At 41.1% G+C, this 51,790-nt stretch carries 53 protein-coding genes, 7 tRNA genes and 1 pseudogene; 24 read left to right on the forward strand and 37 right to left on the reverse strand.

Features of this window, described 5'->3' with window-relative positions; translation table 11 throughout:
• The 19 genes from E0H80_RS14840 to E0H80_RS14930 form a co-directional block, all read right to left on the reverse strand.
• Nucleotides 1–433 (reverse strand): GTP-binding protein (locus E0H80_RS14840; RefSeq protein ID WP_131366983.1); only part of this gene is annotated, 433 nt, incomplete at its 3' end.
• Between the two features lie 149 nt (nt 434–582).
• A tRNA-Thr gene (locus E0H80_RS14845) sits at nt 583–657 on the reverse strand.
• A 14-nt stretch (nt 658–671) separates the two neighbouring features.
• Nucleotides 672–747: transfer RNA gene (locus E0H80_RS14850), tRNA-Gly, on the reverse strand.
• Nucleotides 748–785: 38 nt separating this feature from the next.
• Nucleotides 786–869 (reverse strand) — tRNA-Tyr (locus tag E0H80_RS14855).
• A 53-nt stretch (nt 870–922) separates the two neighbouring features.
• Nucleotides 923–998 (reverse strand) — tRNA-Thr (locus E0H80_RS14860).
• Between the two features lie 98 nt (nt 999–1,096).
• On the reverse strand, nt 1,097–2,590 hold the full coding sequence (gene trpE, locus E0H80_RS14865) for an anthranilate synthase component I (RefSeq protein WP_131366985.1): 1,494 nt from the start codon (nt 2,588–2,590) through the stop codon (nt 1,097–1,099).
• 117 nt (nt 2,591–2,707) lie between these two features.
• Nucleotides 2,708–3,376 (reverse strand): phosphoglycolate phosphatase, encoded by a 669-nt coding sequence (locus E0H80_RS14870; RefSeq protein WP_131367061.1) that lies wholly within the window; start codon nt 3,374–3,376, stop codon nt 2,708–2,710.
• A 93-nt stretch (nt 3,377–3,469) separates the two neighbouring features.
• The gene (locus E0H80_RS14875; RefSeq protein WP_131366987.1) at nt 3,470–4,204 is read right to left on the reverse strand and encodes an FHA domain-containing protein; all 735 of its coding nucleotides are present in this window, start codon (nt 4,202–4,204) and stop codon (nt 3,470–3,472) included.
• Between the two features lie 68 nt (nt 4,205–4,272).
• Complete coding sequence (gene gspD, locus E0H80_RS14880; RefSeq protein ID WP_131366989.1) at nt 4,273–6,543, reverse strand: type II secretion system secretin GspD; 2,271 nt, start codon at nt 6,541–6,543, stop codon at nt 4,273–4,275.
• Between the two features lie 43 nt (nt 6,544–6,586).
• Nucleotides 6,587–7,435 (reverse strand): type II secretion system protein N, encoded by an 849-nt coding sequence (locus tag E0H80_RS14885; protein WP_131366991.1) that lies wholly within the window; start codon nt 7,433–7,435, stop codon nt 6,587–6,589.
• Entirely contained in the window at nt 7,435–8,178 is a 744-nt protein-coding gene (gspN, locus tag E0H80_RS14890) for a type II secretion system protein N (protein ID WP_131366993.1), read from the reverse strand. Before gspN ends, E0H80_RS14885 begins: the two co-directional genes overlap by 1 nt.
• A gap of 172 nt (nt 8,179–8,350) precedes the next feature.
• On the reverse strand, nt 8,351–8,677 hold the full coding sequence (locus E0H80_RS14895; protein WP_067869572.1) for an H-NS family nucleoid-associated regulatory protein: 327 nt from the start codon (nt 8,675–8,677) through the stop codon (nt 8,351–8,353).
• A gap of 156 nt (nt 8,678–8,833) precedes the next feature.
• A complete protein-coding gene (locus tag E0H80_RS14900; RefSeq protein ID WP_131366995.1) occupies nt 8,834–9,262 on the reverse strand; it encodes an acyl-CoA thioesterase in 429 nt (142 codons plus the stop codon).
• A 10-nt stretch (nt 9,263–9,272) separates the two neighbouring features.
• Nucleotides 9,273–10,466: a heme biosynthesis protein HemY gene (locus E0H80_RS14905; RefSeq protein ID WP_131366997.1), complete on the reverse strand. Its 1,194-nt coding sequence runs from the start codon at nt 10,464–10,466 to the stop codon at nt 9,273–9,275.
• Between the two features lie 7 nt (nt 10,467–10,473).
• A complete protein-coding gene (locus E0H80_RS14910) occupies nt 10,474–11,316 on the reverse strand; it encodes a hypothetical protein (protein ID WP_131366999.1) in 843 nt (280 codons plus the stop codon).
• On the reverse strand, nt 11,313–12,092 hold the full coding sequence (locus E0H80_RS14915) for a uroporphyrinogen-III synthase (RefSeq protein WP_131367063.1): 780 nt from the start codon (nt 12,090–12,092) through the stop codon (nt 11,313–11,315). The genes E0H80_RS14910 and E0H80_RS14915 overlap by 4 nt, the downstream gene beginning before the upstream one ends.
• Nucleotide 12,093: 1 nt before the next feature.
• Nucleotides 12,094–13,011, reverse strand: a complete 918-nt coding sequence (gene hemC, locus E0H80_RS14920; protein WP_131367000.1) for a hydroxymethylbilane synthase — start codon at nt 13,009–13,011, stop codon at nt 12,094–12,096.
• Nucleotides 13,012–13,119: 108 nt separating this feature from the next.
• The gene (locus E0H80_RS14925; RefSeq protein WP_067869559.1) at nt 13,120–13,860 is read right to left on the reverse strand and encodes a LytR/AlgR family response regulator transcription factor; all 741 of its coding nucleotides are present in this window, start codon (nt 13,858–13,860) and stop codon (nt 13,120–13,122) included.
• A gap of 54 nt (nt 13,861–13,914) precedes the next feature.
• Nucleotides 13,915–15,069 carry a sensor histidine kinase gene (locus E0H80_RS14930; RefSeq protein WP_131367002.1) on the reverse strand — a complete coding sequence of 385 codons (1,155 nt, stop codon included), beginning with the start codon at nt 15,067–15,069 and terminating at the stop codon, nt 13,915–13,917.
• On the opposite strand from E0H80_RS14930, the gene argH reads away from it, so the two are divergent.
• Both argH and E0H80_RS14940 read left to right on the forward strand, forming a co-directional pair.
• The gene (gene argH, locus E0H80_RS14935) at nt 15,060–16,490 is read left to right on the forward strand and encodes an argininosuccinate lyase (RefSeq protein WP_067869554.1); all 1,431 of its coding nucleotides are present in this window, start codon (nt 15,060–15,062) and stop codon (nt 16,488–16,490) included. The genes E0H80_RS14930 and argH overlap by 10 nt on opposite strands.
• Nucleotides 16,491–16,501: 11 nt before the next feature.
• Nucleotides 16,502–16,777, forward strand: coding sequence for an oxidative damage protection protein (locus E0H80_RS14940; RefSeq protein WP_131367004.1), 276 nt, complete (start codon nt 16,502–16,504; stop codon nt 16,775–16,777).
• 484 nt (nt 16,778–17,261) lie between these two features.
• Here the strand turns inward: E0H80_RS14940 and pgsA are convergent, their stop codons facing one another.
• The 3 genes from pgsA to uvrC form a co-directional block, all read right to left on the reverse strand.
• Nucleotides 17,262–17,849: a CDP-diacylglycerol--glycerol-3-phosphate 3-phosphatidyltransferase gene (pgsA, locus tag E0H80_RS14945; RefSeq protein WP_131367006.1), complete on the reverse strand. Its 588-nt coding sequence runs from the start codon at nt 17,847–17,849 to the stop codon at nt 17,262–17,264.
• A 108-nt stretch (nt 17,850–17,957) separates the two neighbouring features.
• Nucleotides 17,958–18,752 (reverse strand): thioesterase family protein, encoded by a 795-nt coding sequence (locus E0H80_RS14950; RefSeq protein ID WP_131367009.1) that lies wholly within the window; start codon nt 18,750–18,752, stop codon nt 17,958–17,960.
• A gap of 109 nt (nt 18,753–18,861) precedes the next feature.
• Nucleotides 18,862–20,661: an excinuclease ABC subunit UvrC gene (uvrC, locus tag E0H80_RS14955; RefSeq protein WP_067869540.1), complete on the reverse strand. Its 1,800-nt coding sequence runs from the start codon at nt 20,659–20,661 to the stop codon at nt 18,862–18,864.
• 192 nt (nt 20,662–20,853) lie between these two features.
• Between uvrC and E0H80_RS14960 the strand changes: the two genes are divergently transcribed.
• The 3 genes from E0H80_RS14960 to fadA all read left to right on the forward strand — a co-directional run bounded on the left by E0H80_RS14960 (nt 20,854) and on the right by fadA (nt 25,742).
• The gene (locus E0H80_RS14960) at nt 20,854–21,903 is read left to right on the forward strand and encodes an AAA family ATPase (protein WP_131367011.1); all 1,050 of its coding nucleotides are present in this window, start codon (nt 20,854–20,856) and stop codon (nt 21,901–21,903) included.
• 500 nt (nt 21,904–22,403) lie between these two features.
• Nucleotides 22,404–24,557 carry a fatty acid oxidation complex subunit alpha FadB gene (gene fadB / locus E0H80_RS14965; protein ID WP_131367013.1) on the forward strand — a complete coding sequence of 718 codons (2,154 nt, stop codon included), beginning with the start codon at nt 22,404–22,406 and terminating at the stop codon, nt 24,555–24,557.
• A gap of 12 nt (nt 24,558–24,569) precedes the next feature.
• A complete protein-coding gene (fadA, locus tag E0H80_RS14970) occupies nt 24,570–25,742 on the forward strand; it encodes an acetyl-CoA C-acyltransferase FadA (RefSeq protein ID WP_067869528.1) in 1,173 nt (390 codons plus the stop codon).
• A gap of 48 nt (nt 25,743–25,790) precedes the next feature.
• On the opposite strand, the gene E0H80_RS14975 is transcribed toward fadA, so the two are convergent.
• The gene (locus E0H80_RS14975) at nt 25,791–26,480 is read right to left on the reverse strand and encodes a hypothetical protein (protein WP_131367015.1); all 690 of its coding nucleotides are present in this window, start codon (nt 26,478–26,480) and stop codon (nt 25,791–25,793) included.
• A gap of 247 nt (nt 26,481–26,727) precedes the next feature.
• Here E0H80_RS14975 and E0H80_RS17170 point away from each other — a divergent pair, with 247 nt between their 5' ends.
• On the forward strand, nt 26,728–26,877 hold the full coding sequence (locus tag E0H80_RS17170; RefSeq protein WP_228260005.1) for a hypothetical protein: 150 nt from the start codon (nt 26,728–26,730) through the stop codon (nt 26,875–26,877).
• A 314-nt stretch (nt 26,878–27,191) separates the two neighbouring features.
• On the opposite strand, the gene E0H80_RS14985 is transcribed toward E0H80_RS17170, so the two are convergent.
• A complete protein-coding gene (locus E0H80_RS14985; RefSeq protein ID WP_131367017.1) occupies nt 27,192–27,461 on the reverse strand; it encodes a hypothetical protein in 270 nt (89 codons plus the stop codon).
• 667 nt (nt 27,462–28,128) lie between these two features.
• Between E0H80_RS14985 and E0H80_RS14990 the strand changes: the two genes are divergently transcribed.
• Nucleotides 28,129–28,584 carry a hypothetical protein gene (locus E0H80_RS14990; RefSeq protein ID WP_131367019.1) on the forward strand — a complete coding sequence of 152 codons (456 nt, stop codon included), beginning with the start codon at nt 28,129–28,131 and terminating at the stop codon, nt 28,582–28,584.
• A 95-nt stretch (nt 28,585–28,679) separates the two neighbouring features.
• Here E0H80_RS14990 and E0H80_RS14995 read toward each other — a convergent pair whose 3' ends face one another.
• The 3 genes from E0H80_RS14995 to E0H80_RS15005 all read right to left on the reverse strand — a co-directional run bounded on the left by E0H80_RS14995 (nt 28,680) and on the right by E0H80_RS15005 (nt 30,943).
• Entirely contained in the window at nt 28,680–29,210 is a 531-nt protein-coding gene (locus tag E0H80_RS14995) for a hypothetical protein (protein WP_228260006.1), read from the reverse strand.
• A 275-nt stretch (nt 29,211–29,485) separates the two neighbouring features.
• Nucleotides 29,486–30,214 (reverse strand): class I SAM-dependent methyltransferase, encoded by a 729-nt coding sequence (locus E0H80_RS15000; RefSeq protein WP_131367021.1) that lies wholly within the window; start codon nt 30,212–30,214, stop codon nt 29,486–29,488.
• Between the two features lie 27 nt (nt 30,215–30,241).
• A complete protein-coding gene (locus E0H80_RS15005; protein ID WP_131367023.1) occupies nt 30,242–30,943 on the reverse strand; it encodes a hypothetical protein in 702 nt (233 codons plus the stop codon).
• A 64-nt stretch (nt 30,944–31,007) separates the two neighbouring features.
• Here E0H80_RS15005 and E0H80_RS16665 point away from each other — a divergent pair, with 64 nt between their 5' ends.
• Nucleotides 31,008–31,184 (forward strand): hypothetical protein, encoded by a 177-nt coding sequence (locus E0H80_RS16665; protein WP_165494323.1) that lies wholly within the window; start codon nt 31,008–31,010, stop codon nt 31,182–31,184.
• A gap of 344 nt (nt 31,185–31,528) precedes the next feature.
• Here the strand turns inward: E0H80_RS16665 and E0H80_RS15010 are convergent.
• The 3 genes from E0H80_RS15010 to E0H80_RS15020 form a co-directional block, all read right to left on the reverse strand.
• A tRNA-Phe gene (locus tag E0H80_RS15010) sits at nt 31,529–31,604 on the reverse strand.
• A gap of 135 nt (nt 31,605–31,739) precedes the next feature.
• A tRNA-Phe gene (locus E0H80_RS15015) sits at nt 31,740–31,815 on the reverse strand.
• Between the two features lie 470 nt (nt 31,816–32,285).
• Nucleotides 32,286–32,663, reverse strand: coding sequence for a GNAT family N-acetyltransferase (locus E0H80_RS15020; protein ID WP_067869514.1), 378 nt, complete (start codon nt 32,661–32,663; stop codon nt 32,286–32,288).
• Nucleotides 32,664–32,758: 95 nt separating this feature from the next.
• On the opposite strand from E0H80_RS15020, the gene hisB reads away from it, so the two are divergent.
• The 6 genes and pseudogenes from hisB to E0H80_RS15050 all read left to right on the forward strand — a co-directional run bounded on the left by hisB (nt 32,759) and on the right by E0H80_RS15050 (nt 37,228).
• Entirely contained in the window at nt 32,759–33,352 is a 594-nt protein-coding gene (hisB, locus tag E0H80_RS15025; RefSeq protein ID WP_067869512.1) for an imidazoleglycerol-phosphate dehydratase HisB, read from the forward strand.
• Entirely contained in the window at nt 33,352–33,969 is a 618-nt protein-coding gene (gene hisH / locus E0H80_RS15030) for an imidazole glycerol phosphate synthase subunit HisH (RefSeq protein WP_131367025.1), read from the forward strand. Before hisB ends, hisH begins: the two co-directional genes overlap by 1 nt.
• Nucleotides 33,970–34,136: 167 nt before the next feature.
• Nucleotides 34,137–34,652: pseudogene (locus E0H80_RS15035) on the forward strand (DUF805 domain-containing protein).
• Between the two features lie 127 nt (nt 34,653–34,779).
• Complete coding sequence (locus E0H80_RS15040; RefSeq protein WP_131367027.1) at nt 34,780–35,457, forward strand: 3'-5' exonuclease; 678 nt, start codon at nt 34,780–34,782, stop codon at nt 35,455–35,457.
• 67 nt (nt 35,458–35,524) lie between these two features.
• Nucleotides 35,525–36,256 (forward strand): 1-(5-phosphoribosyl)-5-[(5-phosphoribosylamino)methylideneamino]imidazole-4-carboxamide isomerase, encoded by a 732-nt coding sequence (gene hisA, locus E0H80_RS15045; protein ID WP_131367029.1) that lies wholly within the window; start codon nt 35,525–35,527, stop codon nt 36,254–36,256.
• Between the two features lie 69 nt (nt 36,257–36,325).
• Complete coding sequence (locus tag E0H80_RS15050) at nt 36,326–37,228, forward strand: DMT family transporter (RefSeq protein ID WP_131367030.1); 903 nt, start codon at nt 36,326–36,328, stop codon at nt 37,226–37,228.
• Between the two features lie 178 nt (nt 37,229–37,406).
• Here the strand turns inward: E0H80_RS15050 and E0H80_RS15055 are convergent, their stop codons facing one another.
• From E0H80_RS15055 to E0H80_RS15065, 3 genes are read right to left on the reverse strand one after another with little or no spacing between them, the layout of a single operon-like run.
• On the reverse strand, nt 37,407–37,799 hold the full coding sequence (locus E0H80_RS15055; protein ID WP_131367032.1) for a DUF4870 family protein: 393 nt from the start codon (nt 37,797–37,799) through the stop codon (nt 37,407–37,409).
• Between the two features lie 30 nt (nt 37,800–37,829).
• The gene (locus E0H80_RS15060; RefSeq protein ID WP_131367034.1) at nt 37,830–38,453 is read right to left on the reverse strand and encodes a DUF1294 domain-containing protein; all 624 of its coding nucleotides are present in this window, start codon (nt 38,451–38,453) and stop codon (nt 37,830–37,832) included.
• 18 nt (nt 38,454–38,471) lie between these two features.
• Complete coding sequence (locus tag E0H80_RS15065; protein WP_131367036.1) at nt 38,472–39,422, reverse strand: homoserine kinase; 951 nt, start codon at nt 39,420–39,422, stop codon at nt 38,472–38,474.
• A 113-nt stretch (nt 39,423–39,535) separates the two neighbouring features.
• Here E0H80_RS15065 and hisF point away from each other — a divergent pair, with 113 nt between their 5' ends.
• Nucleotides 39,536–40,294, forward strand: coding sequence for an imidazole glycerol phosphate synthase subunit HisF (gene hisF, locus E0H80_RS15070; protein ID WP_131367038.1), 759 nt, complete (start codon nt 39,536–39,538; stop codon nt 40,292–40,294).
• A 389-nt stretch (nt 40,295–40,683) separates the two neighbouring features.
• Here the strand turns inward: hisF and E0H80_RS15075 are convergent, their stop codons facing one another.
• Nucleotides 40,684–41,271, reverse strand: coding sequence for a hypothetical protein (locus E0H80_RS15075; protein ID WP_131367040.1), 588 nt, complete (start codon nt 41,269–41,271; stop codon nt 40,684–40,686).
• A 103-nt stretch (nt 41,272–41,374) separates the two neighbouring features.
• On the opposite strand from E0H80_RS15075, the gene E0H80_RS15080 reads away from it, so the two are divergent.
• Entirely contained in the window at nt 41,375–42,376 is a 1,002-nt protein-coding gene (locus E0H80_RS15080) for an AraC family transcriptional regulator (protein ID WP_131367042.1), read from the forward strand.
• Between the two features lie 171 nt (nt 42,377–42,547).
• Here E0H80_RS15080 and E0H80_RS15085 read toward each other — a convergent pair whose 3' ends face one another.
• Together E0H80_RS15085 and E0H80_RS15090 are read right to left on the reverse strand one after the other, a co-directional pair.
• Nucleotides 42,548–42,793, reverse strand: coding sequence for a hypothetical protein (locus E0H80_RS15085; RefSeq protein ID WP_067869475.1), 246 nt, complete (start codon nt 42,791–42,793; stop codon nt 42,548–42,550).
• 69 nt (nt 42,794–42,862) lie between these two features.
• A complete protein-coding gene (locus E0H80_RS15090) occupies nt 42,863–43,981 on the reverse strand; it encodes a DNA/RNA non-specific endonuclease (protein ID WP_131367068.1) in 1,119 nt (372 codons plus the stop codon).
• Between the two features lie 254 nt (nt 43,982–44,235).
• On the opposite strand from E0H80_RS15090, the gene E0H80_RS15095 reads away from it, so the two are divergent.
• Nucleotides 44,236–44,976, forward strand: a complete 741-nt coding sequence (locus E0H80_RS15095) for a hypothetical protein (RefSeq protein WP_131367044.1) — start codon at nt 44,236–44,238, stop codon at nt 44,974–44,976.
• Nucleotides 44,977–45,065: 89 nt separating this feature from the next.
• On the opposite strand, the gene E0H80_RS15100 is transcribed toward E0H80_RS15095, so the two are convergent.
• Nucleotides 45,066–46,946 (reverse strand): potassium transporter Kup, encoded by a 1,881-nt coding sequence (locus tag E0H80_RS15100; protein ID WP_131367046.1) that lies wholly within the window; start codon nt 46,944–46,946, stop codon nt 45,066–45,068.
• Nucleotides 46,947–47,068: 122 nt separating this feature from the next.
• On the opposite strand from E0H80_RS15100, the gene E0H80_RS15105 reads away from it, so the two are divergent.
• From E0H80_RS15105 to E0H80_RS15135, 7 genes are all read left to right on the forward strand, one after another.
• Nucleotides 47,069–47,158, forward strand: a tRNA-Ser gene (locus tag E0H80_RS15105).
• A gap of 208 nt (nt 47,159–47,366) precedes the next feature.
• Nucleotides 47,367–48,647 carry a tyrosine-type recombinase/integrase gene (locus E0H80_RS15110; protein WP_131367048.1) on the forward strand — a complete coding sequence of 427 codons (1,281 nt, stop codon included), beginning with the start codon at nt 47,367–47,369 and terminating at the stop codon, nt 48,645–48,647.
• Nucleotides 48,648–48,653: 6 nt separating this feature from the next.
• Complete coding sequence (locus tag E0H80_RS15115; protein WP_131367050.1) at nt 48,654–49,487, forward strand: hypothetical protein; 834 nt, start codon at nt 48,654–48,656, stop codon at nt 49,485–49,487.
• A 118-nt stretch (nt 49,488–49,605) separates the two neighbouring features.
• Nucleotides 49,606–49,896 (forward strand): helix-turn-helix transcriptional regulator, encoded by a 291-nt coding sequence (locus E0H80_RS15120; protein ID WP_131367052.1) that lies wholly within the window; start codon nt 49,606–49,608, stop codon nt 49,894–49,896.
• A gap of 244 nt (nt 49,897–50,140) precedes the next feature.
• The gene (locus E0H80_RS15130) at nt 50,141–50,392 is read left to right on the forward strand and encodes a hypothetical protein (protein ID WP_131367057.1); all 252 of its coding nucleotides are present in this window, start codon (nt 50,141–50,143) and stop codon (nt 50,390–50,392) included.
• On the forward strand, nt 50,389–50,556 hold the full coding sequence (locus E0H80_RS16670) for a hypothetical protein (protein ID WP_165494324.1): 168 nt from the start codon (nt 50,389–50,391) through the stop codon (nt 50,554–50,556). Before E0H80_RS15130 ends, E0H80_RS16670 begins: the two co-directional genes overlap by 4 nt.
• A 117-nt stretch (nt 50,557–50,673) precedes the next feature.
• Nucleotides 50,674–51,708 carry a hypothetical protein gene (locus E0H80_RS15135; protein ID WP_131367059.1) on the forward strand — a complete coding sequence of 345 codons (1,035 nt, stop codon included), beginning with the start codon at nt 50,674–50,676 and terminating at the stop codon, nt 51,706–51,708.
• Nucleotides 51,709–51,790: the final 82 nt, after the last annotated feature.

Genomic DNA, 51,790 nt, shown 5'->3' on the forward strand with positions numbered 1-51,790 from the left:
CTTCATCATCAACAAGGTCACACTTGTTAAGGAATACAAGAATGTAAGGTACACCTACCTGACGAGAAAGCAGGATGTGTTCACGAGTCTGTGGCATAGGACCATCAGTCGCAGCACATACAAGGATCGCGCCGTCCATTTGAGCAGCACCAGTGATCATGTTTTTAACATAATCGGCGTGACCTGGACAGTCTACGTGCGCGTAGTGACGAATTGCAGAATCGTATTCTACGTGTGAAGTATTAATGGTAATACCACGTGCTTTTTCTTCTGGTGCAGAGTCAATTGCTGCGTAATCTTTCGCTTCACCGCCGTAAGTTTTTGCACAAATCGTTGCAATTGCAGCAGTTAAAGTTGTTTTACCATGGTCGACGTGACCAATTGTACCCACGTTTACGTGTGGCTTATTACGTTCAAACTTAGCCTTAGCCATGATGATCTTCCTCGTTTACGTCGAACACGGTCTTAAACAACGCAGCTTCGACAGGTCGCCTAAAAAAACAAATACCCAATACTTGAAAAGCAGACTAATAAGCCTGCTTTTTTTTAAAACGTTGTGAACAAGTCACTAAACTGTATATCTGGAGCTCTTATCCAGATTTGAACTGGAGACCTCTCCCTTACCAAGGGAGTGCTCTACCACTGAGCTATAAGAGCAATAAAATATTCGATGGAGCGGGAGACGAGGGTCGAACTCGCGACATGCAGCTTGGAAGGCTGCCGCTCTACCAACTGAGCTACTCCCGCATTATTGGTACAACCACACTGTATCGAATTTCTTAAATTGGTGGTGAGGGAAGGATTCGAACCTTCGAAACTTTCGTAGCGGAGTTACAGTCCGCCCCCTTTGACCGCTCGGGAACCTCACCACATACACTTATTTCAGTGTCAGTCTTCAACTTAACAACTCCAACCTCTAAGATGGTGCCGGCACACGGATTCGAACTGTGGACCTACTGATTACAAGTCAGTTGCTCTACCAACTGAGCTATGCCGGCGTTTCTTAGTGTTTCGTACGTTTCGTATCGGAACGGTGTGCAGTTTAGCAAAACTTAGAATCCGTGCAAGTGTTTTTTTCAAAAAATATATCAAAAACTCATAAAATCAACCCGTTTGATGATAATTCAACCGCTTTGATCACTGCGCGAGCTTTTATCTGGGTTTCATTCCATTCAGATTCAGGGTTTGAGTCCACTACAAGGCCTGCACCTGCCTGTACATAGACCTTATTTTCACGAATGACACAGGTTCGAATGGCAATCGACATGTCCATTTCCCCATGCCAGCCTAAATAACCAACAGCGCCACCAAAAACTCCACGTTTGACCGGCTCGACTTGGTCAATAATTTCCATGGCACGAATTTTCGGGGCACCCGACAATGTACCTGCCGGGAAAGTGGCTTTAAAAACATCCAGGGCATCCACATCATCGCGAACTTCACCTTGTACATTGGAGACAATGTGCATGACATGTGAATAACGTTCGATCACCATTTGATCGGTAACTTTCACTTTGCCAATTTTTGATACGCGCCCGACATCGTTTCGGCCCAAATCAATCAGCATTACATGCTCTGCAATCTCTTTTTCATCCGACAGCAGATCTTTCTCTAAGGCTAAATCTTCTTCTTTGGTCTTGCCACGCGGACGTGTACCGGCCAGTGGACGAACGGTGGCAATGCCATTTTCCAGACGTGATAAAATTTCCGGGGAAGACCCGACAATATGAAACGGTTCTTTATTGTCCAGGGTTTGACCTTGTACCAAGAATAAATATGGAGAGGGGTTGAGATGTCGAAGCGCACGATAAACCTGTAATGGCTCACCGTCGAAATCCGACACCATACGATGTCCGGGTACGACTTGCATCACATCGCCTGCACGGATGTACTCTTTCACAGTTTCAATCGACTCAAGGTACTTCTCTTTACCGGTAAGCGATTCAAAATGCGGAGCGGTATGCTTTTTCGCTTGCAGGCTAATCGGTTGAGCCAGCACGGCCTCCAAGTCACCCAATTGTTGTTGGGCCTTGGTATAGGCATCTGGATCATTCACATCTGCATGCACAATCAAGAACAACGTGTCTTTTAAGTTATCAAATACAATCACTGTTTTGGACAGCATCATCCAGATATCAGGCAATCCGACTGGATCGGCTGCTGGCACATTGGTTAAACGAGGTTCGATATAACGCACTGCATCATAGCCAAAATAACCCACCAGACCGCCAGTGAAGCTCGGTAAGGCGGGTAAGTCCTGTTGCGTGGGCACCTGGAACTGGGCTTGAAAGTTGCGAATGTATTGAAATGGATCACTACAGGCTTGGGTTTCAATTGAACCATCGGCTTGCTGAATGGTTAAAATACTTTCATTGCATGAAAAAACTGTGGATTCACCTAAGCCAATAATGGAATAACGCGCCCAGTTTTCACCCCCTTCAACCGATTCAAATAAATAAGCCTGGCTATGATCTTTAAAACGTGCAAACACTGAAAGTGGTGTTTCGGTATCGGCTAAACGCTGACGGTAAACAGGAATCAGGTTATAACCATCAGATTTTAAGCTGTCGAATTGAGTTTGAGTGGTCATGAGTATGCTCTATGTTTTCGAGATGGGCGGGTTTAAGTTCGTTTTGGTATTATCTGACTTCATGTCGCCATCGAAAAACCATACAATTTCTCATTCCAATATCCTTACTTTTAAATTTTACGCGAGTAATTCTGTTAAATCATCGACCACTTGTTGTGGCTGGCAATCCTGAATATCTTCCCCATGATTATAGCCATAGCTAACCACAATACAATCCACTCCTGCGCGTCGTGCGGCCTCTACATCATTGCTTGAGTCACCAATCATTAAAGTTTCTGCCGCAGTGACCTCATATTCGTCGACACAGAACAGTAACTGACGCGGATGCGGTTTGCGTTCTTCAAAGCGGTCACCGCCAATCACATCGACAAAATATTTACTTAAGCCCAAATCTTCGACAATCATGCGCGCAGGTTGCTCTGGCTTGTTGGTCACACAGATCATTTTCTTGTTCTGACTTAAACCCCAGTCCAGGAAGTCCACCACCCCAGTAAAAGGCTGGGTATCCACACAGGGTTCAGCATTATAAATTTCTAAAAAGGTTTTTAATAATTGTTGATGCTGATCCGGATCGACCTGTCCAGTTAAATACTGCAACGTGCTATGACAAAAAAGGGAGGTTCCCTTACCTATCCAAGTGCGAACCTGCTCTTCAGTTACTCTTGGTAATTGCAAAACATTCAGGCTCATATTCATGGCGCGATATAAATCAGATGCGGAATCCACCAATGTGCCATCCAAGTCAAATAAAATAAGTTCACGACTTGCCAAATCTGCTACAGACATCTTGTTCCTCTCTTGATTCATCTCAAACAACAACATCCAGTCATACAATGAAGGCATGCGATTGCATGCCTTCATTGTATGTCGAGCGCACCCTTATTTAAATAATAACCATGCGATAATTGCAAGGATAATCAAGGCAATAATGGTCATTAAGCCAACCGATGCATTTTTCTGCTCGTTTTTTTCCAGCTCAACACGGGATACTGGCTCTTCGATTGCAACAGGCTGCGGTTCAGGCTGTGCTTTTGTGATATCAATTCCTACCGGAATAGGCGCAGGTTTCGGGATTGCAACGCCTTGCGGCATACCATCACGACTGACCTGAACATGACTATCGCGCTCTTTCAGCTCAGGCATACCTTGCTCATTCATTTGTTGAGCAACTGTTTTCGATGCTTCCTCCGCTTCTGCGGCTGCTGTTTCAGAAACCGCAACAGCTTCCGAAGGCTGTTCAGTAGCAGGAATCACTTTTGTTTCTGCTGCTACAGGTTCAGCTGCAACTTCAACGGGTTCAATCACAAGAGGCGCAATATCTTTAGCTGGCTCAAGAACTGAAAATTTTAAACTGGCAAACTGAATAATATCGCCTTGTTTTAACAAGGTTTCATGTTCAATCTGTAAATCATTAAGGAATGTGCCGTTAGATGAGTTTAAATCCTGTACCCACAAGGCTTGGTCTTTTAGCAAGAAAGCCGCATGCTTGCGCGAAATTTCCGCTGCTTGCAATACAATATCTGCGCTCTGATGACGACCGACCACCATATCACGGTCGATGCTAATTTCTTGTCCCGTCAATTCACCGGTAATTGCTTGTATTTTCCAAGTCATGAAATGCACTTCTCTTTGCGATTTTTTTCATCATATCACGGCAAATCTGCAAGTCTTTACATCCTCTGTTAAGAACCTGATCGAATCGTGGTCGTGGTTACGGTATTTTTAGTTCGTTCAACCTCAGATTGAGGGGCCTGAATGACTTGCCGTTGCACCACAGGCTCAATCGCTACAGGAGTTCTAATCGTAGTAGCATTGGATGGGTTCTGTGCACCTGATGGTACCGTTTGATAATCCGGCACTTTAGGAGCTGAAGGCGTAACAGGCAGTCTTTGCTGATAAATATCTTCAACGTTCTCCGGCAACTTGGCAAACGTCCCATCCTGATCCATGGCTAACTGCAAACTGTACAATTGACTGTAACGCTGCTGAGATAAGCGCTTCACATCTTTAGCATCACCAACAATGGTGGGGTGGATAAAGACCAGTAAATTGCGTTTTTCATTCGATTTGACATCAGATCTGAACAAACGTCCAATTCCCGGAAGAGCGCCCAATCCTGGTACAGACTGACGACCATGAATCGAGTTATCTGAAATCAAACCGCCCAACACGATGGTCTGACCATGCTCAGCCAAAATTGAGGTTTTGATGGCACGCTTACTGGTGACCAGATCCTGCGCTTCACCTTTTGCCTGTACTGCGGAAACTTCCTGTTCGACTTCCAACCGAACCGAGCCCCCTTCACCAATATGCGGCACCACTTTTAAAGTTACACCGACATCTTTACGTTCAACCGTGGTATAGGGATTAATGCCGGCAGTAGTCGTGGCCACAGAACCTGTAACAAAGGGGACGTTCTGCCCCACCACAATATAGGCTTCTTCATTATCCATGGTCACAATAGAAGGTGTAGAGAGCAAATTAGATTTTGTATTACTTTTGAGGGCCTGAATCAGCGCACCATAAAGTCGGCGAGAGCCATCACTGCCTTCTTTATAATCGCCAAGAATTAATGAAGTTCCTTTTAGGCCAGCCGCCGCAGCACCCAATCCTGCCGCGCCTCCCGTTAAATAGCCACCTGCCAGATTGGCCAGACTTGCCCCTGCATTATCAAAGCTAATCAAGCCTATACCACTGCTTAAGTCACCCAAAGCCCATTGCACACCGAGTTGATCGGCATCATTCCCTTCAACCTCAATGATGGCCGCCTCGATGAGTACTTGCTGACGACGGATATCGAGCTGCTGAATGGCAGATTCAATTTCACGCATCAATTGCGGATCAGCTTTCACTACCAACGCATTTTGACTGTCATCGGCGATAATACTGACACCATTCCCATTAAAACTGGTGATGCTCTTTTGATTATTACTGTTCGACCCGCCGCCTAAATTAATACTTGGGGTTGAAATGCTAGATGAGCCAGTGCTTGAATTATTGGAATTGTTATTACCCAAATTATTCATCGTGCTATTGCTGCTCGATGATGAATTATTCGAATTTGATGAACTTGAAACCGCCTGACCAGTGACCAATCCTTGTAAAATTTCCGCCAGATTTTTAGCACTGGCATATTTTAATCGGAAGACTTTAAGTCCACCCAAACGATCTGCTGCGGGTACATCCAGCATTTCAATCATTTGACGGATACGCTTACGTGTTGCAGCATCCCCTTTCAGCATAATCCGATTGGTTCGAGTATCGGCAATGATACGGATACGCGAGCCTTTTAGATCTCTGGCTGCGCCGGTGGAACTCATCGACTCAAGTAAACCAATCATTTCTTCCGCTTGACTGGATTGCAGGGGCACTACCTCAAGATCATTTTGCCCGGTACCATCCAGGTTACGAATAAGGGTTTCAAGCTGATAAATATTGTTTGCACGGTCTGAAACAATCAGTGCATTGGTTCCAGCGACTGCGGATAAATGCGCGAACTGTGGCATCAAAGGACGAATCGCAGGAATCAAGTCATTCGGATTAGTATTTTCAAGCCAAATCACCTGCGTCACAATTTGATCACCCGTAGCACGGTGCTTGCTATCGAAAGGTACACCCGAGCTTTTAACATTACTGTCAGGAACCAATTTAATGGTATTGCCGGAAGGAATAGCCACCACGCCGTTGACATTCAATACACCCAGAAATAAATCGTAAACTTCAGTTTTATTTAAGGGCTTATTGGAAATGACCGTGACATTGCCACGTACACGTGGATCTACAGCAAAATTTTTCCCTGTAATATCGGCAACTTCATTAATAAATGCAGTTAAATCAGCGTCACGTAAATTAATTTTCCATGTCTGTGCATGGCTTGCAGTGCTCACCATAGCAATCAGTGGTGCAGCTGCAAATAAGGTCCAAACTGAACGATGATGATTAAATAAAGCCATAAAATTTCGTGCTTCCTAACCCTAAAATGTGACGATGCATCACTTAAAAATTCTGTTGTATGGTCATCACCTGATCACCACGCTTTATTTCCAGCTTAACCTGACCTTCGCGTCTCGCCTGTTCCAGCAACTGAGCATCGTTTTGCCCCTGACCCACAGTCTGTCCATTCAACGACATAATTCGGTCACCCGGTTGCAAACCCAGCTTGCTGCGTAATGCGGCCGGAGTTCTTGAGGTCACTTCATATCCCCCACTAGCCGCATTTACCCCCATATCTTTTAAATATTGTTCCCGGTCTTCCTGTATTTTTTGTACTGCTTGCCCCAAAGCATTATTTTCCTGACTCGGCACCGCTTGATTCGTTTGACTTGACTGAGTACTTGAGTTTGGCGCATTCACTACAGGCTGAACAATCGATTGATCCAATCCATTTTCAATCCTTTTAAACGCTAACTCTCGGGTGGTACCATTATTTTGACGGAGTACCACGCGATCCCAATATACTTCAGCCAACTGGTAAGAGGTAGTATCAATACTTTCTCCTACACGGTAGCGATCTGCCACGTCATTGACTTTAATCACCGCAGAAGAAAATTGGCTTGGAGAACCCATCACTACACCTTGCAATACAAGGTTTAAGTTCTCGTCTGTGGCAGTGCTCTTTCCAGCTTCTTCAAATAATGCAAATGAAGTTATATTAGGGACTTGTGGTTGTTGTGAACCTAATTCGACCCGTTCTAACTGTATCACTTGAGGGGGAGCCATCAATAACCAGAAAATGCTCGCCAATTTCCAGCATAAATATAGAATTAACAATGCAAGTAATATCGGTGCAGCACGATCGGCTTGCTTCCAATTCAATTGTTGAATTTTCTCAATCCACTCATTCATTAGAAACCACCTTTAAACAAAGGCTGGCGTGAACTAATGACATAGGTGTCTAAACCTGCTTTACCGTCATAGGAAGCAATATTCATCAATAACCGTTGGGTCAATTGCACATTAAGCATCAAGCTTTGATCCAGCTCTAAAGCAATCAGCTTTTGATCACGCTGGTCACGAAAATCGAACATCAGCTTGTTATTTTCATCTGACAGCTTTCCTTTCAATGACGGCATATTCATTCGATCTTGTCGCTGGGCATAGGTATAAATCAACTCACCACCTGCCCACTGTAATTGACCGTCTGCCTGTGAAAAGCCCTGCTCTTTTTTATAGTTAAAATCGATATCTTGGAGCTGAATGGCATTTGCAGGCCATTGCCAATCCACCATATTTTTTAAGGTCTCAGGTGCAATTTGTCCATTCCAATCATGAAGCGTGACTTTCTTGCCCAAACCATATCCCACGACCCCATCAAGCTGGGTGTGCCCACTATGGACTTCAATATGCGCCCCTAAACGCAGCAAAAACAGATCCAATGGCCGTGTTTTCCAACTTAACGATCCTCTTAGATTTCCTTTATGCCAATCTGCTTGCCCTTGCCAAATATTACCGCTTACATTTTGCAAGACCTGGTTGTTTTTATAAAATTTTGAAATTAGCCAAGCCGCTGGAATTTGGAGTAAAACAAACATAAAAAAAACGATAATGGCAAAGATCCACCACTTGATGTATTTGGGTTTCTTTATCATCCCACCACGACCAACATATCTATTCTTCTTCCCTGAGCCACGATATTATCTTTATATACATATTATGCATACTTTTTCCACAACGCCAATTCAAAGATATAAAAAAACCAAGCATATATGCTTGGTTTTTTTAGCCTAATCCAATTGCATGACAATCTCATGAATTTTATAATTAGATAAGGAAGTCTTCCAGTTTCGCACCACTTTCCAGTTCAGCCACTAACCAGCGTGGTTGTTTACCGCGACCCGTCCAAGTATCAGTTGGATTCTGTTTACTACGGTAGCGCGGCTCTACAGATTTACGGGTGCTTTTTTTACGTTTTGTCGTGCCAAATTCTAAAATTTGCTCAATCGACAAACCTACATTCTCTGCAATATCTAAAATTTGCTGATAGGCATCTTCAACGGCTTGATCTTTTTTAGAAACAATTAATGCTTCTGCTTCAACTTGTAAACGTTTTAACTGTTCAACAGATAAATTGCTGATGTCCGGCATCATACTAACTCCCAAAATAGATTTTATATTTTATTTATTCAAACTCGATCATAATATTTTTATTATCTAAAACATTCAATATAATTTTTTAGATAACCACAATCTTTAAAATAGATTGTATATTTCTTCAATATTTATAGAGTATCTGCTTTAAATATTTTAAATCAAATGATTCACCGTTAATTCAATTTCAGTTACTTTTTTCCGAATCACCACAGGTATTTCCGTTTTATTCATATTTTCTTTATTTACACACACAATAACCGCTTCGCCCCATGCCACTACAGTTTGTTGTGCCTCACTCCATAATAAATAACTCATCCGCAAAGCACTATTACGCATTTCCTCAACACGCGCCCCTATTTTAAGCTGGTCTGGATAAAATACCGGACGAATATATTTGCACTGATTTGATGCAACCACCGTATAAACATCCTGTTGGAAAATATTAAGCTCATCCATATAGCGAATGCGGGCACTTTCGATATAGCGATAGTACATCACATTATTTACATGCCCAAAGGCATCCATATCTCCCCAGGCGACTGGCTGCTCATGAATAACAGGATAATCTGATAGGGTTAACATTCACTTCGCCTCATATTTTTATTTCAACAAAATTTGCATTATTTTCAAATATTAAATTTAGCTGTTGAATTAAATCATCCTGACCTTTTAAAGTGGATTTAATTCTTAAATAATTCATCATCACATTATCTGGATATAATTCCAGCAATTTTTCAGCTTCCGCATAACGTGCGGTCGCATCGTATATGTGCCATTTTGCAAAGGTAAACACGGGCAAAGAAGGATATTTATTTTCCCAATAATCAATTCGTTGCTCAACCCCTAAATAATCGGGGTTTTGTTTCAACAATTGCTGCTGGAACCATAAATAAAAAATATCTTGATTAAATTGCTCATCTAACAAATGTAATGCCAAGTCTTCATGTTTCCAAGCARAAGACGGCATACGAGATAATACCTTCAACCATAAAGTTTTTATCTCATAATTGCGACTATAAATTTGATCTTGCAAGTCTAAATAACGTTGTTGTAAATTTTGCAAATCTTCAACATCAGCTTGATCAAAATCAAATAATAACTGTTGCAACCATTCCTGTTTGGTTTCAGCGCCTAAATGACCATATTTAGTCGAACGCAAATACATCCATGGAAATTGAATAGCAAACTTACCCCATAACGCTGTCAAGCGTAAATCATAAGCACTTTTTACATCGTTTAACCACGGCGAAAGTTCATGCTGATTTAAAAACTCAAGATGGGTTAATGCCTGCTCACCATCATTTTGCGCCAGATAAATTTCAATGCGTTGTATTTCAGCCAATTCAAATGCCATGGCATTGCTTTGATTTAATATCGCAAGGGCCTGTGGATATTGCTGCTGCATCCAATACAATCGGGAACCAATAATGCCTTTTAATAAACCCGATTGGGAAAATACCCCTTGAATAAATTCATGTTGATCTTGAGCCGCCTCTAATAACCACACCACAGCCAGCTGTTCATAAGGATGTAAATTTTTAAAATTAAAAACAGTTTCTAACTTTCTTTGTTGTCTTTTTAAATAACGCTTGATTAATAACCATAACAATTGAATGCTTAAACTCAAGCAGGCCAGAAAAATAAAAACCACCCAGATATTAGTTTGAATTTGCCATTCTCGCCAATATAGATACACATATCCTGCGCCATAACCGTAACTTAATACACTCAGTCCGGCAATGACAATCAAGCTAATAAAAGCATAAGCAAGTAAAACCTGTTTCATTGATTCATCACCCCAATAATGCACGTGTATTTAAAATTGGCGTCGGAATAATAGTAAATCCTTTTATTTTTTGGATATTCTGAATCAATTGGCGTGATTTCTCATCCGGGATTTGATTTAACAATTGGATAATTTCAGTCAGCGATTCTTGGTATTCTAAATATTGACCTTGCTGTAAAGCCTGATGTGCCAATAATAATCGGAGCTGCGCCTCTTTTAAAATCAATGGACGTTGCATTAAAGCTATAGCAGGTTGTTTTGCGGGTTCAATCACCAGCCAACGTTGCCAAAAATGCTTACTTTGCGGTGGGCTTGAACTTAATTTTGGCGTATTTATTTCTTGAGTTAAGGCCTGATCCAGCTGATGTATTAATCCATCTACTTTTGTCTGCTGTGCCACACGCGCACTGGCAAATTGCTGAATCACTTGCTGATCTTTCGCAATGACCTGATGCAAACTCTGTTTTAGTGAAGGTGCTAAAGCATATTGTTCTAAATTGCGATCTAAATGCATTAATTTATCTAAAGCTTCATCCAGTTTTTGCTGCTTTAGCATAAATTCAATCAAATCCAGCTGCTGTTTAATCACCACAACCGGATCAAGGCTTGCTGCTTCGATGGTTTTTAAATCATGCTCTGTTTGAGTACCTTGCGCTACTGTCCCAGCTTCAAGCTTTACCTGACGCTGTAAAGCCACCAGTTGGTCATTTAAATTTGCATTGTTTTGTTCCATACGATGCAAACTGCTGATTAATTCTGTTTGTTGTGCAGAGACATTAAATACGTCATAACTTAATTTTATAATCCAGAGCAAACTTAAAATAAGTAATAAAATGAGAATTTTCTTCATGTGTTCCCTTGCACAACAATAAGCTGCTGCAAAATTGAATCTGTTTTTAAATCGGGTAATCGCGCGATATTAAAACATGCCTGTTGGTTTTTTTTATAATCTGAAACAACTTGATACAAGCGCTCGCCCAAAACAAAATAATAGCCTTTTGCAATAATCGCATCTTGACCCTGCAGCAACTTAATCCAGTTTAGCCAGCTCGCTTCACTGCTCACCACTATAGCGTACTGGTGCTGTTGTTCTAATAAAGGCAATATATCTGGAAGGCTCTGTTGAGTAAGGACAGGACAGCGGCGCTCATATAAAATAAAATTTAGAATATGCATGCCTTGCTGTTTTAACTGCTCCATCATAAATGGACGACCACCTTCCCCTCGCCAAAAAGCAATACAGGTTCCAGCCTTCATACTTTTAAGTATGGGAAGTTGCAACATCCCTTCTGATGTTTCAACCAGAGGAACTTTAGCAGCAATTCCATAGTTTGCTAAAGCTTGCTCCGTTGTTTCACCTACCGCAATCCACTGGATATGCTGCAGTTGATCAAGACTCATCCCTGCCTGTTTTAAATAATCCATCCCCACCTGAACAGCAGTTGGACTGACCACCACAATCACCTGTGCAGAAAGCAATTGCGGATACAGCTCAGACAGTAGCTCTGACCAAGGTCGAGCGACCAATTCCAGTAAAGGCAAATCCAAAACAGGGACGTGAGCCATACGCAAGGCATGACTCAATTTTTCTGCACGGTCTTGAGGACGGGTATTAATAAACAGCATGTTAATAAAGTGCTTTAAGCAAATCACCCGCGCCTTGTTCAAGCAATTTCTGCGCGAGACTGACCCCCAGCTGTTCAGCTTGTTCTGGAGTGCCGCTGAGATTGGCTTTCAATAGCGTTACACCATCTACACTTCCCACACGACCCTCTATATGGAGTAGCCCTTGATTTAAAGTCGCATATCCTGCAATTGGCACCTGGCAACCGCCTTCTAAATAGGCATTGAAAGCGCGTTCTGCACGAACACAAACATCAGTTTCAGCATGTAAAAGCGGTAAAATAAGACCAAGTACCACCTGGTCTGTCGCACGACATTCGAGACCGAGTGCGCCTTGTCCAACTGCAGGCAAACTAATTTCAGGTTTCAGGCTATGACGTATACGCTCAGCCAAGCCTAGGCGTTTTAAACCCGCACTCGCCAAAATAATGGCATCGTATAAACCTGAATCCAGCTTAGATAAACGTGTTCCAACATTACCCCGCAAATCAATAATATTCAAATCAGGACGCTGTTTTAAAATCTGTGTCTTACGGCGCAGGCTTGACGTGCCTACTTTTGCACCCTGCGGTAATTCATCAAAACTGTGATAGGTATTGGAGACAAAAGCATCCATAGGATCCTCACGTTCACAAATTACGGCCAAGCTTAAACCTTCAGGTAAGGCCATAGGTACATCTTTCATGGAATGAACAGCCAAATCTGCACGACCATCTAGCAATGCTGCTTCTAACTCTTTAACAAATAAACCTTTACCGCCAATTTTTGCCAAAGGCGTATCTAGGATTTTGTCACCTTGAGTGACGAAGGTCACCAACTCAACTTTAAGATCAGCATGCAATGCCTCTAAACGGGCACGAATATGTTCAGCCTGCCATAAGGCAAGCGGGCTTTGTCGAGTTGCAATCTTCAAAATCTTCATAAATTTTAGAAACAGTCAATGTAAGTGCGTTATTGTAAACTTAACGCGCTGACTTGAAAATGCAAGTGAATTTGCACAGTTGTTTTCATCAAAATTATGAAAAGAGATTTATATTTTTTGTATTCGTTCTCTTAAATTGGGCAAATGACGTCGGCTGACGGCCAGACGTTCTTCCAACTCACGACAACGTACCTGATACTGCCCCGAACTAATCACCTCGAGACCATCCAAAAAATTCACTGAAACCAATGCATTACGATGAATTCGAACGAATTGATCGCCAAATTCATTTTCTAGGTCTTTTAAGGTTTCATCAATCAGTACGCTGCCATTTTTATGGCGTACCGTGACATATTTCTGGTCTGCTAAAAAATAATAAATATTTTCCACAGGCACCAACTCTACCCCACGGTAGGTTTTTGCCACAATTTGATGGCGTTTTATATTGAGTTCGTTCATATCTTCTTTTTGTTTTAAAGTGCTCATTTGTGCTTGAGTCAGTTTGGTTAAATGATCTAAAACCTGTTGTAATTCTTGTTGCATCACTGGTTTTAATAGATAGCCTTCTGCATGCGACTTAAATGCCTCCAAAGCATGCTCATCATAGGCAGTACAAAAAATAATCGCCGGCATAGGCTCTAGCTGGCGCAAATACTGGGCACAGCTTAATCCATCCATTTCGGGCATTTGAATATCTAAAAGCACCACATCTGGCTCATAAAACTGAACCATATCAATCGCCTGCTGACCATGCGTTGCAGTTGCAATCACTTGATGTCCCAGTTGGGTGACTAAACGTGATAATCGCTCTACCGCGAGAGGTTCATCATCACAAATCAGGATGTCCATTTTTCCTCCTTTCACAGTTACCATGATTTTTTTTATAGGTTAACTATGATTTTTTTATTTATATCGATATTGCACGACTGTGGTAAACATTCCCTTCCCCGCGTATGTCTGAAAGCTCACAGTCCGTCCATAATAAGCTTCTAGACGCTGTTTCACATTCTCAACTGCAATACCATTTCCTTGTCTTAAATTTATTTTTTCCTGTTTATAAGGGTTAGTAATAACGATATTGACTTGATTTTGCAATACTTCAACCAATATGCTTATCGTACTCTTAGTTAAAAAATTTTCAACTCCATGAAAAATACTATTTTCCACTAAAGGTTGTAAAGTTAATAATGGAATTTGTATCTGAGAAAAGAGTACTTCATCGTCATATTTCCACTCTACGCGTAAACGATCACCTAAACGAATCTCCTCAATGGCTAAATAATGCTGACACAGTTCAATTTCATCTTTTAAGCGCACCAGTTTAAGTTCTTTAAAACTTGCACGAAATAGTCGTGATAAATTCAGTAACATTTGTTCTGCTTTATCTGGATCAATGCTAATTAAACTGATCACCGTATTTAAACTGTTAAATAGAAAATGTGGATGAATTCGTGCCTGCATGGCTTGAATGCGTGCATGTAGTTCACTGTTTTGCTGGCGTGCCCATTGTTCACGCAAATACAGATAGCGAAAACAGAATGTTCCAATTAGTACGCCATAGCTCAGATGTAACATCACCCCATCGAGTAAGACTTCGCTGTTTAAATTGTAAATTTGAAAATTCTGTCCGAAATAAATCACAGCATTTAGCATCACGGTGGTCGATAAAACAATAATCTGCAATAGAATGAAGCCGACCACTAAAGCTTGCCCAAAACCTAAATGCTGTATTTTTTTTTGAAACAGCTCAACCAATGCAACAAAAGCCAGTAATACCCAGTTAATGAACAACATATACTGCAATAAACGCCCTACACTTAAGCCCGCCCATGATTGTGCTTCTGCCAAAGCTAAAATCATCGCCAAAATATTACTGGCAATAAATAATTCGATTAAATGTTGCCAACGCCCTATTTTCGTAAAAAAATAAGCGTATGGTTTATTTCCATGTGTATCAGCAAAACTTTGCTCGTCTTGTCCTTCGGCAAGTGAACCTGAATTTGTTATACTGTTTTTAGTTCTAATGCTTTTTATCTTATTGAGCCGACATGACCACATCTTCTAATTCCTCAAATCCGTCACAAACCCAAACTTCGGGTATGTGGGGCGGTCGTTTCTCTGAAGCGACGGACGCTTTTGTTGCTGAATTTACAGCATCTGTACAATTTGACCAACGCTTTTATAAACAAGATATTGCAGGTTCTATTGCACATGCAACCATGCTGGCAAAAGTTGGCGTACTTACCGAACAAGAACGTGACGACATCATCACTGGCCTAACCGCAATTCAAGCGGACATTGAAGCGGGTAATTTTGAATGGCGTGTTGACCTGGAAGATGTCCACATGAACATCGAGTCTCGTCTGACTCAGCGTATTGGCATCACCGGTAAAAAACTCCATACCGGCCGTAGCCGTAACGACCAGGTCGCAACCGATATTCGTTTATACGTGCGTGACGAAATTGATGCGATTCTAAAATTGCTGGAAAAATTACAAAAAGGTATTTTGGGCTTGGCTGCAAAAAACACCCAAACCATTATGCCGGGCTTCACTCACTTACAAACGGCACAACCAGTGACTTTCGGTCACCATTTAATGGCGTGGTTTGAAATGCTGGTGCGTGATTCTGAGCGTCTAATCGACTGCCGTAAACGTGTTAATCGTTTGCCACTTGGCTCTGCTGCTCTTGCTGGTACAACCTATCCAATTGAACGTGAATACACAGCACAGCTTTTAGGTTTTGAAGCAGTCTGTGAAAACTCGTTAGACGCGGTTTCTGACCGTGATTTCGCGATTGAATTCAATGCTGCTGCATCCCTTATTATGATGCATTTATCACGTATGTCTGAAGAAATGATTCTGTGGACTTCTGCACAATTCAAGTTTGTGAATATTCCGGATCGTTTCTGCACCGGCTCTTCAATTATGCCGCAGAAGAAAAACCCGGATGTGCCTGAATTAATTCGTGGTAAAACCGGCCGTGTGTATGGTGACTTAATGAGTCTTCTAACCCTCATGAAAGGTCAACCGTTGGCGTATAACAAAGACAACCAGGAAGATAAAGAACCCCTATTTGATGCCATTGATACGGTTCGTGGCTCATTAATGGCATTTGCCGACATGATTCCTGCACTTGTACCTAATATTGAAATTATGCGTGAAGCAGCACTACGCGGTTTCTCAACCGCAACTGATCTTGCCGATTATCTGGTAAAAAATGGCGTTGCGTTCCGTGATGCACATGAAATTGTCGGTAAAGCGGTGGCGCTTGGTGTTCAAGAATCGAAAGATTTGTCTGAATTGACACTTGAACAATTGCAACAGTTCTCTGATTTGATTTCTGAAGATGTATTTGAAAAAGCATTAACACTTGAAGCATCGGTGAATGCACGTAACCATATTGGCGGTACTGCACCCGCTCAAGTTGAAGCTGCAATTTCGCGCGCCTATACACGCTTAGAAAAACTTTACGCTTAAGGAATAATGATATGTCTCGACAAGTGTTTTGCCGTAAGTATCAAAAAGATATGGAAGCTTTAGATTTTGCCCCCTTCCCTGGTGCAAAAGGTCAAGAATTGTTTGATAGCGTGTCTAAACAGGCTTGGCAAGAATGGCTTAAACACCAAACCACGCTGATCAATGAAAAACGTTTAAACGTGTTTGAAGCAGATGCAAAGAAATTTCTAGAAGAGCAACGTGAAAAGTTCTTTAGTAACGATCAGTCACTGGAAAAAGCTGAAGGCCTAAAGCCTGAAGAAAAATAAGGCGCTGCCTTATTTTTCTGCAAGACAAGCGCTGAAAGCATGCGTAGGCTTTAATTTGAAGCACGATATTAAAGGCAAGCGAAACGCGTACTTTCTTATGTCATAAAGGAGTCTTTGAAAGGCTCCTTTTTTATTATATAAAGCCTAAAAGCCACACTCAGGCTCTTCTATTCTATGTTTTGCTACTTCTTATAAAGGAATTTGGTTTTTTAACATTTAGAAATAACTGTAAACCAAAGCTACATTTCTAAATAAAACTCTACATTACAATACAATAACCTACATGAGTTATGGAATTGACTCTCCTATAATTAGTTTCAAGAAGATGGTTAAACATCTTATAAAAGATATAACAAATACCCGATTTCAATCCTAGGTTTCCCCCAAAATCTAGGATTTTTTTTGTTTATAAATTTTAAACACATATCCAAGTCAAAAAAAAACACCCTGAAACGGGTGTCTTTAATGAATGTTTAAATCTAGTTTAAGGCTGTTTTAAATACGGCCATGCAGCTTTCAAATAAATAAACATAGACCATAAGGTTAGAATCACTGCGGTATAAAGTAAAAGATAAGCCAAAGTATCAAGCGGTTGCCAATTCAGTAAAAACACTGAAATCGCAATCATTTGAAACGCCGTTTTATATTTACCCACGGTAGATACGGCAACATTGGTCCGTGCGCCCAACTCAGCCATCCATTCACGCAAAGCCGATACGGTAATTTCGCGTGAAATAATCACAATCGCTGCAAATGCCATGGAAATACTCGGTTGCCATTGCACCAGAACAATCAACGCAGCTGCAACCATCAGCTTATCTGCAACCGGATCGAGAAAGCGGCCAAAGGCTGAGGTTTGATTCAGTGAACGTGCCAAATAACCATCGAACCAGTCAGTTACTGCAGCAACCACAAAAATCGCCGTTAAAACAATGTGACGAGTCATGTTAGTGTCGTGTTCCGCAACACCAATTGTAGGCGGCCAATAAGCCACCAACAAAAAAACAGGTATTAAAGCTATACGCGCCAAAGTCAAGATATTTGGAATATTCAGGATGCGACCTGTAGTCATAGACACCGCCAATTTTTCCCCTGTATGTACAATGAAAAACCACACATATTTTGGGATGGATTCATCGTTAATTCAGACTCACTTTATACGAATTGCTATAAAGTGTCACTAGGCAAACACGGTAACTGTCTGTCTGGAAATCGCAATCAGTCTGTTTTCAGCATCCCAAAGATGGGCATATTCAGTGGAATACCCTTCTGCCGCATAATCGGTAAATACTTTATATTTAAACCAATCCTGCAGCTGATTGCTTAAAGGATGAACATAGGTCACATGCCAGGTCAATGAACTGGCTGGTGCTATGCTGTTAAACATTGGCAAGACACCGGGAGGCCACATGTCAAATGCCACCATCAAATCCGACACGGTCATTTCCCGATTTTCATGCCGCGCAGGATTAAAACGCATCCAGCCACTAAAATCAGGCTTTTCACTCGCCGTACATGGATACTGTCCATCTACCCAGACCAAATCCATCTGTCCAAAACATTCAGGTGCTAGAGGATGATGCTCTGCAATGTTTAATTGCTCCGGTGCTGGAAACGCTGGTGCAATGCGTTCCTGTTGTACTGAAATTGCCGAGGGACGCTGGGTGCCGAAACTGGCAATCAAAATACTTTGCACTGCATTATCTTGTAACAGTCGCACTTCAACTGTAGTTACAGACTTGCCTTGCCGTAAGATTTCAGCAGTTAATTGAACGGGTGCCATTTGTACTGGACCGACAAAAGTCACACTGGTGCTTAATAAACGTTTTAGGGGATCAGCAATTGCCACCACTGCTTTTTGCATCATCATGCCTGCAACCAAGCCCCCATAAATGGTGCGGCCTTGTAACCATCCTGGCGGCATATCCACCCATTCATTTTGTTCAATGTCGGTAAATAATTGGCGGAGTGACATCCTCTGTCCTTTGAAGTTTTTGATTTGCTCTATTTTTGACTTATTTTGAAGTGTTGTGAATGCTCAATGACTGCAGCGTCAATGAGCACTTTGGCCAATCGGTCTGTCTTTATTCATGCAGTACCTTATAAATGGTTCTTGCCATGACATCGCCCAGACCGGGAACCAGTTTCAAGTCATTTTCTGAGGCTTTCAATACGCCCTGAATTCCACCAAAGTGGGTCAGCAAATCACGGCGGCGTTTTGGCCCTAATCCAGGAATGACTTCCAGCACTGAACCACCGCGGCGTTTATCGCGTTTGGCACGATGTTTGGTAATGGCAAAACGGTGGGCTTCATCACGTACCTGCTGAATTAAATGTAGGGCTTTATGGTCTTCAGGCAACTGGATTTTACTGCCATCGGTAAAATGCAAGGTTTCCAGACCGGGTTTACGCCCTTCACCTTTAGATACCCCGACCATAAAGGCATCCAGTCCCAGATCCTGCATGACTTGCATCGCCATATGCAATTGACCTTTACCGCCATCAATCAGCAGTAAATCCGGCAACATGGCTTTTTTATAACGGCGGGTCAGCGCTTGACGCATGGCCGCATAGTCATCACCACCAGTAATATCTTCAATGGAAAACTGGCGATAATCACGTTTGCGCGCACCGCCCGAATCGAACACCACACAGGAAGCAATAGTGGCTTCACCCATGGTATGCGAGATATCAAAACATTCAATCCGGTCAATCGGACGACCGACCACTTGTTCCAGCTGATGGAAACGTTCATTCAGTTCAAAATGATTGGCCAGCTGCCCTTTAATGGCATGTTGCACATTCATATTGGCCAGCTCTAACCACTCGGCACGGGTTTCCCGAACATTGGACTTAATCTGAACTTTCTTGCCAAATTCCTGTTGCAGCGCCTGTTCCAATTCTTTGCGATCGGGTAATTCGGTATTAATAATCAGCTCGGCAGGGACTTCATCTGCAACCTGAAAATAAAAGTTTGCCATGAAATCAGATAACATTTGCCCCAGATCGTCGCCCAGCATATCGGGGAAATAGCTTTTCCCGCCGAGCATTTTGCCATTACGCACATGCATAATCTGCACGCAGGTCACGCCGGCATGATAGGCAATTGCCAGAATATCAGCTTCACCTTTGAGTTTATAAATCGCCTGTTGCGATTGCACATCACGCAGCAAAGCCATCCGGTCGCGATAAAACACCGCTTTTTCAAATTCCAGCGCTTCAGCTGCCGCTTCCATTTTGGCGATCAATTCCTGATTTAATTCTTTAGTATCACCTTGTAAAAAGCGAATCGAATTTTTAACATCTTCCTGATAATCTTCAGGCGAAATTAAACCGACACAAGGCGCGGTACAGCGCTTGATCTGATATTGCAAACACGGGCGTTTACGCTGGGAAAAATAACTGTTTTCACACTGGCGTACATTGAACAGTTTTTGCAGCACCACCAAAGTGTCACGGGCATTATAGGCACTCGGATAAGGGCCAAAAAACTTGCCAACCTGATGCTTGCCTTTGCCGCGACCTGCTGCAATACGCGGATAAGGCTTGTCACTGGAGACAAAGATATAGACATAAGATTTATCATCGCGCAACATGATGTTGTACGGCGGACGATGCAGCTTAATCAGGTTTTGTTCCAGCAATAAGGCTTCGGTTTCAGAACGGACAATCAGCGTTTCAATATCATAAATCCGTGCCACCAAAGCCTGTGTTTTGGGATGATCGATGGTTTTAACGAAGTAGCTCGACACACGGTTTTTCAGATTTTTGGCTTTACCCACATACAGTAATTCTCCGTCTTTACCCAACATCCGGTAAACCCCAGGTAAAGTCGTCATATGGGCTAAAATCTTTTCAATATTGTCACGCGCGTTTTCGTTCACATTCAGCCTTATTTACAATGATGTCTGCTTTGCTACATGATGTGATGGTTTTCAAGCCATTTTCAAGCCAATTCGCTATTTTCTCCCCTTCATCAAACAAAGTTCTAACAATCATTTAATTGCTAAAAGCTATAAGTGACTCATGCTTATTTTGCTATGCTCAAGTCATCTGAAGAACTTGGATCAAACTGAATGACGAACCACAATCCTGCCATGCATATCGTTAAGCCTGTAACTGCAACGCATAGCGCATCTGAAAAAGATAGATTGATGGGCAAACCTCGTTTTCATTTTGAACCCAAAGATGTAATGCAATTACTGCATGCCCGAATTATTGGACAGGATGCCGCATTACAAGAAATCGAAAAAATGCTGCATGTGGTCAAAGCCGATTTTTCCAGTCCGGAACGCCCTCTCTCGGTAATGCTCATGCTTGGTCCAACCGGTGTCGGTAAAACAGAAACTGTGCGTTTAATTAGCGAGGCGATTTATGGCCGCCCGGATGCTTTTTGCCGGATTGATATGAATACCCTGGCGCAAGAACATTATGCCGCAGCCATTACCGGTGCACCTCCGGGCTACGTTGGCTCAAAAGAAGGTCATAGCCTGTTTGATGAAACCGCCATTGCCGGTTCACATACCCGTCCGGGGATTGTGCTGTTTGATGAGTTGGAGAAAGCATCGACTGAAGTGATTCGCGGTTTAATGAATATACTGGACACTGGCAAGCTGACTTTAACCTCAGGCACCAAGACCCTCGATTTTCGCAACTGCATGATCTTTATGACCAGTAATGTCGGTGCACAAGCTGCACAGCAATATTTGGACAAACTGAATTTTCTGCCGCAGAAAATGCAGAATATTTGCCTTAAAAAAATATCCACCAAAACCATTATTGAAAAAGTGATGTTTAAAAAATTTGATCCTGAATTTTTAAACCGGATTGATCGTACTTTGCATTATCTGGCGGTTCAGGATAATGCGTTACCAAAGCTAGTAGAAATTGAACTGGAAAAACTCAATCAGCGCCTTCAACATCAAAAGCGTGCGGTGGTTTTAACCGATGCTGCCAAAGCACACTTTTATACAGGGCATGATATTCGTTTTGGCGCACGCCATTTGGCGCGAAAAATGCGAACTGAACTGGAACCGATTCTGGCGGTTTACTTTTTAAATTATCCGGGAAAAAATCAGCTCACGGTGAATTTCGATAATGGACAGTTGATGATTCAGCCAGAATAATGCTCTAAATAACCGCACCAACAATCGTTGTGACAGCCAAATATTTGGCAGCGTATTAACTATAAATCTGTTTAGTTTTATTTCAATAAAATACGTATCAACGCTACTGATTTGCAATTTCCTGCTTAAATCTTGACTACAGCACTGGCTTTATTAAGTGGGTAATTTAGCTTAATTGACCTTTTTGACCAAAACAAACTCATAAAAAACTTGCAATCCAGAACTTACCCCCGATATAAATAACCACGAAATGATTAAAAAACCTTAATTTAAACAAAAAGTTCATCACATTTTTACAAGGTACAGCAAAACTAAAGCTATTCATCACAAGGGTTTGTTGAAAAAAAATTGATGACCCTTGCGTCACCGCTTGATACAACTTGTTATGTTCTTTTTGGATATAGTTATCGTAAGATTAGCGAAGTTCGATGTGCGCGGGAAATGCGTACATGCTTCAAAACATCAACTTAATAAGTCCTCCAAAATAAAGGAGATCAGGCATGATCCACGCTGGCAATGCCATTACCGTCCAAATGCTTTCGGACGGAATTGCAGAATTCCGCTTTGACTTACAAGATGAGTCGGTCAACAAATTTAACCGTGCAACGATTGAAGACTTTAAAGCTGCCATTGACGCTGTTAAAGCCAATAGCGACGTTAAAGGTTTAATCGTTACCTCTGGTAAATCAACATTTATCGTGGGTGCAGACATCACTGAGTTTGGTGATAACTTTGCTCAAGGCGAAAAAGCAATTGTGGATTGGGCAATGCCTGTTCACGAAATTTTCAACAGTTTTGAAGATTTAGAGATTCCTAAAGTTGCTGCAATCAATGGTATGGCATTGGGCGGTGGTTTTGAGATGTGTCTGGTCTGTGACTACCGTGTCATGTCAGAAACAGCTCAAGTGGGCTTGCCTGAAATCAAACTCGGTATTTTTCCGGGCTTTGGTGGTACGGTTCGTTTAAGCCGTGTTATTGGTATCGACAACGCGGTTGAATGGATGGCGATGGCCAATCCTAAACGCCCTGATGCTGCGCTTAAAGACGGTGCTGTTGATGCGGTGGTTGCTGCAGACAAACTGCAAGCCGCTGCAATTGACCTGGTTAAACAGGCCATTGCTGGTCGCCTTGACTGGAAAACCAAACGTCAGGAAAAACTGGATCCCGTTAAACTTAGCCCAATCGAACAGATGATGGCGTTTAACTCCTCTAAAGGCATGGTTTTAGCCAAAGCAAACCCTGCTCAATACCCTGCGCCAAAACTGCTTCTTGACTCATTACAGGCAGGTGCAAGCCTTCCACGTAACGAAGCATTAAAAGTTGAAGCTGAAGGTTTCGCTAAAGCTGCAATTACGCCTCAAGCAGGCGCGTTGATTGGTTTATTCCTCAATGACCAATTGGTGAAGAAGACTTCGAAAAAACATGAAAAAGGTGCACACCCGGTAAACCAGGCGGCTGTTCTAGGCGCGGGGATCATGGGTGGCGGTATTGCTTACCAAGCGGCAAGCAAAGGCACACCAATTATCATGAAAGACATTGGTAACCCGCAACTTGCATTGGGTATGTCTGAAGCGACCAAACTGTTGACCAAACAAGTTGAACGCAAAAAGATGACCCCTGCGAAAATGGGTGAAACCCTTGCTCGCATCCGCCCAACTTTAAGCTTGGATGAGTTTAAAGATGTGGATATCGTGATCGAAGCGGTCACGGAAAATCCAAAGATTAAAGCTGCTGTGCTTGCGGATACTGAAAAATCAGTACGCGAAAACACCATCATTGCCTCAAATACTTCTACGATTTCAATCACGCGTTTGGCTGAAAGCCTGCAACGTCCTGAAAACTTCGTTGGTATGCACTTCTTTAACCCAGTTCACATGATGCCTTTGGTTGAAGTGATCCGTGGTGCAAAGACTTCTGATGAAGCGATTGCAACCACTGTGGTTCTTGCTCAGAAAATGGGTAAAACCCCAATCGTAGTGAACGACTGCCCGGGCTTCTTGGTCAACCGTGTATTGTTCCCTTACTTCGGTGCGTTCGACCTGTTGCTTAAAGATGGCGCTGACTTCCAGCAAATCGATAAAGTAATGGAACGCTTCGGCTGGCCAATGGGCCCTGCTTACTTAATGGACGTTGTCGGTATCGACACGGGCGTTCATGGTGCAGAAGTAATGGCGGAAGGCTTCCCTGACCGTATGAAACCGGACTTCAAAGGTTCGATTCAAACCATGTATGAAGCAAAACGTTTGGGTCAAAAGAACGATGTTGGTTTCTACAAATACGAGTTAGACCGTAAAGGCAAAAAAGCGAAAAAAGTTGATCCTACAGCGTATGAATTGATTGCATCTGTAGTGACTGGCGAAAAACGTGAATTTGATGCGCAAGAAATCATTGACCGTATGATGCTGGCTTTCTGTAACGAAACTGTCCGTTGCTTAGAAGACAACATTGTCGCGACTGCATCAGAAGCAGACATGGCGATGATCATGGGTGTAGGTTTCCCTCCATTCCGTGGCGGTCCAGCACGTTACATCGACCAAACAGGTGTTGCTGAATACGTTGCTCTTTGCGACAAGTATGCACACTTAGGTAAAGCTTATGAAGCGCCACAAATGTTGCGTGACATGGCTGCTAACAACAAAAAATTCTACGGTTAAGGAGCAACGTGAATGGCTACTTTAAATCCACGTGACGTTGTCATCGTTGATGGCGTACGTTCAGCAATGGGTAAAACCAAAAACGGTATGTTCCGCAATGTACGTGCTGACAGCTTATCTGCTGAACTAGTTCGTGCCTTGGTTGCTCGTAACCAGTTTGATGTCAACGAAGTTGAAGACGTGATCTGGGGCTGTGTAAACCAGACCTTAGAACAAGGTATGAACATTGCCCGTAACATCGCATTGCTTGCTGATCTTCCAAAAACTGTTGCAGGTCAAACTGTTAACCGTCTTTGTGGTTCATCTATGCAATCGATTCATACTGCGGCGGCACAAATTGCAACCAACCAAGGTGATATCTTCATTATTGGTGGTGTAGAGCATATGGGTCACGTCGGTATGATGCACGGCATCGACCTAAACCCTGAAGCCTCTAAGCATTATGCCAAAGCGTCTAACATGATGGGCTTAACCGCTGAAATGTTGGGTCGCATGAACGGCATTACCCGTGAAGAACAGGATGCGTTTGGTGTAGAATCTCACCGCCGCGCTTGGGCTGCAACACAAGAAGGTCGTTTCAAAAACGAAATTATTGGTGTTGAAGGTCACGACGCAAACGGTTTCAAAATTTTGTGCGATATTGACGAAGTGATTCGTCCTGACTCAAATCTTGAAGCATTTGCAAGCTTACGTCCTGTGTTCGATCCAAAAGGCGGTACGGTCACTGCGGCTACATCTTCAGCGTTGTCTGACGGTGCATCAGCAATGTTGCTTATGTCTGCTGAACGTGCGCAAGCTTTAGGTCTTAAACCACGTGCTGTGATTCGCTCTATGGCGGTTGCAGGTTGTGACGCAGCAATCATGGGTTACGGTCCTGTTCCTGCAACGCAAAAAGCGCTTAAACGTGCTGGCTTGTCAATTGCTGATATTCAAACATTTGAATTGAACGAAGCGTTCGCTGCACAAGGTTTGTCTGTTCTTAAAGGCTTAGGCATTTATGACCAGCAAGACCGTGTGAACTTGAACGGTGGTGCGATTGCATTGGGTCATCCACTCGGTTGTTCTGGCGCGCGTATCACAACGACGTTGCTGAACGTGATGGAGCAACAAGATACGCAAATCGGTCTTGCGACCATGTGTATTGGTTTGGGTCAAGGTATTGCGACAATTATCGAACGTGTTTAATTCTTAAATACTTCGAAAAAAAGAACCCCGCTTAGTGTGGGGTTCTTTTTATCTCGGTAAATATCGCTTATTACCGCCACTAGTTATACAGTAATGTCCACCTCTTGGGCCTACGCAATAATCTACTACTGCACAAGAACAACTATTGCCATAAATATTATCTGATTTATTTTTGGAATAATTTTTACTCGATTTAGATACAGCATTTAATTTTTGATTACTTGTTTTAAGCTCATTCAATTTTCTTACAGAGCTAATATTTCGATCGGTATTTTTTACAATTACCCGAGATCGTGCCCTTTGTTCATGTACCTTATGACAAGTTTCATTACTACATAAATATTTACTATCAATCCATTGAGGTGAATCATTTTCTATTGTTATTCTTTCCCAATTATTTTTACGGTCAAAAATAAAAACTTTACTGTCTTTATTTAATACTCTGAGCATCTTACCATTGTTTGGAGCATCATAGACTGGGGCCTGATTTCTTACTATTTTTTGAGCTATGGGAAAATATCTATATTCATCACCTAAAGTATCCGCCTCCGCATTTTCAATTAATTTTTGTATTGTATCTTCGTTATCTTTTTCTTGTAGATCAGTTTTAGTATCTACATCCATAGCATTTTCTATAATATTTGGAACTCTTTTTTCTAATTGACTAGTAATTTCTACTTGTAGACCCGAACAAGCACCGAGCAAAAAGATTACTATACTTAAAAATAATTTATTCATTCTCACGATTTTCTGAATTTTCTTTAGATATTATATTTTTAATGTAGGTACAAAATCACACAAAAGTATATTTTTTAGAGATATATTTTCTAGGAATGGTTTTAGATTCATGTAACTGCTGTGAAACATCCTATTCTCAATCTGCAAGTTTAGCTGAAAAATAAACTAATAAAATTTTATTCATCAATTACTTATAATAGTAGGCATATGATCAAGCCTCTTTTCCTATTTACTTAAAAGAGTTTGTATGAACATGCTTAAAACAATTATTGCGACTGTATTTGTAGCGACTTCTGCCTCCGCAATAGCAACTGAAGGTCAAATCGCTCCAACAACTGTTGTAACTAAAACAGCAACCCAGACTGTGGCTAAAGAAGTGCTACACCTGCACAAGTAAAAGTTGAAGCTATGAAAACTGAAGTAGTTAAAACCAAAGATGCGGCGGCTGAAAAAGCAGAAGTAAAAGCTGAGAAAAAAGGCTGGTTCTCTTAGTTAAAGAAAGCTGCCTAGGCTTTTTTAAAACATAAAAAAGATGTCATCCTGAAATTAATAAGTTGACTATGTTTTTAGCATATGCCTCAACATCAAATTGAAAATAAACTGATCGTATTGCATTCATATAGATTAGGTAGCCTATAAAAAATAAAAACCGTCCGGTAAGGACAGTTTGATGGCCTTTAAAAAAATAGAAGTAATAAAATTTCAGTTTTACTACACCAGTTGTTCGCGTAACCACGCCATGTATTTTTCTCGGTCCATAAAATCAGGCGAATTGCCTGTGTCCAGACTAAAATATTGCTGATTGAACTGAATCACAATCTGTTCGGTATGATGCCAGCCTTCAATCAGCTGGAAATACTGGTTGAAGAAAGACCGACTCTTGCCCCGATTGTTCAGGCTTTCCAGTTTCGGATATTTTTTATTTTCAACAAACTCACTGTATACATGCTGAATATCATCAAAAACATGTAGGGTTTTCATGACTCATCTGCCTAGATTTCATGTTGTGATCTTCGTGACCGTTTTAATCTAGCAATAGAGTTTGAACAACAAATGACAGTCTTATTGCAAAACTGTCATGTTTGAAAAGATGAAGTGCTTTTATTTAACTGCATGTTAGAGCCAAATTCTCATGAATATTCACCTTTAATTTCATTGAAAAAATTTTTCTTCATCATAAATACGCGCCAAGATGGTATGGATGTCAACGGTTGAACAGAGGTGTCAGGGATGAACTGCTGTTTCGTACAGGCATTTGCTTAATTTGTGCCAGCAAAGTAAAAATTAGCTGCGCGAGAATATTTAAATATCAGCATCGATGGGAGCTTATATAGATATTTTCTTGGATATAAATTTTATTGAGTACATAGCGTATGGCTTATATGCGTAAAACGATATAATTTTGCCGAGAAAAACCAAGAACATTTAATCCTTATAATCATCAAAAAGTATCAATTTCTATCTCATCACACCCGGCAAAAAATAAACGCAATGTAACCTACCGCAACATCATGTTATTGCTTTGTAATTTTAGTTGAATAATCACGCAATTAAAATACCAGTCAAGCGCCCTGTAACCAAACCATCCCCTAGAAAGCATAGTATTCACAACACATTATTTTTCAAACCTTTTTATAGAGTGATGACTATGAATACTATTAAAACTGCTATGGCTATGGCTTTAGTTGCAGCAACAACCTCTGCTATGGCAACTGCAACTGTAGAAGCGACTCCGGCTGCTAAAGTTGATGCGTTAAAAGCTCAAGTAAAAGCAGAGAGCATTCAGACTGCAAACACAGTTAAATCAGCAGCTGCGGCCACTCAAGAAAAAGCTGTTGTAGCAACTGATACTGCTGTACACAATACTGTAGCAGCCAAAGATGCAACTGTTGCTAAAGCAACTGAGGCAAAAGATGCTGTAGTAGAAAAAACTGCCGAAGTGAAAGACGCAACTGTTGCTCAAGTCACTGAAGTAAAAGACGCGACTGTTGAAAAAACTGCTGAAGTACAAGAAGCCACTGCTGAAAAAGCGGATGCTGCTAAAGCTGAAGTAAAAGCTGAGAAAAAAGGTTTCTTCTCTTGGTTTAAAAAATCTGCAGCTTAATTTGCTTTAACGCATTTTAGCTCAAAAAAAGGATGCCTGTGAGCATCCTTTTTCTTTCTACAGAAAACATTTATTTTTCTATCAATATTTTAAAACTAGCGCATAGCATTATTTTGAATAGAGCCCTGCTGTTGTTGCAACTGTCTGATGGATTCATTTCGCGCAGTATTTTCCAAAATACCCATCGAAATTTGCTCTCGAGCAATTTGTACATTAGTTGCGCTGCGGTCTATCCCAAAAGGTTCAAGGATAATATACAGGCCTTCTCTTGGATCAGGTGACTGCAAACCTTGTGCAACCGCCAGAACATATTGCTGCTGTTCCAATGGCAAGCTGTTTATATCGGGCATTGGCCCATCAGGCACAAGATCGATGCTCGCTAAAATGGTCGGATTAACCACAAAATTTTGAGTATCCAGCTGGATCTGCATAATCCGATGCTGCAAAGCTCTTACTTTTTGCGGATCTTGCTGATATTGAATGATGCTTGTAGTTTCAGCTCTTAATTCCGGTTCTGCCATCATTCTTAATACAGGCATTTCAGCAGTATCGGCAAAAGCATAAGATAGAGAAAAATGTCCAAGCATCAACATGACAGCAAAAAACATATATTTTGGGAGCTTCATGGCAGTCCTACTCAAAAAAAATAAAAGTAAATAAACAACCTTTAACACTCATAATTCTATAATAAACCCTTTATTTGACAGCCTTTGCCCCGATAAGCGGTCTGAATTGAATTTTAATTTTTATTCAAAAATCATTTGATTTAGTATCTTTATATACATGAAATTTATATTAAAAAATTCCATTTTTATTATATTAATTTTCTAAAAATCATCTTTTTAGCTTTGAATTATTACTCTAAAACAACCCAATATCCCGCTGGCTTAATTTTTTATTTTTAAACCGTTCCTATACGTAGCAGGACAGGAAATGTTACATCTAATTTTTCAGGCGCAACTTTTAAAGCGTTTGAAATCGACTGAAGCGGATCATGCTCATTTTTATCTTGATAATGCTTGAGCGCTGACCAGGTTCTTAGATAGCTCAATAATTGCTGTGGTGACCATTGATATTGCAAATGCATCTCTGCTACAGCCTGCTCATTAAAAGGAAACGGAATGGTTTGATACAACTCATCAATATAACGGCGCTCACTGTCCCAATAACCGTTTAGCGTTTCAAAGTACAGCTGTTGAACCAAACTGTTAACCGCAGCATCCTGCACCTCAATTAAGCCATAACCAATGGCAGCGAACACCCCTTGCGGTTTAAGCACCCGTTTGACTTCTTTATAAAAGGCATCAAAGTCAAACCAGTGAATGGCTTGAGCCACCGTAACCAGATCAATAGATTGTGCAGGAAGATTACTTTGCTCTGCCGCTTGCAGCTGATAGCTGACATTTTCAAAATAAGGCGCTTGCTGCAACTGTGCTTCACTAATATCGCTTGCCACCACCTGATCGAAATACGGGGCTAATAATTGGGTGAACTGTCCAGACCCTGCTCCACAATCCCATGCGAAATTCCGTTGCGGCACATGCTTTAAAATTTCTTTCACAATTTGAATGGAGTAATTTGGGCGGGCTTGTTTATAACCAAGACTATGATTCGAAAAGAGGTCTTTCATTAAACTATTCTCAAAATATTGCTTAATTTAATCAATCACCTGATCAATTGTAAAACTGACTTGGGCAATCGGATTAAGCTGATCATTCAACTGATAATATTTAACATCGTAAGTACTGGCTTTCCATCCTTGCACCGGATTAAAACTGACCCAGTTTTGCTCCCGATTGCTACTTACCCGCTGCGGCATAAAAAATAGTACTTCACCTGTAGACTGGTTACTCCAGCGGATAAAAACCTGCTCGTTATTGGATACTTTTCCCAAAGTGTCAAAATGGGCAAATAACTGCTGTCCGGCATAAATCTGCCTCGGCAACACATCTCCTGCTAAATATTGTTGTTGGGTCGTCACCGAGGCCTGACCTGCCAAGACTTCATTCGCATCGTTTTTTGCATCGACAAATTCACTGACCAGACGTTTGGCAAACACGCGCTTATTTTGAATACTGGATAAGTCATAGCCTGGAAAAGTCTGATCAAGATACGTATTGATCTGTTCAGGAGTGGCGCTCTCTATAACTGAATTGATCTGTACTTTCTGATTTTTTAACTGCTGTTGTAATGCAAGTTGATTTTCAGGTTGAATCTGCACTTTTTGCTGGATCCGCTGAATAAAATTTTCCACAGCAATATCCTGACGTGATTCACGAACAGGCGGTACAGATTCAGACTTGGATGAGGCAACAAAATAGCCCAATCCAAAACACAGGATGCCCATAACCCACGGCATAAAAAATTTCATAGCTGTTAATAACTATGAATTACAGGTGATGGTTTCAGTCAGATTTCCGACAGTGACACTTAAACTTCCACGCGAAAATAATGTGCCCTTACTCACTTGCTGTCTGGTGAAATTGGTTCCTGAAAGCAATCTCAATCCTTCTGAAGTACAGATTCCTGTCTGGGTGTCATTCGTGAGTCTTAGTATGCAACCATCCGTTGTAACTCTATGGGTATTCGCTACGGGTTGAGCACATATCTGAGTAATAACCGGGGATGATGATGACTGTAAGTCACATGCGGAACAGTCCTGACTCGGACCGCCACAGGCATTGGCTGCTCTTTCACTGCGACAAACATAGGTTTGTGAACCAAAAGTAAAAGTTTTCTCAAAGGAAGAGTTGAAGTAATCTCCGCTTCCACTACCACCACAGGCAGTCAGCAGCACAGAGAGTAAAGTGAATATTGAACATCCGATTGTTTTCATTTTTTATGCTCGAATTGTTATTGCGGTTATTTTATACCAAAAAAGTTCAGACCCAAAAAAAGCTGACAAAAAAAAACCTCAAACAATGTTTGAGGTTTTTTTCGAATATGGTGGCGAGACCCAGGTTCGAACTGGGGACACACGGATTTTCAATCCGTTGCTCTACCGACTGAGCTATCACGCCGATGCGGTGTATTAAGCCGTATCTGGCATCAATAGTCAATATAATTCATGACATTTTTATTTGATCGAATATTTTTTGCCCAAAAAAAATCCCTGATCAGATCAGGGATTGAAATCTTGAAATAGATTTTGAATATGGTGGCGAGACCCAGGTTCGAACTGGGGACACACGGATTTTCAATCCGTTGCTCTACCGACTGAGCTATCACGCCAATGGAGCGTATTAAACAATTTAAGTGTTTTTCAGTCAAGCAGGTTTTATGCTTTTTTAAACAAACGTTTATTTTTACAGCAGATTTCACGTTATTTGATTATTTTTTATTTAAAACTCAATTCATTATTTCACACAGCACATTTTTAGGCATAAAAAACAGTCTCCAGGCTTAAGTTCTGATCAGTTAAAAGGTGTTTAATTAACTTGCTGGCTTTTTAGATCAAATATTGGCAGCTGGTTTGTTTCCTGCAAAACCGTGTTTTTCATCTACCCAATGAGAAGCCTCAAAATATATTTTGGGTTGGCAAGAAAAGTATCTTGCAGTGCAAGGCATCTCATAGCTCAAACCATTGCGAATGACATTTTCACGTATCAAATAACATGATGAATTCACAATAAAAAATGCCAGTCAATTTCTTCACTGACTGGCATTCGCCTCAAGACTGCTTTTTTACACTCTGTTTAAGCTTAAATTTTTTCCAAATGCGCCAGACAACGATGAATGGCGCCACAGCCCGGCTCAAAGGTCTTCACCCCTTTATCTTCTTCAATTCGGCAGACTTCGCTCACCAGTCGTTCTGCCACCCCGCGTCCACGGTTAGCCGGATGCACTACAATATTTTCCAGGATCTTGCTTTCCCCTTGCCCGGTACACCAAATTGCCCCAATCAGTTTAGTATTAAATTCTGCTGTATAAACTAAGGTATACTGAGCCAAGTTTTGCTCTAGTTGTTCAATGGCATCCTGCCCATCTCCAAATTCCGGGCTGGTGTCATACAGTCGCTCAAGCTGGCTGCGCACTTCGTCGTTTTCTAGTGAAGTATAAGCATGTACGGTAATAGGCATTGATTAACCCTCCTGAGCAATCTAATATGCGATGATTTCGTCATCGCGAAAAATTTTTACATCATCATTTTTGACGTTTTTTGAGGAACGTGTCTATGACGCAACGTATCAGTGAAGTGGTAAGAAACACTAACGAAACCAAAATTCGAGTTCGGGTGAATCTTGATGGTACGGGTCAAGGCACCCTCAACACAGGTATTCCATTTTTAGATCATATGATTGATCAAATCAAGCGACACGGCTTATTCGATATCGATATTCATTGTGATGGTGACCTGGATATCGATGATCACCATACCGTCGAAGACTGTGGTATCACACTGGGTCAGGCTTTCGCACAAGCGCTCGGTGATAAAAAAGGCTTACGTCGTTATGGTCATTTTTATGCACCACTGGATGAAGCTTTAAGCCGTGTAGTGGTTGATTTATCTGGTCGCCCTGGCTTGTGGATGGATATTCCATTCACTCGCGCCCGTATTGGTAGCTTTGATGTTGATCTATTCTCTGAATTTTTTCAAGGCTTTGTGAATCATGCGCTAATGACGCTGCATATTGACAACCTGAAAGGCAAAAACAGCCATCACCAGATCGAATGTACATTTAAAGCCTTTGCACGCGCACTGCGTATGGCCTGTGAAATTGATCCACGTGCAGAAAATACTGTTGCTTCAACCAAAGGTAGTTTGTAATGACCCGTATTGCCCTTCTTGACTATGGCATGGGAAATTTACACTCTGCAGCCAAAGCCTTAGAGCATGTCGGCGCAACTGTCGATGTGACCAATGATCCCAAGCTGATTGCCCAAGCTGATAAAATTGTATTTCCGGGTGTAGGTGCAATGCGTGACTGCATGCAAGGTATGCATGAAGCCGGTATTGATGAAGTCGTACGCCATGCGGTATTCAACAAGCCTGTACTGGCGATTTGTGTCGGCATGCAAGCGTTGATGCAACGCTCTGAAGAAAATGGCGGTACAGATGCGCTGGGTATTTTTGCAGGTGAAGTGAAGCATTTTCCTGAGATGGCCGGTTTAAAAGTTCCCCATATGGGCTGGAATCAGGTGCATCAGGCAGACCCAAGCCATCCGATGTGGAAAGACATTGAACAGGATGCACGTTTCTATTTCGTGCACAGTTTTTATGTTGAACCGAAAGATACCGCTCTGGTCGCTGCAACTTGTGATTACGGTTTAGAATTTTGTACTGCGCTGCATACAGAAAACCTGTTTGCCACCCAGTTCCATCCGGAAAAAAGTCATACTGCCGGTTTGCAACTGTTGAAAAATTTTGTGGAATGGAAAATCTAGACATTCACTGTTTGGTATTTTAAAAGCTCAACTCTGGTTGGGCTTTTTTATGGGTTCAAATTGAGTAGCCTATATCAGATTGACTGTTTTTTATGCATTTTAATTGTTATTATATTTGTGCAAATCATTATATTTAAAAAATAATTAAAACAATGGGGAATAAAAAAATGAATCAAACCTATCAACGCAATGAGTCAGCCTTAAACCCAAGTGGTCGTTTCGGTCGCCTATCTTAATTGGGCTGGAACATGCTGATGAGCTTTTCTATCCTGATTATTATTGGGATAATTGCAGCTTTTTCACCGGACTTATTTGTTGATCCCGCCACTGCCATGACTGGCTCTTCCATTCTGGCAACGGTTCTCATCGGGAGGGCTTATCTTGCCTTGTTATATTTTAGTTTTGTTTTTACCATTCGCCGCCTACATGACCTCAATCATACGGGATGGTTATCGCTGCTGATCTTAATCCCTCTGCTGAATCTCATTTTTATCCTTTACCTGATTTTTGCCAAAGGCAATGACAGAAGCAATGCATATGGTCCTCGACGTATCACCCAAGGCTGGGAAAAAGTGCTGGGATGGATTTATATTTTAATTTTTCCTCTCACTCTTGTAGCGGCAATTGCACTTTCAGCTTATCAAGATTATGTGACTCGCGCTCAACAGGTACAGATGGAATAAAGTATCCATCACGCCACTGAATACGTTTAAATTCTGGATAAAGCCCATGACTGGTGGGCTTTACTTTTGCGTAAAATCTGAAAAGCGATTAAGCTGAATTTAAAATAAATCACTATCTCGATTCATTATGGAAGAATTTCTGCTTCAAACGCTGCCGAGCAAAGAACAAATTCAGGAATTGCCTGTGTTTGAGAATCTTCCTATGCAACAGATTCATCTCATTCACAGTATTGAACAATGCCTTGCTATTGAACAAGAATTGAAAAGCTGTGCACTACTGGGTTTCGATACCGAATCCAAACCGACCTTTGCCAAAGGTGAAGTGTCAACCGGGCCGCATCTGATCCAGTTGGCCAGTCACGATAGCGCCTATTTATTTCAAATTAACCCTCAAATATTAGAATTTCTAAAACCTGTTTTTGAAAATCGGGATCAAATCAAAGTAGGATTTGGTTTAAAGAATGATGCGCATCTGTTTCGGAAAAAAGGCATTGAGCTGAATAGTGTGGTTGAACTGTCGAAATGCTTCTCCGCCTTTGGTTTCCCCAATCCCATGGGGCTGAAAAATGCCATGGCACTTTTATTTCAAGTGAATTTTCCTAAAAGTAAAAAAATCAGCACCTCCAACTGGGCGCGTAAAATACTGACTCCGGCCCAAATTCAATATGCGGCTGCCGATGCTTATGCACCTGTTCTGGTGTTTGAAGAATTGCATCGTTTGGGCTTACTGCCTGAACATATTCCCAACACATCATTAAAATTACGCATTCGCCCGAACAAAATAAAAGCTGAAACTGAGGCTTAGAGATTTAGCAATACTTTGTTAAGATGACAAACAATAACTTTAACGAGATTAGGCAAGGAGCGAAAGCATGCTGATCATCCCTGCAATTGACCTGAAAGATGGCAAATGTGTTCGTTTAAAACAAGGCCGCATGGAAGACGATACCGTATTTTCTGACGATCCAGTTGCAACTGCACAGCATTGGGTAAATGAAGGCGCGCGCCGCTTACATTTGGTTGATTTAAACGGTGCTTTTGCCGGTACGCCCATTCATAAGCCAGTGGTTGAAGCCATTGCTAGATCTCAGCCGGATTTACCGATCCAGATTGGCGGTGGTATCCGTTCGTTGGAAACCATTGAGCATTATCTACAAGCTGGCGTATCTTTTGTGATTATCGGGACTAAAGCAGTTCAGGATCCTGAATTTGTTGAAGAAGCCTGCAGAAAATTCGCCGGTCACATCATTGTCGGTATCGATGCCATGAATGGTATGGTGGCTACCGATGGCTGGGCAAATATCACTGACATTAAAGCGACTGATCTGGCAAAACGCTTTGCCGATGCCGGTGTATCCAGCATTGTTTATACCGACATCGCACGTGACGGCATGATGCAAGGTGTCAACATCGAACAGACTGTAAATTTGGCGACTTATTCAGGTTTGCCTGTAATTGCTTCTGGCGGTGTAACCAATCTTGACGACGTTCGCAATTTAAAAGGCCAACCGGGTATTTTAGGTGCGATCACCGGTCGTGCAATTTATGAAGGCACATTAAACCTTCGTGAAGCGCAATCACTTTGGGATGATCAATCCATCTAAGTATTGATTTATCCTTAAGAGGTCTTCGGACCTCTTTTTTATTTCCATGAATTTCTTCGCTCTATAGACATGTCAAACGCTCCTTCTCGGTTTAAAACCAAAGCCCCGCAACTTGCCTTAATTCTGATTACCATCATTTGGGGTGGATCATTCCTTACTGTGCAATACGGTTTAAATTTTGCTAGCCCGATGTTTTTTGTCGGCTGTCGCTTTGCTGTAGCCATGCTGTTTGTCAGTCTTTTTTCCTGGAAAGATCTAAGTGGCATTAACTTTAAAGAAATTGCTGCGGGTGCATTGATTGGGTTGGTGATCGCGATTGGCTATGGTACTCAAACCATTGGACTACAAAGTATCAGTAGCAGTGAATCAGCTTTTCTAACCGCGCTGTATGTGCCCTTAGTACCGCTTCTGTTGTGGCTATTGTTTCGCAAAACGCCACAATTTATGACTTGGTGCGGTGCAGGACTGGCTTTTCTCGGTCTCGTATTTTTGACTGGCAACGGCTTTGGACACCTACAACTGAACTTTGGGCAGCTGATTACCATTCTGGGTTCAATCGCCATCGCCCTTGAAATTATCCTGATTGGTTTTTTTGCCGGTAAAGTCAATGTCCGCCGAGTAACAGTGATTCAGCTTGGCTTTGCTTCTCTTTTTGCTTTTTGCATGATGCCTGTGACGGGTGAAGTCTGGAATCCGGCATTTTCTTGGCCACTTCTGATCATTCTATCTGGACTGGGTTTGGCCAGTGCAGCTATTCAGTTGGTGATGAACTGGGCACAGCGCGAAGTTGATCCTTCACAAGCTGCTATTATCTATTCGGGTGAACCAGTCTGGGCCGCCCTGATTGGACGACTGGCTGGTGAACGCTTACCCATACTTGCCATTTTAGGCGGTGCATTGGTGGTGATGGGTGTAATTTTCAGTGAATGGAAGCCAAGTTTTTTCAAGAAAAATAAGCAAGTGAGCTCTTAAGAGTTTAATTGCTTTCTATTCCCTGACCCTGGCTCTCTCACATAGGAAGAAGGAATAAACTAAATCAGGCGATAAAAAATATAGTCTGCGAGGGAGAGGTACTCCACTAATTGCCAGAACGATCCTATTAAAAAAGGCTGCTTTAAGCTGCCTTTTTATTTTTATTTATCAGTCGTTATTATTGATACATCGGTTGATTATCATTCAAGCGAATAATACCGCGAATAGCCCGATAGACAATCCAGATCCAGGAGATCCCAATCACCATAAGGCAGAATGTAGTTGCAATGAGTGCAACACCTGCGAAAAGATCGGTATTTTCACCGGTAAAAAATAGGAAAAAGAACGGAATAAAAGCAATAACATTCCAGAATAAATACCACCAGAAAGTGCGGATTTGCCAGGTAAAGTGGCTTTCAAAAATAGAGCCACGTACATCGCCACGTTTAACATAGTTAATGATTAATGCAATGACTGCCAGTAAACCAGCTGAAAAAATAGCAATAATATAAAGGACATAAAGAATTAAAGTCAGAGTACGATTAGAGTCTTTATCAATAGAATAATTCATTGTTAGACCTTTTAAAGTAATTGTTCTCCTTTAAAATTTAAGAAAGTTTAAAGGAGAAATTAGCCATAAAATCAAAAGAATGTTTAAGCCTATAGTACAAAAATAAATCTTTCTAAACGGTTGTTTTTGTGTTTTATGACGCAATTTTTCCTGTGCCAGCCATGCTGTAGGCCAGCCCCCAAGAAAGGATAAAATATGTAAAGTCTGTTCAGGTACACGGCGATTACCCAGTAATGCCGCCTCTTTATCTTGTGCATACATCCAATAGGTCATGGCATTCATGATGCTGATAAATAACAACACCATTCCACTTAACAAGCCAGCTATGGTAAAAACAGCCAAAGCCAAGATATAAGCTACACAGGCAATTTGCATTGGTTTTAATTTTTGTGTTTGTCCATTTACGTTTTTCGGTTTAGCCAGTATTTTTTGTGTTTGCGAGGCTTTGAGATACATTACCTGTTGTGCACGGAAACGCCCTTCCCCATCCAATAATACCGTATATTCCAGTGCACAACCGACAATAGGACGTGGCCCTTGACGAGCAAAATCCTTGATGTGTAAAAACACGCGATCTTTCGAGGCATCATTCGGTTGAATGAAACCATAGCCTTTGTCATCAAACCATTCGACTAATCGCCCCTGATCGCGCATTTTTATTTCCTATTTATTTTAAGCAGTGACAAATTTTAGTCTTTCTACCAGCATATTACGCATCTCTTGTGGATTTTTTTGCAAAATATCATCGCCAGTACGTCCCTGTTGTGCATTTTTTTGTGCCACTTGTAAACGCATCAGCCAAAACCGAGCTGCTGCCATCGCCAAATATATCTCTAAACAGGCTTTTTCATCAGTAGTTAATGGACGTACGGTTTCATACGCTTCCAAGAATGCTTGTGCCTTAACTTCATTTAAATGCACTTCTGGATATTCGGTACAGAAGTCATTTAAAGTTATCGCGAGATCAAACAGAAATTCATCTTTATTCAGTTCGTAAAAATCTAGAATACCCTTTAATTCATTCCCTTCAAACAAGGTGTTGTCACGGAACAAGTCTGAATGAATAAAGCCTTTAGGACGGTCAGGATAGACTGCGGTTAAAGCCTCATACAGCCCCAGAACTTCACTCAACAAAATAGCATCCGCAGGATTTAAAGTCGGTTTTAATTCTTTGGCGACTTGTAACCAATAATCATGATTACGATATTCTGCCCGTTCTAAAGGAAAATCTTGTAATGCGATATGCATTTTCGCCTGTGCAATGGCAATTGCTTGTGCTTGTTCCACAGTCGATGGCATCGGATGTTGACCCATCATGCGCGGCGCAATTTGAGCAGGCTTATTTTTTAGCGTATGAATAGCTTTACCCGCATAATTTAAGGGCACTGGCACCGCTAAACCTTGTTTGCCCAAATGCTCAAGTACGGGAACCAATTCCCCTGCACCTTGCTCATCCATCTCTTCAAATATAGTCAGCACATAATGTTTGGCGTTTGCACAGACTAAAAAATAGTTTGTGTTTTGAATACCTCCTTGAATGGGAATCAGGTCAACCACCTCTAATCCATAAGGTGCTGCAAAAGCCTGAACTTCCTGTAAAGTCAAAGGGGTATAAACCGACATAGAAAACCTGCAAAAAAACTTACATAATTTTGATAGAATACCCGCTCCAACTACCAAGGTGTAGCACCTTCGTGGCGAAGTTTCATAATCGGCTGTTATTTTTGGAAAAAATTATGCTTGCTAAACGTATTATTCCTTGCCTTGACGTAGATAATGGTCGAGTGGTGAAAGGTGTGCAGTTCCTTGATATTCGTGACGCAGGCGACCCGGTTGAAGTGGCACGTCGCTATAACGAACAAGGTGCCGATGAGATTACCTTCTTAGACATTACTGCAACCTCAAGCGGCCGTGACACCACTTATCGTACTGTGGAACGTATGGCAGAAAGTGTATTCGTTCCCTTAACCGTGGGTGGCGGTGTGCGTAAAGTGGATGATATTCGCTCATTACTCAATGCCGGCGCAGATAAAGTCAGCATTAACTCGGCTGCGGTGTTTAATCCGGAATTTGTCCAAGAAGCATCACAACGCTTTGGCGCACAGTGTATTGTGGTTGCCATTGATGCGAAAAAAACGGCTCACAATAAATGGGAAATCTTCACTCATGGTGGGCGTAAAGCAACCGGGATTGATGCCTTGGAATGGGCTGTAAAAATGGCCGAATATGGTGCCGGAGAACTGCTGATTACCTCTATGGATGCTGATGGCACCAAATCCGGTTATGACCTCAAACTCATGCGTCAAATCAATAATCGCGTGAACATTCCGACCATTGCTTCGGGCGGTGTCGGCTGTTTACAACATTTAGCAGATGGTATTTTGCAAGGCGGAGCAGATGCAGTTCTGGCCGCTTCTATTTTCCACTTTGGTCAACATACCATTCCTGAAGCAAAACAATATCTAGCTGCACAAGGCATCGAAATGCGCCTGTAAAACTTTAATACCTTCTTCTCAAAAAGAGTGTTTTTAAAATACTCTTTTTTATTTTAATGAAGTATTAATAAAAATTTTAGATAAAAAAAGGGAGTCTTAGAGACTCCCTATAAACCCAAGAAAACTACAGCGCGTGGTTTCTTGCAAGATAAAACACCAGACTAGATACACTAACTAGGTCAAGTTTGCTTACAACTTAACGGTGCGGCAAATATAGAATAAAAAAGCCTTGGAATATTGACCATTAATGCCAATAACGTTGACAATTTACGACATTACTTTAATAGACCAACAGCAATAGTCTATTTAAAATCAAAATATTAATTTAAACTCAATAAAATTAAAAACGCCTAACTGCTATATTTTTTATATCTCCACTGATCATTGCATCACTTTTCTATCCATTTTGCAGGAAAGTAAGTGGCCGAGATAAAATTCAATACCTTTGAGATAGGTTGCGCTAATGTAATACCCAGCGGATTCTGTTCTTGCAAATCTTTTGATGAAATCACCCGGGTTCCGAGCACATAATCAAACCAGGGTTTGGTCACACACCAGTTGGCATCCTGATTTGAGTTCATATGATGATCATAATGCCAGGGGATTTTTTTCATTGCCCAGTCTGGCTCTAAATGGGCACGACGATGAATATAGTAATAATTGCAGGCACTGTAGACCGCGGCCACAGCCATGCCTTTCGAGACAGGATAAAACATTAAACTGGTACTTGTCGCCACCACTGCCAGAGAAAGGATTTCATTTTTGGTGCGCCAGTTTGAAATGCCTTCGACATAGCCATAGTCGTGAAATGCCGTTTTTCGAACTTCACGATGATGTTCCCAATGTGATTTCATGCTTTCAGGTACAGGACTATAACGCGGCTTTCCATGACGATGGGTACCATGCAAAATATATTTGTGCGCTATCCATTCAAAGCCATTGGCCACAACCAGTCCAAACAAAAAACCTTTCCACATATCATTTCTCCATCAATTGTATTGAATATAGACAATGAACTGTGCTAAATATTGACCTTAACATAAAAATTCATTGATAAATTACGACAATAAAAAGATCATAATGCAGCGATTTAAAGATTATACCGGCTCTGTTTATGGTGGGCTTGGGCATTTACTTTATGCCTATAGCCAAGCCAAAGGCTTAGTGATTTCTGAAAAACTGCAACAGGTTCAAAACCTGGAACGCTTTGACTTCAGTATTTTTCGTGACTTGCTGACAGATATGCAACAGCATACTCAAATGCTGGCACTGGGCTTAGATATTGCTGACTCTGTACAACCGAAACATTTGGGCATCATTGCTTATATTGCCCTGTCCTGTAATACCCTGGCTGAAGCTTTACAACGTTATTATGATTTTCATCGCCTGATTTATGATGGCAGCCCCCTGCATGTCAACATACTTGGAGACTACTTAGCAATTGGCTGGGGAGATATTCCCTTTCATCTTACCACTCAAGTCACCCATGAGCTTGCGATCGCGTTGATGTTACAGTTTCTAAAATACTTTATGGACTTTGATGATATTCACGTGCATGAAGTTCATTTTGTCCATCCAGCACCCAAAAATACTGCATTATATGAGCAATATTTCCATTGCAAAGTTCGCTTTTCACAACCCGTCGCACAAATTATTTTACCTGTGTCTGAGCTGGCAAAATCATTACGTCAGGGTGATCAAACTCTGCAAAATTTACTGATGCAGCAAGCTCGGTCTCTTTTAGACAAGCTTCCTCATTCCACCCAAATGGATCAACGGCTACAACAGGCAATTCTAACCGGCATACAAAAAAACCTGTATCAAATCGAAGCTATTGCGCAGCAATTAAACATGTCGGTACGCCAGCTGCAACGTCATTTACAACAACAAGGCACTACTTATCAGCAACGCATGCAAGAAGTTCGACACCTATTGGCAGTACAATATTTAAAAGATCCGCATTTGAGCCTGCAAGAAATTGCTTTATTGCTCAGCTATTCTGAACAAAGTGCCTTCCAGCGTGCCTTCAAAAAATGGACTGGCTCTACACCACAACAATGGCGACAACAGCAATATGGATAAAAGCTGATTTCAGTCATACAAATGTCATTTCTATTCATGCTGTTGTGATTGAGAAATGTTTATTGATAAAGTAATGGCTCCTGAAAAAGACTAAAACAACCTCCATAAAAAAAGCTCACGTTATGTGAGCTTTTTTTATGTTCCACATGGAACATAATGAGGGGTTATATTTTATAAAAATGGATTTTCAATTTCCTGTTCATCTTGCCGATCGATTTTTTCAGGCAAATTCGGCTCACTCTCTAGAGCACTAACCACATCATTTAAAAATGCCTGTAAAGCTTTGGCAGCCTGTAAGCCAGCCCGATCTTTAGTCAACTGCAAGTTGCCATAAATACTGACGCAATCTTCTTGGTTTTCCAAAGTGAGGTCATGAATCGCATGTGATTCGGTACCATTTTCAAAGGGCTTAAACATTATATTCTCACTTGTCTTTGTTGTTATTTAAAAAGTAGGACAACTCCTCTTCTCCTACCTAAAAACTGCTTATTTCAACAACTGTAAAATATACTGTAAAAGTCCTTCAATCAATTGTTTAACAATCGTATCTTGAGTATTTGGATCAAGCGCTGGAGCCGCATTCTGGTTATCACCCGATGGTGCAGTCTTCGCGGTTGAAGACGATTTTACCGAGGATGATTTAAACTGTTTCTGCAAAGCGCTCAGTGCATCTGCACTCACTTCTTCGGCACATTGACTTTCTGCATCCCAATGTGAATAGGCAATTTTCTGAGTCGCTTTGACCGCACTTGCCCTTAATGGCAAATTGTAAGTATTACGCTTTTGGTCTTCGGTTAGCTGAGGAAAAATATTGATTCCAGTAAGATCCTCCAAAGCACATATGCTAATCACCTGCACTTTTGGGGCAGTACTTTTTAGGGTATTGTCGGCATAATACACACCTGCCGCCCCTGTTTTTGGCATATAAACGGCTTTATAGGTCGCTGTTGGAACAATGACCCCCTTACCAATGGTTTTGAGTTTTTTCGCAGTAAATACGGGGCCAGTAACGACATAAACCTCTTGTTTCTGCTTGGTCACAATCGCGCGCGTCGCTTCCTCTAACTCACGCCAGACTTGCTGATTATTTTTAGGTGCTTGCGGCACCATATTGGCTAGAGAAAAACTGTCATTTTGCGCAGCTTTGGTAGGCATATCTGCATTGGGTGCCATATGTCCACGATCATAACCGGACGCTTTATAATCCGATAAGGTCGCCTGATGTTCTACTTTGACTTTAGATTCTTCATGAAAACTGTCTTCACGCGGAATTTTTTGACTTAAACGTTGCGGAGTCAAGGCTTCAGCAACCCACAAAGGGGTTTTGGACACGCCGGAATACATTACATTAAAGCCATTAAAACACAGCGGATAAGTATTTTTATTAAGGCTTTCTTTTACTAAATAAGGTGGAATATCACGATAAAATTGATCTAAACAAGCCGAACTGGATGAAGATGGCAATGAAACAAATTGTTGGATTTTTTCCTGTCCAAACGCAATCGCAAAACTACTGGTCGCGACCAAACCCAAAATAATTTTTAAGCTATTTTGATTTAAAAGTTGAACCCAAGATTTACTGGTTTTACGTTTTCTAATGGCCATTTCTAGATAAACACTCATTTTTACCGAGCTTAACAAGCCGCGAAAATGAAGTATATGTAGCAAAAGTTGTTTGTTTAACATTTAGGCAAAACCTGCTCAAAAAAAGCACTGTTGTTGTAACAATATGTCTTATTTTCTAAGGGTTTTATAAAGACTCTTAATGACTTTACGTATGTTTGATTGAAAAACCGAGCCTGATTATGACAAGGTGAAAGCATGCAAGATTCGGAATTATCATTTCTACGGAGTATTTTATGCATTCGAAGCTTTTAGGTTTAAGTCTCATAACAGGATTAATGAGTGCAACTGCATTCGCAGAACCCGCAATTCAACTTGGCGATTCTTTAGAAAGTTTATCTAAAGTTAAAGTGACTACTACCGTGAATGGTCAAGCAGGTTCAATTCAAGACTTAGTGGCAAGCGGTCAAATCCGTCTTGTTGATGCAAGTCAAATCACTGCTGAACCTGCTCAAGCTGGATCTGAGACTGAATCTCAAAGCATGGCCACTACAGATCAAACTGCAGCACAAACTCCACAAGATATGAATACTCCGGCTCAAGCTGCTGAAGTATCTCCAGAACAAGCAAATGCTCCTGCTGTTGAGCAAACAGCTCAATCTGCATCTGAAAATGCAGACCCAATGCAACCGAATGCTGAATTGGCTGCACAACAAGCTGAACAAGTCATGAGTCAAGAAGCTGCTGCTCAAGCGCCAGTGAATGAAACTAATGAAAATGTGGCTGCTGCATCGATGATTTCATCTTCTGCAGGTACACCAGTGAATGCGGCTGATATGTCGCAAACAGATGTGACTAATGAAGCTGTTTCTGCAGCACCGGTGAATACAGCAGAAACAAATGAAGCTTTCGCGGCTACACCTGAAGCTGCGCAAACTGATAATGACGCGGTTCAAGCTACACCAGAGACTGATCTTACCGATACACCAGTAAATGCTTCTCCAGAAGCGCCTGCTGTAGAACAAACAGAGAACTAATCGCTCTCTTTTTCAGGGCTTTTCTCCTCCAGATAAAAAAACCAAGGATTTTCCATCTTGGTTTTTTTATTGTCTGTCATTTCTAATCATCAGATTTCGATTTGACTGCCCAGCTCAACCACCCGATTAGGGGGGATTTGATAAAAATCGCTGACTGGACTGGTATTGCGCTGCATGGAAATAAACAGTTTTTCACGCCAAGGAGACAAACCTTCTCCAACTGTATGAATCAGGCGGTCACGCGAAATAAAGAAGCTTATATGCATCATGTCGAAGTCAAAACCTAACTGTTGATAGGCCTGTTCCAGTGCTTCTGGAATATTGGGTATATCTTTAAAACCGTAATACAGTGAAATACGATAAAAACGATTGTCCAGTTTTTCAACTTGAGTGCGCTCTTCTTGGGCTACATAAGGAATATCACGGGTGATGACTGTCACCATAATATTCAATTCATGCAGTACCTTGTTATGCTTGATATTGTGCAACATGGCATGCGGCACGATATTGGGTGTACCGGTTAGAAAGACCGCGGAGCCAGGAACAAATTGAGTTTCCGCGCTCATGCTAATACTTTTAATAAACAGATCTATCGGTAGAGCATCTTTTTCTAAACGTGCCAGTACAATTTCTCGTCCCGCTTTCCAGGTCATTAAAAGGGTATACACCGCAGCGCCGATCAGAATTGGCACCCATCCTCCAGAAATGATTTTTAATGAGGTTGAGGCCACAAAAACTAAATCAATCATTAAGAATGGTACGGCAAATAACATAACTTTCCAGACTGGCCAACGCCAAAAACCGTAAGCAAGAAATGAAATTAAAATCGTACCGCAGAGCATGGTCATAGTGACCGCTACACCATAAGCACTGGCTAAACTGGCACTACTTTCAAACAGCAAAATCAGGATAACCACCGAAATGAATAACACCCAGTTGATGAACGGCAAATAGATTTGCCCTTGCTCCACATCCGAAGTGTGATGTACGGTTAAGCGCGGCAAATAGCGTAATTGAATCGCCTGATTGGTCATGGAGAATACGCCAGTAATCACCGCTTGTGATGCAATGACTGCCGCAGCAGTCGCCAGGCCAATCATGGGAAATAAAGCCCAATCTGGAACCAGCATATAAAATGGATTGGCAATGGCATCCGGGTTACGCAGTAACAATGCCCCCTGTCCTGCATAGTTAAACAGCAGACACGGTAAAACAATGATGAACCAGGCCAGACGAATCGGTAAGCGACCAAAATGCCCCATATCAGCATATAGAGCTTCGCCACCGGTGATGGTCAAAATAACTGCCCCCATGGTCAGGAATGCCACATAGGGTTGATGGACAATAAATTTAAAAGCCCAATGTGGACTTACCATGGTCAATACAAACGGAGTCTGGATAATACTCCACACGCCCAGTGCACCAATCGATAAAAACCACACCATGGTTAATGGGCCAAAGAATTTACCCATGGTCGCCGTACCATGCCGTTGTACCAGAAACAATCCAGCCAAAATACCAATGGCTAAAGGCATTAACCATTGGTTAAACATGGGTGTCGCAATACTCAAGCCTTCAATAGCGGACAGGACAGAAATTGCCGGGGTAATAATGCCATCACCAAAGAACAGTGATGCACCAATAAACCCTAAAGCAATCAGGTAAATCTTCTTGTTCTCGGCAATACGTGAGGTCCGCAGGTTCAATGCCAATAACGACATAATCCCGCCTTCACCATTATTGTCGGCACGCATAATGATGGTCACGTATTTGAAACTAATCGTCAGCATCATGCACCAGAAGATCAGCGACAAAATCCCAAGGACCGATGCTTCACTAATAGCGAGATGGGCGGTGAGGAAACATTGCCTAAGGGCATACAGTGGACTGGTACCAATGTCTCCGAATACAACCCCAAGCGCTGCGAGGGTAATCACAGGCAAGGCGGCTTTCTTTGCAGTACTTTGCATATTTTGTCTTCGTTTTGTGCCACTATTTTTTCGCCATGATATCACCGAGATAAAACTTTTGCTTTAAATCAATTGTTTCAGCTTGGCAGCGTGGCTTTTTTTCGTTATTATCGCGGCGCAATGGTGAGGTGTCCGAGTGGCTTAAGGAGCACGCCTGGAAAGTGTGTATACGTTTGCGCGTATCGAGGGTTCGAATCCCTCTCTCACCGCCAAATTTGATTTCTACGGGACTGTACCGTAGTGTGAAAGGCTTGAATCTAAATGGTTCAAGCCTTTTTTTACGCCTGTACACTACGGTGCAATCCAGTAGTAAACCGACATATTTGTCGGTACTTTTGACGGTATCTGCTCGCGGATGACTATAATGAGGAGTGAGTTAGGTGTTTCCTAAAATTTATACCGTCAAATGAGGTTAAACAATTGGCTAAGCAAACCAACAAGCTCACAGCTTCCACTGTTAAAAATCTAGCCTATGATCCGAACAGCAAAAATAAATATGCTGATGGTGGTGGGCTATATCTTTTGATTCATGAAAAGGGTTCAAAATATTGGCGTTTAGATTATCGCCGTCCTATCAGTCAAAAAAGGAATACTTTAGCTTTAGGTACTTTAGATAACATTAGTCTAAAAGAAGCTCGTCTCAAACGTAATGAAGCAAAGCGAAAACTTGCCAATGGTATCGACCCTGCAGAAGAACGTAATAACCATAGAAATGAGCTAAAAACTAAACTTGAAAATACTTTTGAAAAGTTTTCAAGTGAATGGCTCAAACTCCGTGAACTTGAAGGAAAAGTTGATCGAGAAACGATTCGCAAACTGAATCGGGATATATTGCCTTTTATTGGTAAAAAACCTGTAACTGATTTAACCGTCGTACAGCTTGAACGTGATGTCACAAATAGCCTTGTAGAGCGTGGTGCACTTGAGTCGGCTCGCCGTGTTAAGTCCATCATGGGTATGGTGTTAAAACTGCCTTTCAAGAAGCGTCTAATCACCTATAACCCAGCTTATGACATTACCCTACCGAAGCCAATCAAGGGACATCATAATGCGGTAGTCAATGAAACCGAGCTAAAGGGGATGCTTCAAAAAATTTGGCGTTATCATACTGACAACCCACGCGTTCGAATTCGTACAGAACTGGCATTAAAACTATCTGCGTATATTTATCAACGCCCTAATGAGATTCGTGAATTACTCTGGGAGCATGTTGATTTTGAGAATCACCGCCTTTGTTTCAGTGCAAGTAAGACACATCAAGACCACATTGTTCCCCTATCTCGTCAAGCTTTCGATATTTTGAATCAACTTAAAGATATGCGGACAACCTCAAAATTTGTTTTCCCAAGTGTTAAGACCCCAAATGAAAGTATGAGTTCAGACACAGTTCGCCAAGCCTTAAATAAAATTGGTTATCAAGGCAAGCACACGGCGCACGGTTTCCGCGCTACTGCACGAACAATTTTAGGCGAGGAACTTGAATATCGGATTGATATTATCGAGCACCAATTAGCACATACGGTACGTGATCCGAATGGTACAGCTTACAACCGAACTAAGTTTTTACGCCGTAGACGTGAGCTGATGCAGTTATGGGCAGACTATTTGGATACTTTACGTCAAGGTGGAGATGTATCGGTATTTAAACCAGAAGATGAAAACAATATCATTGCATTTACTTTAGGGACAAAAGCGTCGTAGCGGTTAATGCAATACATATCAATTGATGAAGTAAAAAGTAAGCTTGGTAGTTATAGTAAAATTTCCAATTTAGTCTCTTCCGGCGAATTGGAAATTTGCTACCGTGTGAATAATTATTTTGCTTCAGTTGATCATATTTCAGGATTAGTTCATTCAATTGAATATGGTAATGAAATATTTATTGGTGAAAGTACAGAAGAATTAAAAGAAGTTATCTTAGGAAACAAAGATAATCTTGTGGTTTCAAAAACACTGAATGCTTTAAAACTAAAACACGTAGAAAATCAGTTTGCTAATGATAAAGAAAAATATAAAAATTTCATTACCCCTGAAGGATTAATTCATACACCAGTTTTCAAATGGGCATTTCTTGAAAATGAAGTCCGTATTCAAATTTTAAAAACTCAGCTTGAAAATGGAAAAAAAATATATGAATTTGAGCTATTTCCAGAACATACGGCTGAATACTGCGATTTAGAAGAAGCATGTGAAAAAATAAATTTCAAATGGGGAACAAAAGTGTTCTCAAGAGATGAATTATTTATCACTACAAATAGCTGGAACAAGTACCGAAGAAAGCCAAAAACCTGTGATGCTATTGATAGAAGAGAAGAAAATACTAAAGAGGATTTATACCAACTTATCCTCATTCTCAAACATATTATTACGGAAGAATCTGGCGTTAAAGACTATGTACTAAATCAACAAATTAGAAATCTTTTAGTGCGTGGTGAAACTACTTTGAATATAAGCAAAATTAATGACATATTCCGTATAGCAAACCCCTACAAAAAAACTATTCTCAAAAAAAATATTATAAATATCTTTAAAAAATCATAAACTTAATAAAAATAAATTATGCATTTTTATTAAAAATAATCACAAAAACAATCCAATTTCAATAACCTTATAAACTTCTCATCATACGAAATACTACCGTAATGATGAGGAGTTATTCATGTCACCATCAGATCCGAAAATCTATAAATGCTTACTTAAGCGTGAATATTGGCGCATCTGTCAACTTGCTACAACCGCTGAACATAAAGCACGTATTTATAAAACCAAGAGTGGTTTAACCCGAAAAATTAAAGCACGTCCTGCAACTGATGGATTGTTACCTTTAGGACGCTCAACAATTTATGACCTAGTCCGTAAAGGTGATATGCCTGCTCCGGTAAAGCTTTCAAAGCGTGTTAGTGCGTGGCGTACAGCCGATCTGATTGAATGGCTGGATTCAAAACAGTAATGCAAAACGAATTATTTACGACTTGGGAAGCTGCAAGGTTTTTAGTCCAATGGCTACCTTTACGCTCTCAAAAAGCTTGGTATCGGTATTTGATGATTAACCCATCTCAATACCGAGATCAGGACGGATACAAAATTAATGTCCACGTCATCAATGGCGAAAGACGTTATACAAAACTTGCCCTCGCGGCTTATGTTAACGCTCACCTAAACAAATCAAAGTGAGCCTCAGGAAGGAAAAGCAAATGCTTAAAGAAAATTTAGATACTGCTAACACAGTAACAAAGGAAAAATTCACCGCAGAGATTGTAGAAGATACTATTCGCAATCTCTTAGAGGAAAATGACGGGACATTCGATCTGAGTACATCAAAAGGAATTCAATTTGCGGTTGATTACATGGTGGATTATCTAGTGATCAATAAAATTGAGGTTGAGTCAAATGAATTGAAAGCTGAGTTGATCCGTCATTTACCAATGAATAAGAGTCATTCATGAACTTAACAATCATTAGCAGTGAGTTATTTGCAGATATTTTAGAAAAGAGTGAAATTCTCAAGGTTAAAGAAAAGAGTTCTTCAACCAAAGAATATACGGTGATTTACGAAGGCTTAAAAACTCTTCTTATTGATACTGCATACGAAAAATATCTAGTCGAATAACTACTATCCGTGTGTATTGTTTCAATGCACACATTCCCTCTCACTTAACTTCCGTATACTCCCATGCTCTCAGAATCCTTACAGGACACAAAGCAATATAGTCCCAACATTGTCACCATGACATCAAGTCATACACACCTAAATGACCTTCTAGACAAATATCAATCAAGACTAAATAACGCCGTTATTCAAGCCGAAACTCAAGAGGTAATTGAAAAAAGCAATATTCATAACTATGAGTTTGATCGTAAGAAGCTCAAACCGAAAACTCTAACATTCATAAATGGTTCGGTTATTGTGGTGGAACAAAGATTTATTAAAATCACATCACAAATTGATTTTCTAAATCTTAGCTTTAAAACTACTACGCCAACACAAAGAAGCTATATCAAAAAGTTTTTAACAGAAAAAATCGGCAAAAAGCATTTTATTATCGAAGAGCGAGAAATGGCTCTCAACACCGCCCCCCAAAACTCATATTTAAATGTTTATAACATTCGCATTCATGATGTGATAAATAAGAAAGTGATTGGCAAGATCGTTCATGCCCTAACAGAGCACTACGGTGCTCATGATTTCAGAATCACATGTATTGAGCTTGCACATGACTTCTACAATGCTCCGTCTGAATTATTAACGGCTCTATTCAAATCCATTAAGTTTGATGCGGATGTGCATAGCATTCGTGTTTTTAGGTTAAAAGGTGAAAATAAAAGTATCCCTTTTGAGCCCTTTAAACTCAAACAACTATTGCTCAAAGGGTTCAATATAGGCGTGAATGATTACCGCACAGATGATCTGTATTATCACTTCTATTTTAAAAAGACAGACCATAACAAGCAACCGCTTCCTCAAAAGGAATGGCGTTTAAGAGCTGAAGTTCGCTTAAGTAATCTCACCCATAATATAAGTGATTTACAGAGTCTCATTAAAATTGGATTCAAAAAGCTGAACTTCACACAGTTAAACAAATCCACTACAGCCGAACAGCGACAACTTTATTCACTTTATGTTCGCCCATATGGACAAAAGCAATCTTCACTGCTTCTTAGAAATGGTCATTATCGGTATTTTAAGAAATTTATTTCTGTAAATAAAGATCTTAATGAGCGCCTAAGAGAGTCCGTTAAAAACTTGTCTAACAAATTTTAAACTCGCAAATTTCGGATGAATTTTTCTTGATAACTATAATGATTAAAGCCTTTAACCGCCATAATTACGGCGGTTTTTTTTT

The sequence above is a fragment of the Acinetobacter sp. ANC 4779 genome (genome assembly GCF_004331055.1).
In the GTDB taxonomy this organism is placed as follows: domain Bacteria; phylum Pseudomonadota; class Gammaproteobacteria; order Pseudomonadales; family Moraxellaceae; genus Acinetobacter.

Coding starts and splice junctions, on each gene's coding strand:
- trpE (WP_131366985.1), bottom strand. CDS start 2,590: ATGACCACTCAAACTCAATTCGACAGCTTAAAATCTGATGGTTATAAC.
- E0H80_RS14870 (WP_131367061.1), bottom strand. CDS start 3,376: ATGTCTGTAGCAGATTTGGCAAGTCGTGAACTTATTTTATTTGACTTG.
- E0H80_RS14875 (WP_131366987.1), bottom strand. CDS start 4,204: ATGACTTGGAAAATACAAGCAATTACCGGTGAATTGACGGGACAAGAA.
- gspD (WP_131366989.1), bottom strand. CDS start 6,543: ATGGCTTTATTTAATCATCATCGTTCAGTTTGGACCTTATTTGCAGCT.
- E0H80_RS14885 (WP_131366991.1), bottom strand. CDS start 7,435: ATGAATGAGTGGATTGAGAAAATTCAACAATTGAATTGGAAGCAAGCC.
- gspN (WP_131366993.1), bottom strand. CDS start 8,178: ATGATAAAGAAACCCAAATACATCAAGTGGTGGATCTTTGCCATTATC.
- E0H80_RS14895 (WP_067869572.1), bottom strand. CDS start 8,677: ATGATGCCGGACATCAGCAATTTATCTGTTGAACAGTTAAAACGTTTA.
- E0H80_RS14900 (WP_131366995.1), bottom strand. CDS start 9,262: ATGTTAACCCTATCAGATTATCCTGTTATTCATGAGCAGCCAGTCGCC.
- E0H80_RS14910 (WP_131366999.1), bottom strand. CDS start 11,316: ATGAAGAAAATTCTCATTTTATTACTTATTTTAAGTTTGCTCTGGATT.
- E0H80_RS14915 (WP_131367063.1), bottom strand. CDS start 12,092: ATGCTGTTTATTAATACCCGTCCTCAAGACCGTGCAGAAAAATTGAGT.
- hemC (WP_131367000.1), bottom strand. CDS start 13,011: ATGAAGATTTTGAAGATTGCAACTCGACAAAGCCCGCTTGCCTTATGG.
- E0H80_RS14925 (WP_067869559.1), bottom strand. CDS start 13,860: ATGGACATCCTGATTTGTGATGATGAACCTCTCGCGGTAGAGCGATTA.
- argH (WP_067869554.1), top strand. CDS start 15,060: ATGACCACATCTTCTAATTCCTCAAATCCGTCACAAACCCAAACTTCG.
- E0H80_RS14930 (WP_131367002.1), bottom strand. CDS start 15,069: ATGTGGTCATGTCGGCTCAATAAGATAAAAAGCATTAGAACTAAAAAC.
- E0H80_RS14940 (WP_131367004.1), top strand. CDS start 16,502: ATGTCTCGACAAGTGTTTTGCCGTAAGTATCAAAAAGATATGGAAGCT.
- pgsA (WP_131367006.1), bottom strand. CDS start 17,849: ATGACTACAGGTCGCATCCTGAATATTCCAAATATCTTGACTTTGGCG.
- E0H80_RS14950 (WP_131367009.1), bottom strand. CDS start 18,752: ATGTCACTCCGCCAATTATTTACCGACATTGAACAAAATGAATGGGTG.
- E0H80_RS14960 (WP_131367011.1), top strand. CDS start 20,854: ATGACGAACCACAATCCTGCCATGCATATCGTTAAGCCTGTAACTGCA.
- fadB (WP_131367013.1), top strand. CDS start 22,404: ATGATCCACGCTGGCAATGCCATTACCGTCCAAATGCTTTCGGACGGA.
- fadA (WP_067869528.1), top strand. CDS start 24,570: ATGGCTACTTTAAATCCACGTGACGTTGTCATCGTTGATGGCGTACGT.
- E0H80_RS14975 (WP_131367015.1), bottom strand. CDS start 26,480: ATGAATAAATTATTTTTAAGTATAGTAATCTTTTTGCTCGGTGCTTGT.
- E0H80_RS17170 (WP_228260005.1), top strand. CDS start 26,728: ATGAACATGCTTAAAACAATTATTGCGACTGTATTTGTAGCGACTTCT.
- E0H80_RS14985 (WP_131367017.1), bottom strand. CDS start 27,461: ATGAAAACCCTACATGTTTTTGATGATATTCAGCATGTATACAGTGAG.
- E0H80_RS14990 (WP_131367019.1), top strand. CDS start 28,129: ATGAATACTATTAAAACTGCTATGGCTATGGCTTTAGTTGCAGCAACA.
- E0H80_RS14995 (WP_228260006.1), bottom strand. CDS start 29,210: ATGAAGCTCCCAAAATATATGTTTTTTGCTGTCATGTTGATGCTTGGA.
- E0H80_RS15000 (WP_131367021.1), bottom strand. CDS start 30,214: ATGAAAGACCTCTTTTCGAATCATAGTCTTGGTTATAAACAAGCCCGC.
- E0H80_RS15005 (WP_131367023.1), bottom strand. CDS start 30,943: ATGCCGTGGGTTATGGGCATCCTGTGTTTTGGATTGGGCTATTTTGTT.
- E0H80_RS15020 (WP_067869514.1), bottom strand. CDS start 32,663: ATGCCTATTACCGTACATGCTTATACTTCACTAGAAAACGACGAAGTG.
- hisB (WP_067869512.1), top strand. CDS start 32,759: ATGACGCAACGTATCAGTGAAGTGGTAAGAAACACTAACGAAACCAAA.
- hisH (WP_131367025.1), top strand. CDS start 33,352: ATGACCCGTATTGCCCTTCTTGACTATGGCATGGGAAATTTACACTCT.
- E0H80_RS15040 (WP_131367027.1), top strand. CDS start 34,780: ATGGAAGAATTTCTGCTTCAAACGCTGCCGAGCAAAGAACAAATTCAG.
- hisA (WP_131367029.1), top strand. CDS start 35,525: ATGCTGATCATCCCTGCAATTGACCTGAAAGATGGCAAATGTGTTCGT.
- E0H80_RS15050 (WP_131367030.1), top strand. CDS start 36,326: ATGTCAAACGCTCCTTCTCGGTTTAAAACCAAAGCCCCGCAACTTGCC.
- E0H80_RS15055 (WP_131367032.1), bottom strand. CDS start 37,799: ATGAATTATTCTATTGATAAAGACTCTAATCGTACTCTGACTTTAATT.
- E0H80_RS15060 (WP_131367034.1), bottom strand. CDS start 38,453: ATGCGCGATCAGGGGCGATTAGTCGAATGGTTTGATGACAAAGGCTAT.
- E0H80_RS15065 (WP_131367036.1), bottom strand. CDS start 39,422: ATGTCGGTTTATACCCCTTTGACTTTACAGGAAGTTCAGGCTTTTGCA.
- hisF (WP_131367038.1), top strand. CDS start 39,536: ATGCTTGCTAAACGTATTATTCCTTGCCTTGACGTAGATAATGGTCGA.
- E0H80_RS15075 (WP_131367040.1), bottom strand. CDS start 41,271: ATGTGGAAAGGTTTTTTGTTTGGACTGGTTGTGGCCAATGGCTTTGAA.
- E0H80_RS15080 (WP_131367042.1), top strand. CDS start 41,375: ATGCAGCGATTTAAAGATTATACCGGCTCTGTTTATGGTGGGCTTGGG.
- E0H80_RS15085 (WP_067869475.1), bottom strand. CDS start 42,793: ATGTTTAAGCCCTTTGAAAATGGTACCGAATCACATGCGATTCATGAC.
- E0H80_RS15090 (WP_131367068.1), bottom strand. CDS start 43,981: ATGGCCATTAGAAAACGTAAAACCAGTAAATCTTGGGTTCAACTTTTA.
- E0H80_RS15095 (WP_131367044.1), top strand. CDS start 44,236: ATGCATTCGAAGCTTTTAGGTTTAAGTCTCATAACAGGATTAATGAGT.
- E0H80_RS15100 (WP_131367046.1), bottom strand. CDS start 46,946: ATGCAAAGTACTGCAAAGAAAGCCGCCTTGCCTGTGATTACCCTCGCA.
- E0H80_RS15115 (WP_131367050.1), top strand. CDS start 48,654: ATGCAATACATATCAATTGATGAAGTAAAAAGTAAGCTTGGTAGTTAT.
- E0H80_RS15120 (WP_131367052.1), top strand. CDS start 49,606: ATGTCACCATCAGATCCGAAAATCTATAAATGCTTACTTAAGCGTGAA.
- E0H80_RS15130 (WP_131367057.1), top strand. CDS start 50,141: ATGCTTAAAGAAAATTTAGATACTGCTAACACAGTAACAAAGGAAAAA.
- E0H80_RS16670 (WP_165494324.1), top strand. CDS start 50,389: ATGAACTTAACAATCATTAGCAGTGAGTTATTTGCAGATATTTTAGAA.
- E0H80_RS15135 (WP_131367059.1), top strand. CDS start 50,674: ATGACATCAAGTCATACACACCTAAATGACCTTCTAGACAAATATCAA.